We start from the raw sequence: 55837 nt of genomic DNA on the forward strand, positions 1-55837 counted from the left end.
GGTTCCACGAGATCGTCCAGGTGTACGGGACGACGCTGAAGGCCGTCATCCAGGAGGAGTTCGGCGACGGTGTGATGAGCTCGACCGACTTCCGCATCGACGTCCAGCGGATCGCCGACCCCGACGGAGACCGCGTCCGCGTCACCCTCGACGGAAGGTTCGAGCCCTTCCGCAAGTGGTGAACGCGCTCAGGAGCGGGTGAGATGCCTGCGCGGGCCGAAGGCGGCGGGCCGGGTCAGGGCCGCCCGGTAGCGCTGCACGATGATCTCGGCGACCTCCGGGGCCGCGCCCAGCACTGGGGAAACCGCGGTGGCGCCCGCCTCCTCGGCCGCCGTGCGGACCTTGTCGGCGAAGTAGCCGGGCGCGAGGAAGTAGGAGGCGACGGCGACGCGCGGGGCGCCGGCCTCGTAAAGCGCGCCGATCGCGTCCGAAGGGGTCGGCGTCGTGGCCGAGGCGTACGCGGGCCGCACGTCGTACCAGCCGCGCCGCCGCCATTGCGCCGCCATCGAGGCGATCACCGCGTTGGCCGACGGGTCGGACGAGCCCGCCGCGACCAGCACCACGGCGGTGTCGGGCGAAGGCGTGACGCCCACTTCGGCCAGCCGCCGCTCCAGCGCCCCGAACATCAGCGGATGCGGGCCCAGCGTCCCGGTGACGCGCACCGAGAGTCGCCGGTTGCGCTCGCGCGCCGTCTCCAGGACGCCCGGAATGTCGATCTTGCTGTGATAGGCCTCGGTGAGCAGCAGCGGCAGCACCACAGCCGAGTGCACGCCTTCCAGCACGTGCACCGGCGACGGCGGAGCGTGGTCCAGGTAGGACGCCCGGACGTTCACGCCGTGCGCCCGCACGAGGTCGAGGAGGGACTCCACGGTCGCGGTCGCCCGCGGGTCACGCGACCCGTGCGCGACCGCGACCAGGGGAGGCCTTACAGATGAATGCCGCATTCGACCTTGCCCAGCCCCGCCCAGCGGCCGCTGCGCGGATCGTCGCCCGGCTCGACCCGCGACGTGCAGGGCTCGCAGCCGATCGAGGGGTAGCCGTCGTAGTGCAGCGGGTTCACGAGGATCCCGTTGTCGGCGATGTAGTTGTCGACCTCGTCCTCGGTCCAGTTGAGGATCGGGTTGACCTTGACCATCTGCCGCCGCCGGTCCCACTCGACGACCTTCATGTCCTTGCGTGAACGGGTCTCGTCCCTGCGCACCCCGGTGAACCACGCCATGTAGCCCTCCAGCGCGCGACCGAGCGGCTCGACCTTGCGCAGGTGGCAGCACAGGTCCGGGTTGCGCCCGTACAGGCGCGGCCCGAGGTCCCTGTCCTGCTCCTCGACGGTCCGCGACGACGTCACGTTGATGACGTTCACCGGGTAGACCGCCTCGACGGCGTCGCGGGTGCCGATCGTCTCCACGAAGTGGTAGCCGGTGTCGACGAACAGCACGTCCACGCCCGGGCGGACCTTGGAGACGAGGTGGATGAGGGCCGCGTCCGACATCGACGACGTCAGGCAGATCCGGTCGCCGAACGTCGCCGACGCCCACTGGACGATCTCCAGCGCGGAGGCGTCGGCGAGCGCGGCGGCGGCCGAGTCGACGATGTCCTCCAACGAGAGCGAAGGGCGCAGGTCTGCCTTCGCCGGGTCCAAGACCGTCACTGGGGGGCTCCAATCCCGAGGAAGCTCAATCGGAACTTGCGGGCACAGGCCCGGCAGTGCCAGGTCCCGTCCCCCTCGTAGGGAACTAGGTCTTCGTCACCGCAGTACGGGCAGTAGAACGGGGCCGCTCGCTCGCTCATTCCCGCCTACTGGAGGTCTGCGTCGTCGGCGCGCTGCACCCACTGGGCGAAGCTCTCGCCCTCGGTGCGCTGGCCGTCGTAGTTGCGCACGACCCGCTCGACGTAGTCGGTGAGCCCGGCGGAGGTGGTCTTCAGGCCGCGCACCTTCTTGCCGAAGGTGGTGCCCAGCTGGCCGCCGAGGTGGATCTGGAAGCCCTCGACCTGGTTGCCGTCCTCGTCCAGGACCAGCTGGCCCTTGAGGCCGATGTCGGCGACCTGGATGCGGGCGCAGGCGTTCGGGCAGCCGTTGACGTTGATCGTGAGCGGCTGGTCGAAGTCCGGAAGGCGCTTCTCCAGCTCGTCCATGAGGTCCATGGCGCGCTGCTTGGTCTCGACGATGGCGAGCTTGCAGTACTCGATACCGGTGCAGGCCATGGTCTGGCGGCGGAACACCGACGGGCGGACCCGCAGGTCGTTGGCCTCCAACTCGGCGGCCAGCGCCTCGGTCTTCTCCTCGACGATGTCCAGGATGACCATCTTCTGCTCGGCGGTGGTCCGGACGCGGTCCGAGCCGTACTTCTCGGCGAGGTCGGCGATCAGGTGCAGCTTGTCGCCGTTGACGCGGCCGACGCGCGGCGTGAAGCCCACGTAGAAGTTGCCGTCGTTCTGGCGGCGGATGCCCACGTGGTCGCGCTGCGGCTTGGGCGCGGCGGGCGCGGGGCCGTCGGGCAGCGCGTAGCCGAGGTACTCGTCCTGCAGGACCTGGCGGAACTTCTCCGGCCCCCAGTCGCTCATCAGGAACTTGATCCGGGCGCGGTGGCGCAGGCGGCGGTAGCCGTAGTCGCGGAAGACCGAGATGACGCCCTTCCACACCTCGTGCACGCGCTCGGGCGAGACGAAGACGCCGAGGCGCTTGGCGAACATCGGGTTGGTGGACAGGCCGCCGCCGACGTGCAGGTCGTAGCCGGTCTCGCCGGCCTCGTTGACGACGCCCACGAACGCGATGTCGTTGATCTCGTGCACGGTGCAGTGCGAGGAGCAGCCCGAGATCGCCGACTTGAACTTGCGGGGCAGGTTCGAGAACTCCTTGGAGCCCAGGTAGCGGCTCGTGACGTCGTCGATCTGCGGCTGGCCGTCGATGATCTCGTCCTCGGCGATGCCGGCGAGCGGGCAGCCGATGATGACGCGGGGCGAGTCGCCGCAGGCCGTCATCGTGGACAGGCCGACGGAGTGCAGCTTCTCCCAGATCGCCGGGACGTCCTCGATGGCGATCCAGTGGTACTGGATGTTCTGCCGGTCGGTGATGTCGGCGGTGCCGCGGGCGTAGTCGTTGGAGATGTCGGCGAGGACCCTGAGCTGGGCGACGCTGAGCTGGCCTCCGTCGATGCGGACCCGCATCATGAAGTACTTGTCGTCGAGCTCCTCTTCCTCGAGGAGGCCCGTCTTTCCGCCGTCGATCCCCGGCTTGCGCTGGGTGTAGAGGCCGTACCACCGGAAGCGGCCGCGCAGGTCGGCCGGGTCGATCGAGTCGAAGCCGCGCTTGGAGTAGATGTCGATGATCCGACTGCCCACGTTCAGCGGGTCGTCGTTCTTCTTGCTCTCTTCGTTCTTGTTCAGCGGCTCACGGTATCCGAGGGCCCACTGGCCCTCACCACGCTTACGGGGTGGCACGGCGCGCGTCTCCCAGAGGTCGTTTTCAATGATGCGGAGGGGAACGCATGGCAGCCGGGCGCGCTCGAGCTCGAGCATGAAGAAGGTACGCCGGAAAGCCACGGTCCCGGAAAGATACGTCGGGGCGTGGTCTGGGCGTTACCGACAGATGGCGCTGCGGACCCGGAGGAAGTCCACGTGCCGGCGTGTCACCAGCAACGGGTCGATGGCAGCAGTCATGCCTTGACTCTGACACGCGGTAGTGGGCGTTGTCCAGCCGCGTCCGGCATGTGGACATGCGGTAATGATCATCTTCAACCCTGCCTCACCCAGTTCAGGGACGTCTCGGACGCGCCTTCGCGGGCGCGGTCGGACTCGGGCGGCGGCTGGTGCTGGCAGTCGCACCAGGTGCCGCCGGGGCAATCCTCATGGTGACGGTTGCGGCACTGAGCGCAGATCATGCTCCAGTGTCACCTATCGTGACGAGTGTCCGATACCACTGCGGTGTGGCGGAGGTCATAGGTCAACATCCCGTCGAACCCGCGGCACGATCCATCGAGTTAGGGCGAGAGCGAATGATCCGGGTACGCGACCCCCTACGGTGTTGTCCGTGACGTCAGCCGTCCCGCGGGTCGTGGAGTCCCCCGCGTCCCCGCCCGCCCGCCGCGTGAGCGCGGTGCTGCGCGTCCTGTGGATGCTGGTGCGGGGCACCTCCGTCACCGCGTTCAACTACCGCATCACGGGGCTCGCCGCCGAGGCCGCCTTCTGGGCGCTGCTCTCGCTGCCGCCCTTGGTGCTCGGCCTCATCTCCAGCGTGGGCCATCTGCGCGGGCTGCTGGGCCCTGAGACGGTCGGGGAGATCAGCGGCTGGATCATCGAGAGGTCCCGGGCGTTCCTCACCGAACCCGCGGTGGACAGCGTGGTCGAGCCCCTCGTCGACGACGTCGTGCGCGGGGAGAAGATCGCGATCATCTCGGTCGGCTTCCTCACCTGCCTGTGGGCGGGCTCGCGCGCGATGAGCGTCTACGTCGACACGATCACGATCACCTACGGGCTCGACGGCGTCCGCGGCGTCGTGCGCACCAGGCTCCAGGCCTTCCTGCTCTACATCGTCGGGCTGTTCGTGGCGGTGCTGGTGATCCCGTTCATGATCCTCGGCCCGGCGCTGGTGCGGAGCACGATCCCGGCCTCCTCACGGCTGCTCTCGTTGCTTTACTGGCCTTTCACCGTCGTCCTATTGATCCTTTTTCTCGCGTTGCTGTACCACCTGAGCGTCCCGGTGCGCACGGCCTGGTGGCGCGAGATGCCGGGGGCCGTGGTGGCCATGGTCTTCTGGGTCGGCGGCAGCGTCCTTTTGCGGATCTACCTTTCCGGGACGGTCAGCGGGGTGTCCGTGAGCGCGTCCCTGACGGCCCCGATCGCCTTCATGGCCTGGCTGTACGTCACGGCGTTCGCGGTCCTGGTGGGGGCGTGCCTGAACGCCGAGGTGGACAAGCTGTGGCCCAGCGTCAGCACGTCAAGAGCACGCGCCGCGGCATTGGTAAAGAATTCGGGCTCCATTCACTAATTCCGGCAAAGTTCGCTTAACCTTGCGTTTTATGACGGCCCTTACCTTTGCTGCCCCGACCGGCGAAGCCCGTATCCGCACGGTCACGGGCCCCGCACAGCTCTCCGCCCTGACCGGACGCGTCCTCTCCCGCGAGCACCTGCGCGTGGACCTGCGCTGGCCGGTGCGCGCGGCGTCCGACCCGCACCGCTGGCTCGACGAGGAGCTGCACGTCGCCGCCGAGCTGACCGCGCTGCGCAAGGAGCACGACCTGGGCCTGATCGTCTCGCTCACCTGCCTCGGCATGGGCCGCGACGCCTCCGCGCTGGCCCGGATCTCGGCCGGCAGCCGGGTCGCGGTCGTCGCGTCCACGGGCTACTTCGCCGACCCGTTCCACCCCGTCGCCATGGCCGGCATGGACCACGAGCAGGTCGCCGAGCGGCTGATCGCCGAGATCGGGTTCGGCATGGACGGCACCAGCGTCCTGCCGGGCGTCATCGGCGAGGTGGGCGTGTGGGGCGAGGTGCCGACCCCCGGTGAGGACAAGGCCCTGCGCGGAGCCGCCCTCGCCGCCCAGGAGACCTCCCTTCCCGTCGCCACCTACGGACGGCCCGGACTCGCCCAGCTGGAGACGCTCATGGACATGGGCGTGGCGCCGGAGCGGATCGCGATCGGCCAGCAGGCCGTGCCCGGCGAGCCGGACGGCGGCGCGGACCCCGCGGTGCACCGCAAGATCGCCGAACTGGGCGCCTACGTCTCCTTCGGCGACCTCGCCCACTCCGGCACGGCCTCCCTGAAGTTCGTCCTGGAGCTGATCGAGGCAGGTCACGCCGACCGCATCATGCTCGGCTCGGGCGTCACCCGGCAGAGCCACATCGCGCACTACGGCGGTCCCGGCTTCGGCGCGGTCCTCACCGAGTTCGTCCCGGCGCTGCGCGCGTGCGGCGTGGACGACGCGACGCTCGACCTGCTCACCCGCGAGAACACCCTGCGCTGGCTCTCCTCGCGCCTGTGACGACCGGGTGACGCCGCGGACAGGATGTCCCTCCGAATCCCGCGGATATGTCGCCCGGATGTGAGCGCCGCCACGAGACGCTTAACGCAAAAGGCCCTCCATTGGAGGGCCTTTTCGCATTTCCTGAGTCCCGTGTCACAGATCGTTGTGCGCGGAACAAGAGTTCGTCGTGACGTGTCGGAGCGGCCGGGCGGAATGCCCCGCGCGCTTCGTTATCGACCGCGGAAACGCAAACGGCCTCGCGATAGCGAGGCCGGAGGCGTTCGTGTGTGCCGGGGTAGGGCAGCCGGTGTTCGGCTACGCGGCGTTGGCGCGGCGCATGCGGCGGCGACGCTCGGAAGCGCGCTCGTCCTCGTTCAGTCCGCCCCACGTGCCGTACTTCTCCGGACGGGAGACGGCGTAGTCCAGACACTCCGAGCGGACGGGGCAGCCCATGCAGACCTGCTTCGCCTTGCGCTCTCGGATCTCCCGCTCGGGCTGACGCTCGCCGTCGGGGCCGAAGAAGAGCACAAGGTCTTCCCCCCGGCACGCGGCGGCGTCCTGCCAGCCCCAGCTGGGACGGGGGAGGTTAGCCTGCCGACGTACCTGAGCCATGAAACACCCACCTCAGTTGATTTCTGAGCAAATAAGGACATAGACGTTGCCGACGCTTGGTAGCGTCAGAATTTTCAACGTCCGGAGTTGCCGCTGTGTTCCCTATGATGGGTGAGCCCGCGGCGCAGCGTCCCCAAGAACTGGGGCCTCGCAGAGATTACACGAGGGCCGCCTCGCTGTGAAGGGCCAGGTCCCTCATTTGGTATGTCTGAGGCGTCTCATCGCACTCATGACCGCAGCCGCCAGGGCTGCCCACCAGTTCAACCGTGCCGGACCACACGTTTCCGGCGGCTGTGACCCTCGTCATATAGGGGCCGGTACCGGTGACGGATATTACCCTGACTTGGTCCAGACCGAGCAATCCGGTGTGCGCGCGCACGAAGTGCTCCGCCGCCTGGGCGGGCTCGGGGATGCCGGCCCTGCCGCGCAGCCTGTCCAGCACGACCTCGCCGCGCAGGTAGGCGTCCACGGCCTCGCGCGCGGTGCCGCCGTCCAACGAGCCGTAGTAGAGGCCGTGCGGAAGGCACACAAGGTTGGCCGCGTACTTGTCGCCGCCGACGTGGCTCGTCTCCCACACCAGATCGCCGTATCCGGCCGCGAGCGCGCGCGCCAGGGGCGCGCCCGTGCGGGCGCAGCAGGCGTTGCGCTTGGCGTGCGTGCACACCAGCAGCAGCGGTTCCAGGGAGGGCTCGCCGAACCCGGGACGGCGGCCGAGCGCCACCGCGGCGAGATCCAGCCCGTCCAGCTCGGCGAGATCGCTGACCACGCGGGTCTCCAGCCACGGGTCCTCGCCGGACCAGGCGACATAGACGCGCAGGGGAGGGGTCGGAGAGCGGCGGCCGGTGCGCCGGATGAGCTGCGGGCGCACGCCGTGCGCGATCGCCCGGTCGATCACCGGGAGGCCCAGCTCCTCGATCTTGCGCGGCCAGGCCCCGGAGTGCTCGATGAGCAGCCACGAGTTGGCCTTCGTCGTCGCGCTCGCCAGGCAAGGGGTCTGCCCCAGATGACCTCCTGGGCAGTGCTCACATGAGACCGAGCGTGACAAAGGAAAGACCTCCCCCGAACAATAAGTTAGGACACCCTAACCTAACTTGTCCTTCCCCTGCCACCCCCGGTGACACACCTCCGGCGCCCGGGAGTTTCGCTCAGAAATAAGCGCCGGCCAGCGGGAGCGCCCTGGCGCGATCGGCATCGGACAGCCCCAGCCTGGTCCTGCGGTCCACCAGGTCCGACGGGTCCAGCGCGCCCTCGTGGCGGACGCCCCACGCCCACTCGATCTTCAGGTGGGGACGGCCGGTGACGATCGGCTCCAGCAGGGACGGGTCCTCGGCGGCCAGCTCCGCCATCGCCGCCGCCTCCGCGCCGTACCGGCGCAGGAGGCGTGACGGCGCCTTGATCCTGGCGATCTCGCCGAGAGGGGCGGCGCCCACGAGGGGGAGCGAGGCGGTCCGCGAAGGGGTCGAGGTGAGGCCGAGCGCGTCCACGGCGTCCTCTGCCATCCGGCGGTAGGTCGTCAGCTTGCCTCCGACGACCGTCACGACGCCGTCGGGGGACTTCAGCACGGCGTGCCTCCGGGAGATGTCGGCCGTCGTGCCCCCCTTGTCCTCCATCTGGAGGAGCGGCCTGAGTCCCGCGAAGGCGCCGAGGACGTCGGCGCGGCGCACCGGGACGTCCAGGACGGTGCCGAGAAGGTCGAGGAGGAAGCCGATGTCGGACTCGGGGGCCTGCGGGACGTCGGGGATCTCGTCGGCGGGCTCGTCGGTGAGGCCCACGTAGACGCGGCCGTCGTCCTGCGGGAGGACCAGGGCGAACCGGTTCAGGGTGCCCGGGATCGGGAGGTGCAGGCCCGTCCGCATCCCGCCGAAGAGTGTCCCGTCCAGGACGAGGTGGGTGCCGCGCGACGGGCGCAGTGTGACGCCGGGCACGAGGGCGCCCGCCCAGACGCCCGCCGCGTTCACCACCCGGCGGGCGCGCAGGTCGTGCTCGGCGCCGGTCAGCTCGTCCCGGACGCGGACGCCGTCGCCCGTCACCTCGAGCGCGCGGCAGCGGGTGATCACGCGCGCGCCCTCGCCGGCGGCCGTGCGGGCGATCGCGGTGACGAGCCTGGCGTCGTCGTGGAGCTGCCCGTCCCACGACAGGAGGCCGCCGCGCAGTCCGGCGGCCCGCAGTACCGGCGCGGCCCGCAGCGTCCCGGCGGGCGACAGCCGCGAAGGCCCGGGCAGCACGCCCCGCGGCGTTCCCGCGCTCGCGCGCAGCAGGTCGCCGGCGCGCAGGCCGACCGAGGTCAGCAGTTCGCTCCGGCGCGCCACGAGCGGGGTCAGCGGCAGCACGAACGGCATCCGGCGGGTCAGGTGCGGGGCCGTGCGGGTCATCAGGATCCCGCGCTCGACCGCGCTCTCGCGGGCCACGTCGACCTGCCCGGACGCGAGGTAGCGCAGACCGCCGTGGACGAGCTTGGAGCTCCACCGGGACGTGCCGAAGGCGAGGTCGTGGGCGTCGATCGCGGTGACCCTGAGGCCGCGCGCGGCGGCGTCCAGGGCGACGCCCGCCCCGGTGACGCCGAGGCCGATCACCAGGACGTCGGCGATCTCGTCGGAGGCGGCGGCGAGATCGCGCGCGCGCTGTGCGGCGTTGAGGGAAGTGCTCATGGGGTCCTCGCTCAAGGTCGGGGCGTCGGCACGCGGTCGAGGACGACGGCGCGGGCAGCGGTCCATGCGGCGGCTCCCGATCTTCGGGGTGCCTGAGTGCGTTCGGGAACGACGGCGCGGGCGGCGTCGTGGTCCATGGGGCGGCTTTCGATCGTCAGGGAGCCAGGGTGCGGTCGAGGATGGTGCGGAGTTCGGTGTCGAAGGAGGCGGGGGCCAGTTCGCCCTCGCCGGCCATCGTTCGGAGGGACAGGGCGAAGCCCTGGACGACCAGGAGGAGCGCGCGCGCTTGGAGGGGCGTGGAGCCGGGGCGTATGGAGCCGTCCGCATGGCCGTGTTCGAGCGCGTCCTCTATGAGGGTGAGGAACGCCTCCTGGCTGGCGCCCGTACGGGTGAGCAGGTACGGCAGGAGCATCTCGGGGTCCACCTCGACGATCTTGCGCAGCAGCGGATGCGCCCTGAAGGCGACGGTGCCGCGCACGAGCGTCTCCACCAGACGGCTCCGGGCGTCCCCGGACGCGTCGGCCTCGACCACCGAGGCGGCCAGGGTCAGCCACTCGCGCGTCATGAGGTCGCCGACGATCGTCGACACGTCGGGCCAGCGGCGGTAGAGCGTCATCCGGGAGACGCCCGCGCGCCGCGCGATGTCGGTGAGCGTGGTGCGGCGGACGCCCACGGCCAGCACGCAGTCCCGCGCGGCGTCGAGCACCGCGTCGTTCGTGGGCGTGCGCTCCGAGGTGTTGTGACGAACTGACGTCATATGTCACAGTGAACCACACCCGGCGGTCCCAGCGAACGAGGAGCGAGCATGTCCGAAACCGAGATCTCCTGGTCGGGGTGGGGCGACCCCGCGAAGGCCGCGCCGCTCCCGGAGAAGATCACGACCCTCCTGCGCGACCTCCTCGGCGTCAAGCCGCGCGAGACCCCTCCGGTGGGGCTCGCGGACCTCGCGCCCCGCCCGCCGCGGCTGACCGAGGCCGCGCTCCAGGCGCTCGCCGAGGTGGCGGAGGTGCGGACCGACGCGGAGAGCAGGGTCCGGCACACCCGCGGCAAGTCCACCCCCGACCTCCTTGCGATCCGGCGCGGCGATGTCTCCGACGCGCCCGACGCGGTGGTGCTCCCGGAAGGCCACGACGCGGTGCTGCGGGTGCTGGAGCTGGCCGCCGAGCACAGGTTCGCGGTCGTCCCCTTCGGCGGTGGAACGTCGGTCGTGGGCGGGCTCGCCCCCGATGACAGCGGTTTCGCCGGGTTCGTCGCCCTCGACCTGCGACGGCTCGACCGACTCGTCGCCGTCGACCCCGTCAGCCGGACCGCGACCCTGGAGCCCGGCCTGCGCGGCCCGCGGGTCGAGGAACTGCTCGCCGAGCACGGCTTCACCCTGGGGCACTTCCCTCAGTCCTTCGAGTGGGCGAGCGTAGGCGGGTTCGCCGCCGCGCGCTCCAGTGGCCAGTCCTCCGCCGGATACGGGCGGTTCGACGAGAACGTCGTCGCGCTGACCGTCGCCACCCCCACCGGGACGTTCACGCTGGGCCGGGCGCAGAAGTCGGCGGCCGGGCCCGACCTGCGCCAGCTCATCCTCGGCTCGGAAGGGGCCTTCGGCGTGATCACCTCGGTCACCGTCCGGGTCAGGCCCGTCCCCGAGGCCAGGGCCTACGAGGGGTGGCGGTTCCCCGACTTCGCCACCGGATCGGCGGCGCTGCGCCGGATCATCCAGGACGGGCCCGTCCCCACCGTGCTGCGCCTGTCGGACGAGACCGAGACGCTGGTGAACCTCGCCCAGTCCGGAGCCATCGGGGAGGACGGCGGCGCAGGGTGCCTCGCCATCGTCGGCTTCGAGGGCGAGCCGCGCGACGTCGCCGCAAGGCGGACCCGCGTCAGGGAGATCCTGGCCGATTCCGGAGGCGCCGACCTCGGCGAGGGGCCGGGCGACGGCTGGGCGCACGGCAGGTTCGCCGCCCCCTACCTGCGCGATGCGCTCCTGGACGTCGGCGCGTTCGTCGAGACCCTGGAGACCACGACGTTCTGGGCGAACATCCCGGGGCTCTACCAGGCGGTCCTGGGGGCATTGCCGGGCCATCTCGTCATGTGCCACATTTCACACGTGTATCCCTCGGCAGCCTCGCTGTACTTCACGATCGTGACCCCCGACATCGACTGGGACACCGCCAAGCCCGCCGTCAACGCGGCGATCCTGGCGGCCGGCGGCTCGATCAGCCACCACCACGGAGTCGGCCGGGACCACCGCGCCGCCTACGCCGAGGAGATCGGCCCGCTCGGCGTCGAGATCCTCCGTGCGGTCAAGGCGCGGATCGACCCGGCCGGGGTGCTCAACCCCGGCGTGCTGGTCCCGTGAGGTCGTTCACCGCCGTCGTGAACCCGACGGCCGGAGGCGGCTCGTCGGCCCAGGCGCTGTTCGCCCTCGCCCGCCTCCTGCGCGACGCGGGGGCCTCCCTCCACGTCGACTACAGCCGCGACCTCAGGCACGCCGCGGAAATCGCGAGGGAGGCCGCCGCCCGGGGCGACGCGGTGCTCGGCGTCGGCGGCGACGGCATAGCCGGGACGGTGGGCGGAGCCCTCGTGGGCACCGGGGCGGAGTACGCCATCGTCCCGGCCGGGCGAGGCAACGACTTCGCTCGCCAGCTCGGCCTTCCGAAGGAGCCTTCGGCGCTTGCCGAACTTCTGCTCCACGGCGAGGCCAAGCCGACCGATGCCATCGAGGCCGGGGGAGAGGCCGCCCTGGGGAGCGTCTACGCGGGCGTCGACGCCCTGGCGAACGCCCACGCCAACAGGACCTGGCTGAAGGGCAAGGCCTCCTACACGTGGGGCGCGGTCCGGGCCTTCGCCTCCTGGAAGCCCGTCACCTACACGGTGACGCTGGACGGAGAGCGGCTGGAGCGCCCTGCCTACACGGTGGTGGCCGCCAACTCCGGCTACTACGGCTACGGCCGGAAGATCGCCCCTTCGGCCTCGGTCGACGACGGTCTCCTCGACGTCGTCATCATCAGGCACGCCTCCCGGCGGCTCTTCCTCACCGTCATGCAGGAGCTGGAGTCGGGGGAGCACGTCAGGCGGCCGGAGGTGGAGACGCTCCGCTGCGCCGAGATCCACATCGCGTCCTCCCGTCCGCTGCCCTATGGCTGCGACGGGGAACTGCCGGGCTGGCTGCCCGTCACCGTCCGGGTGCTTCCGTCGGCGCTCAATATCATTCGCCCATAATTCCGATTTGTCCCACATGGTGGGATGATGTGACCGCGCCGGGGATCTCGGTCTTCCCGGCCGGTCCCCAGCTCCAGACGGTGGTCGGCGCGATGCCGTCTCGGCTGGTGAGACGCGGACGCGGCACTCCACCCGCTGTCCGCTGTGACGCGAAACACGTTTGTTCCTTGAAGTTTGTACGATCCGGGCTCCGGCCGATCCATCAGCCAAGAGGAGCGGATCTCTTGACCGATACGCACGACACGGCGTCACAGCCGCCGACGGAGCCGGCGGCCAAGCCCGCAGGCACCGTGGAGATCCCCGTCTTCCCCAAGCGCCCCGCGCGCACGGTCGACCTCAGCAAGGCCGCGCCCCTTGGTTGGTGGCCCGCCATCGTCATCGCGCTCGTCGCCTTCATCGACCGGATCGAGATCAACCTGATCTCGGGGGCGCTCCCGGCGATCCAGGACCACTTCGGCTTCAGCGACACCGTGGGCGGCGCGATCCCGACCGCGGCCAGCATCGCCGCCGCGGTGCTCCTGCTCCCGGCCGGCCGGCTCGCCGACCGCGCGCCCCGGGTCGCCACCATCGCCATCGTGGTGCTGGTCTGGTCGATCTGCTCGGTCCTCAGCGGCCTGGCCACGACCTTCGTGCTGTTCTTCGCGGTCCGCGTCCTGCTCGGCGCGGCAGGGCAGCTCTACAGCCCGCCCGCCTCCAGCCTCCTCGCCGACTACTACCCGGCCCGCAGTCGCGGGAAGGCCTACGGCTTCGAGCGCGCGGGCTACTACATGGGCCTGCCCACCGGCGTCATCCTCGGCGGCGCCGTCGCCGAGGCGCTCGACTGGCGCGCGGTGTTCTTCGTCGCGGCGGTCCCCGGACTGCTGGTCGCCCTGCTGGTCCTGACGGTGAAGGAGCCGATCCGAGGGCTCGGCGACACCTTCGACAGGCTGCGCGCCTCCGACGGCCCCGCCGAAACCGCCCCGGGCGAGGCGCACACCGAGGCGCACATCCCCGGGAACGCGGGCGTGGCCTCCCTCTTCGCGGAGGCGTTCGACCTGCTCAAGGTGCGCACCCTGAAGGGCATCATCATCGGCCAGGCGCTGCTCTCGCTCGCCGTGGCGGGGCTGTTCTACTGGCTCCCCACCTTCCTGGAGCGCACCGAGGACCTCGACTACGACGCGGCGTCCGGCATGGCGGGCGGCGTAGGCGGCACCGGCATCGTCGTCGGCATCCTCATCGGCAGCCGGATGGGCGACCGCCACCACGGCCTCCGCCCCGGCTGGCGCGTCAGGGTCGCCACAGGGTTCCTGTTCGTCGGCGCAGTCGCCCTCACCGGCGCGGTGCTCGTGCCCGGCCTCCCGGTGCGCATCACGCTCATCGCGGTCGCCTGCGCGGGCTTCGCCGCCGCGATCCCGAACCTCACCGCCGCGTCCGCCGACGTCGTCCCCGGCGCCCGGCGCGGCATGGGCTTCGCCCTCCTGACGTTCCTGGTGACCCTGGGAGGCGCCCTCGGCCCCCTCCTCATCGGCTTCGCCTCCGACCTGATCGCCGAGACGTCCTACTCCGGCGAGCCCCTGGCCCTGGCCATGCTCGTCCTCGTCCCCGCGATGTTCGCCGCCGTCGGCGCCCTCCTGTGGATCCGCAACACCTTCGAATCCGACGCGGCCCGGGCGGCGGCCCCCACGTCCTGACGCGCATGTTCTGACGAGACCGGGGAGGGCCCGCGGGCCCTCCCCGGTCTCAGGGTTCATCTCCCTCGCGTGAGGGAGGTGGCGCCGGATGGACGGGGGTTAGGGTCGAAGTATGCGAACGCTGCTGAACATCATCTGGCTCGTCCTGTGTGGGTTCTGGATGGCGCTCGGCTACTTCGTGGCCGGCCTCATCTGCTTCATCCTGATCATCACGATCCCCTTCGGGATCGCCTCCTGGCGCATCGCGCTCTTCGCCCTCTGGCCCTTCGGAAAGAAGATCACCCAGAAGCCGTCGGCCGGTGTCGGATCCGCCGTCGGAAACGTCATCTGGATCATCGTGGCCGGCATCTGGCTGGCCATCGGCCACCTCACCACAGGCATAGCCCTCTGCATCACGATCATCGGCATCCCTCTGGGCATCGCCAACTTCAAGCTCATCCCCGTCTCCCTCACCCCGCTGGGCCGCGAAATCGTCTCCAGCGACGACCCACGAGGCCCAGGCCAGGGCTTCTGACGAAGCGCTGACCCGTGAATCCGCGGCGAAAGATCACTCCGGGCTCTTGATCCAGAGCGGTGCGGCGTGGTCGCCTTGAAGGGTGACCTCCCCCCGCAGTTCACAGCACACCTCCCAGTGGGGATGTGCGGAGCCTGGTGTCTACCCCGATCTCGGGCCGAGGGCCGCGCTGTCCTGGATGCGGCCGTCGGTGCTGTGGCGCTCGCGCAACGACGTGATCGCCAAGTGGTTCGGCGATCCCGTGGACGAGGTGCGGCGGCGCTGGGTCCAGGTGCCCGACGAGACGCCCATGCGCACCGAAGGGGAGGAGTTCTCCTTTCTCGTGCTGGGCGATCCCGGGGAGGGGGACTCCTCGCAGTACGCGGTCATCCCGGGCATGCTCAAGGTCGGGCAGGGGACGGACTTCGCGGTGCTGGCGAGCGACGTCAACTACCCGGTCGGGTCGGTCAACGACTACGCGCAGGTGTTCTTCAAGCCCTACCAGGCCTACCCGGCGCCGATCTACGCGGTGCCGGGCAACCACGACTGGTACGACGGCCTCGAGGGGTTCATGCGCGTCTTCTGCGACCGCCTGGGCGACGGCGCGCCCGGCGAGTCATGGCGCCCGAAGTGGGGTCGGCTCGCGCGGCGGCTGTGGCGCAGGCCCGAGCCGACCGACGAGGAGGCGTTCGCCGCGGCCCGCGCGCTGCGCGCCCAGCCGTCCCAGCAGGCCAAGCAGCCCGGCCCCTACTGGTACGTCGACAGCCCGCGCCTGCGCGTCATCGGCCTCGACACCGGCATCGGCGGCGGCATCGACCGCGACCAGGGCGCGTGGCTGCGCCGGATCTCGGCCGACCCCAGACCGAAGGTGCTCATCACCGGCAAGCCCATCTACCGCAACAACGACTACCGCCCGTGCCCGATCGAGGGCGGCGGCACCGTCGACGAGATCGTCAGGTCCACCGGGTACGTCGCGGTGATCGGCGGCGACATCCACAACTACCAGCACTATCCGGTGGACGTCGCGGGCCGCCGGATCGACTACCTCGTCGCGGGTGGCTCCGGCGCCTACATGCACGCGACCCACACCATCCCGAAGGTCGAGGTGGGCAACGGCGGCGACGCGCCCGTCACCGAGGACGACTTCGCCTGCTACCCGCTGCGCGGAGACTCCCTGGTCTTCTACAGCCGCCTGTACGGCCGCCGCCTGCGCCGGCTCGGCCTGCGCCGGTTCTTCGAGATCGACTACCCCGAGGCCGCCGCGGCGGTCTCCCGCAGGCTGGACATCCCCCCGACCCGCCCCGAGGCGCAGGGGGTCGTCCCCGGGCTGCGCGCCCGGATGATCGCCTCCCTGCTGGCCGTCCCCGACGGCCGCAAGCGCCGGCCGTGGCTGCGGCTGCCGGTGAACAAGATCTACCACCGGATCTTCTCCGAGGCCTCCGACACCGACATCGCCCCCTTCTTCAAGAGCTTCCTGCGCCTTGACGTCACCCGCGCCGAACTCCGCATCCGCGTGTTCGCGGCCACCGGCTGCCGCGCCCAGGAACTGAATCCGCCCCTGGAACACGAGCTGCGTATTCCCCTCGCCTGACGTGTCGGTCATCACCGCTTCCTACGGTCGCGTAGGGCAATGTGCATGCTGCACACTTCACGGGTGAGTGGTGTGGTGAAGAAGGAAATTCGCTCTTTCGTCGCCCTCGGTGACAGCTTCACCGAAGGACTGAACGACCCCTACCGGCCCGACGAGTTCCGCGGCTGGGCCGACAGGCTCGCCGAGCACCTCGACGCCGCCCGGCCCGGCCTGCTGTACGCCAACCTCGCGGTGCGGGGCAAGCTGCTGCGGCAGATCGCCGAGGACCAGGTGCCGCGGGCAGTGGCGATGAAGGCGGACCTGTACACGATCTCCGCGGGCGGCAACGACATGATCCGCCCCGGCGCCGATCCCGACGAGATGGCCGTCGTCTACCGCGACGCGCTCGCCGCGCTGCGCTCGACGGGCGCGGAGGTCGTGGTGTTCACGGGGTTCGACCCGAAGTTCCGGGGCCTCAACGGTAGGGCGAGCGACGGCCGGTTCCGCGGCAAGGTCGCGACGTACAACCTGCACATCCGGTCGATCGCCGACCGGCTCGGCCTGACCGTCGTCGACCTGTGGTCGATGCCGGTGCTCAACGCCGACCCCGCCTGGCACGAGGACCGGCTGCACCTCACCCCCGAGGGGCACAGCAGGCTGGCCATGGCCGTGGCCGAGAGGCTCGGCGTCCCCGTCGAGGGCGACTGGCGCGCCCCCTGGCCGCAGTCCCCCGCCAAGACCTGGCAGGAGGCCCGCCGCGAGGACGCCCACTGGGCCCGCACCTACTTCGGCCCCTGGGTCCAGCGCCGCCTGAAGGGCGTCTCCTCCGGAGACGGCCGCGCCGCCAAGCGCCCCGAACTGAAGCCCCTCTGAGCGGCCCTGGCGAGCGCGGAGCCCCACCGGGGCCCCGTGCTCGGGCCGTCTCTCATCCCGCGCTCGCGCCGACACGGACGGGCCTTTCTCATCTCCGGACTACGGGACTGAGGTGGTCTCGGCCGTGAGGAGGTGGACTGCGGTCTCGGCGGCGGCGAGGTCCTGGGGGCCGATGCCGATCAGCTTGGCGACGGTGATCGCTTCGGGGGACGTGCGGCCGGGGAGGCGGCCGGCGAGGACCTCGCCCAGCTCTCCCGTGACGCGCTCCGGGGTGATCGAGCCTTCGGCGAGGGCGGCGGCCACGTCGCCGTAGCGGAGGTTCAGGTCGCGGCTGTCGACGAAGACCCGGTCGGCGCGGCTGAGGACCGCCCCGTCGAATTCCCGCTTGATGTCGTCGTCGGCGCCGATGGCGGTGACGTGCTGCCCGGGGCGCAGCCAGTCGCCGCGCAGGACGGGCGCGGACCCTGCCGTGGCGGTGACGATCACGTCGGCGTCGCGCACGGCGGCCCGCGCGTCGGAGACCGCCTCGATCCGCACGTCCGGAAGGTCCGCGCGGAGCTGTCCGACGAGGCGGGCCGCGCCCTCCGGGGTGCGTCCCCAGACCGTCACGTGCTCGATGTCGCGCACCAGCGTGAGCGCGGCGGTCTGCAGCCGCGCCTGCCGCCCGGTGCCCAGCACCGTCGCGCGGGCGGAGTCCGGGCGGGAGAGGGCCCGCGCGGCGACCGCGCCCGCCGCCGCGGTCCTGAGGTCCGACAGGTGGTGCTCGTCCTCAAGGACCGCGGCGACCGCGCCCGTCCGGGCGTCGAGGAGCGCGACGAAGCCGCCGCCCTCGGGCAGGCCGAGCTCCCGGTTGCCGGGGAACCAGGTCGCCACCTTCACCACGAAGTGCCCGTTCCCGGGCAGGTGGGCGGCCTTGATGTGGGCGTCCCCGCCGCGCTCCAGGGGCAGCACCGAGATCGGCGCCCGGGCCCCCTCGGTGGTGCTGAAGGCGGCGAACGCCTCGGCGACGGGCTCCAGGAGGTCCGCGAGGCGGACGGCCGCGCGGATCTCCGGCGCCGAGTAGAAGGGCGGGCCCGCCATCAGGACTCCTCGACGGGAAGGGCGTCGAGGACGCCGCGCGCGGTCATCGCGACGGCTCCGGAGACGCGGATGTTGACGAGGTCGGCGGAGTCGCCCTGCGGGAGGACGCCGATCCGGCTGGGCCGCCCCGTGAAGCGGCCCTGGCTGAGCACGAACTCCTCGCCGGCGGGCACGAGCCCGTGCCGGGCGGCATAGGCGCCGACGCATCCTGCGGCGCTCCCGGTCGCGACGTCCTCCATGATGCCGTCGTTGTTCCAGTGCCTGCCCTCCATGGCGTCGACGTCGAGCAGGTAGGCGAACTGCGCCCCGTGGCGGCCGACGAGCCGGGCGAAGTCCGGGTGCGTGATCCGCGCCTCGGCCAGGTGCCCCCGCATCGGCACGACGAGGTACCGCAGGCCGGTCGAGACGACCTGCAGGGGGAGGTCGGCCAGGGCGTCGGCAGGCAGGGAGAGGGCTTCGGCGATTTCGCTCCGGCCGTCCGCGGGGACCGTGCCCAGGTACTCGGGCCTGCCCTGGTCGAGCGCGGCTTGGTACCTGGCGCCGTCGGGGCGGGTGGTGACCGTGACGGTCTTGCGGGCGAGGCGGAAGCGCCATTCGCGCGGCCCGGCGCCGCCCGCGCGCTCGTGCAGGACGGCGGCGGCGCCGAGGATCGGGTGGCCGGCGAAGTCGAGTTCCTCGATCAGGTCGAACACCTGGGCCGTGACGGTCCCCGGTTCGTCGGCGGGCCGCAGGAAGATCGTCTCGAAGTGGCGCAGTTCCTGGGCGACGGCGAGCATCTGGCCGGTCGTCATGGCCGGGGCGTCGGGGATGACGGCGAGGCTGTTTCCGGTGAAGGGAGCGGACGCGAACACGTCGACGTGCCGGTAGGACAGGGACATTCGGTCTTCCTAGGGCTGAGCTGGTGTTTTCCCCGAGAGTAGTCAGGCGGTGCCGGTGGTGTATGGGCCAATCACGGTAAATTGGACTACATGGCGGATGTGCGTGAGGTGTCCGCGCCGGAACTGGCGCGCCTGCTGGGCCCGTGGCGGGAAGGCGGAGGCGGCGTGGCCGGGCGGCTCGTCGACGCCGTCGACAGGGCGCTGCGCGACGGGCGGCTCGCCCTGGGCGTGCGGCTGCCCGCCGAACGGCAGCTCGCCCAGCAGGTGGGCATCGCCCGCGGCACCGTCGCGGCGGCCTACCGGGCGCTGCGCGCCGCCGGGCTGATCACCACGCGGACGGGCTCGGGCAGCGTCACCTCGCTCCCGCCCGGCCTCAGGGAGGGCCTCGCACCGTGGCCCGCGGGCCTCGCCCTCACCGGCGGCAGGGAGGCGGCCCTCGACCTGACGGCCGCCGTGCCCGCGGCGCCGTTCGACGTGTTGCACAGGGCGGTGCTGGCGGCGGCGGACGGCCTGCCCTCGGCGCTCGCCCACGACGGCCCGAGCCCGCGCCTGCGCGCCGCGGTCGCCGCCGCCTACACCGCGCAGGGCCTGCCCACCCGGGAGGGCCACATCCTGCTGACCGGAGGCGCGGACGCGGCACTGGCGTTGCTCACGGCGGCGTTCGTCCGGCGCGGCGCCCGAGTCGTCACCGACTCGCCCACCTATCAGGGGGCGCTCGCGCTGTTCCGCGCCGCGGGGGCCCGGCTCGTCGCCCAGCCCCTCACCGGCGACGGCTGGGACGTCGCCGCGCTGGACCGCACCGTCGCGGCGGCCGCCCCGGCCCTCGTCTTCCTCGTCCCGGACTTCCACAACCCGACGGGCCTGCTCATGCCGGACGGCCAGCGCCGCGCCCTGCGCCGCCTGATGTCCGCCCACGACACGCTTCTCGTCATCGACGAGACCCTCCGCGACCTGGACCTGCGCCCCGACGCCCGGCCTCCCGCCCGGGTCGCCGCGGCGGGCGACCGCCGCACGGCGACGGTCGGCTCCCTCAGCAAGTCGGTGTGGCCGGGCCTGCGCGTCGGCTGGATCCGGGCCCATCCCGCGGTCATCGCGCGGCTCTCCGCGCTCCCCGTCGCCCACTCTCTCGCCCCGTCCCCGCTGGACCAGCTCGTGGCCCTCGATCTCCTGGACGCCCGCGGGGCGGTCCTGGCCGAGCGCACCAGGCGTCTGAGGATCCAGCGCGACCACTTGGCGGCCCGCCTCCGCGACCTCCCCTGGTGCCGCTTCCGCGTCCCCGACGGAGGACTGTCCCTCTGGCTGGAGCTCCTGGACACCGACGCCGACCACCTGACCGCGCATGCCGCCGCCGCGGGCCTCGCCCTCACCCCCGGCCACCGCTTCTCCCCGGAGGGCGCCCACCACCGCTACCTGCGCCTGCCCTTCACCCTCCCGCCCGACCTCCTCGACGACGCCGTGACCCGCCTCACCACCGCCCACGCCACCGCCCACCCCGCCCCGTAGCGGGCCCGGCCTCCAGCGACCCACGGCGCGGCGACGCCGCGGTCCCGCACGCGGATCGCCGCGCCTGAGGCGGTCGCTTCACTGCGCGAAGGCGTGTCGTCTCCAGGCGGGTGCCCTTCGGCGACCGGACTGCGCGGCGGGTGCGTCGGCCACGACGCGGCGAGGGGGCGGGTCGGGAGGTCGGGGGGATCGGGTGGCGGGACCGCTGGGCAGCGGTCCCGCCTGGGGGTGGGAGAGGCCCGGTCAGGGGCGGTTGTGGCCGCGCATCTCCTTGTGGACGGCCTTCCAGCGGTTCTCCCGCTCGGCGCGCAGGCGCGCGTCGGTGCGGGAGGCCGCCCATTCGGCCTCGCGCTGGAGCTTGCGCCACGACGCGAGGCGGCGCTCCGGCAGGATGCCGTCGGCCACGGCCCGGGCGACGGCGCAGCCGGGCTCGCCGGCGTGCGCGCAGTCGGTGAACCGGCACTCGGCGGCCAGGTCCTCGAGGTCGGAGAACGTGCGGGACACGCCCTCGCCGTCGGACTGGAGGCCGATCGAGCGCAGGCCCGGGGTGTCGATGATCATGCCGCCGCCGGGCAGCGCCAGCAGCTCCCGGTGGACCGTGGTGTGCCTGCCCCGGCCGTCGGCCTCGCGGACCTCACCGGTGGCCATCGCCTCGCGCCCGGCGAGCGCGTTGACGAGGGTCGACTTGCCCGCGCCGGAGCGGCCGAGCACGACCGCCGTCTCCCCGGGGGAGAGGGCGAGGCCCTCCAGCCCGGTGCGGGCCACCGAGGAGACCGCGACGACCTCGGCGCCGGGCGCGGCCCGGACGACCTTGGCGAACTCGTCCTCGGGCAGCACGGTGCCCGCGAGGTCGGCCTTGGTGATCAGCACGACCGGACGGGCGCCGCTCTCCCAGACGAGGGCGAGCAGCCGCTCGATCCGGCCGAGGTCGATCTCGGGCACGGCGGGCTCGGCGATGAACACGACGTCGACGTTGGCCGCCAGCACCTGGCCCGCGGAGACGCCCGGGGCCGCGGCGGCCCGGACGATCGCGGTGCGGCGCGGCAGGAGCTGCCGGACCGCGCGCTCCCGGCCGGACGTGACGCCCGCCCAGTCGCCGACGCAGGGGCGGGCCCCTTCGGCGAGTCGGGTGACGGCCTGGCGGACGCCTTCGGCGGTGGCGACGACGCACGCGCCGCGGTCGACGCGGACGACCCGGCCAGGGACGAGTCCGAATTCCAGGTGCGCGGCGTACGAGGCGTCGTAGCCGAGCGCCTCAAGGGACTGATGGGACGGAAGTGACGGAAGGAACGGAAATCCCGATGCCACGAGGTGGCGCCTTTCTCGAATCCGGCGCCGGCCTGCGCAGAGGTCAGGCGGGCGCCGCGTTGGACGGGGACGATGAGATGCCGCGCACAATGACCGTCTTCACGGGCTTCCTTCCGGATCGAGGGCGCGCTGACCTGGCCGGCACGCCGATTCCGTCACCTTAGGACGGCGGGCGCCCCGAACGCCAGCGATTAAATTCCTGTGGATCTTGTAGCGAAAAGGCGTGATTTGTCGCATAGTCGTCCGATGCGAAAACTGGTCTCGGTTTCTCCGGAGCCGTACACGCTCCGCCGCCGCACGGGTGAGCTCGCCGACGGCGCCGCCCGGCTCGCCGAAGACCTCGCGGCGGTCCCCGTCGCGAAGGTCCTCGCCGGGGCCAACCGGTCCGCCGTGCGCAGGGGCGCGACCACCGCCTTCAACGGCATGCGGCCCGGACCCGCCGACTGGTTCACCTTCGAGGACCGCGACGACGACAGCCGCGACTGGTACCCGCAGGGCCTCACCAGCGCCTCCGACGCGGGAAGGGACGAGCCCGCCTTCATCGCCTCCTGGTACTGGAAGCCCGAGGTACAAGCAGACGAGCGCGGCGTGCGCCTCACCTTCCTCGACCCGCGGACGGCCAAGTACCGGCACGTCCTGTGCGTCATCGCCAAGACCGACGGCTCGTACGCGCCCGTGGACATCCACGCGGGCGGCATCGCCTGGTACGGCGACCTCCTCTACATCGCCGACACCACCCGCGGCCTGCGCGTGTTCGACCTGCGCGGCATCCTCGACATCCGCTCCGCGCAGGACGACGTCGGCGACCACACCGAGTTCGGCCGCAAGGGAGGCAAGTACCACGCCTACGGGTACCGCTATCTGCTCCCGCAGACCGACTGCTGGAAGCTGACCGCGACCGGCCCCCGGTTCTCCTTCGCCTCGGTGGACCGCTCCGCCGCCCCCGACCGCCTCATCTCCGGCGAGTACACCGACATCGAAGGCAGCGTCGGAAGGCTGGCCGCCTGGAGCCTGGAGAAGGACGGCTCCCTCACGGACGACGGGGGCCTCGCCGTACCCGTCGAGGCGTTCAAGGCGCCCGACTTCAAGATCCAGGGCGCGGTGTCCCACGAGGGCCGGTGGTACCTCAGCCAGGCGGGCACCGGGGCCGTCCGCGGCAGGCTGATCGAGGCCGAGCCGGGCGACGCCCCCGAGGTGCGCGACTACGCCTTCGGACCCGAGGACCTGACGGTCTGGCGGGACAAGAGGCAGCTCTGGAGCATCACCGAGTTCCCCCGGCGGCGGGCCCTCTACGGCGTCCCTCTCTGACCGGACCGCCTGACCCGATCGCCAGGCCGGACCACCCGGCCGGACCACCGACCGGGGATGTCGGACCGGGTGGGCACAATGGCCGGATGCGGATAGCGATGGCCTGGGGGGAGGACGGGGAGGGCGAATTCCAGGTCCTCGAAGCCGCCGAGCCCGTCGGCCCGCCCGTCGCCGTCCCGGATCTGGCCGCGGAGGTGGCTCGTCTGGAGCGCGCGGAAGGCCCCCGCTGGGTCTGGGAGTCTTCCGCGCGGGATTACGCCCGCCTGCTCTCCTCCGGCGTGCGCGTCGCCCGGTGCCACGACCTGGAACTGGTCGAAGGCCTCCTGCTGGCTCGGGAGGGAGCCTTCGGCGAGCCGCGCTCGGCCGCCGCCGCGCTGGCCCGACGCAGGGGTCTCCCCGCGCCCGCCGAGCACCGTCCGGAGGTACAGCCTTCCCTCTTCGGCGCCGCGCCCCCCACCCCGCTGGCCGACGTCGTGGCCGTCCACCGCGCCCAGGAGGCCGAACTCGGCCCGTTGCGGCTGCTGGCCGCCGCCGAGTCCGCGGGCGGTCTCGCCGCCGCCGAGATGACCCGCGAGGGCGTCCCATGGCGCATCGACGTGCACGACGCGTTGCTCACCGGCCTCCTCGGACCGCGCCCCGCCCCCGGGATGCGGCCCAGGATGCTCCAGGACCTCGCCGACGCGATCACCGAGGCGTTCGGCGCGCACCTCAACCCCGACTCGCCCAAGCAGCTCCTGAAGGCCTTCGCCGCGGCAGGCCACCCCGTCACCTCCACCCGGGCGTGGGAGCTGCGCGGCGTCGACCACCCGGCCGTGCCCGCGGTGCTGGAGTACAAGGAGTTGGCCCGCCTCTACACCGCGCACGGCTGGTCCTGGATGGACGCCTGGGCGCGCGGCGGAAGGTTCCGGCCCGAGTACGTCGTCGGAGGAGTGGTGTCCGGCCGGTGGGCGAGCCGGGGCGGCGGCGCCCTCCAGATCCCCAAGGTGCTGCGCCGGGCGGTCGTCGCCGACCCGGGCCACGTCCTGGTCGTCGCCGACGCCGCCCAGCTCGAACCCCGTGTGCTCGCCGCGCTCGCGGGCGACGCGGCCTTCGCCGAGGCCGCCGCGCAGGGAGACCTGTACGCGGCCCTCGCCGACGCCTTCCCCGAGACGCCGGAGGGCCCTTCGCCGCGCGACAAGGCCAAGATCGCGATGCTGTCGGCGATGTACGGCGGCGGCACGGGCGAGGCCGTCGCGCTGCTCGCGGTGCTGCGCGGCCGCTTCCCTGCCGCGTTCGGCTACGTGGAGGCCGCGGCCCGGGCGGGCGAGCGCGGGCAGGCCGTCACCTCGCTGCTCGGCCGGGCGAGCCCGGCGGGGGACGCCGCCTACCGGGAGCTGATCACCACCTCGGCGGGCCGGTCGGCGGCGCTGTCGCGCGGGCGCTTCACCCGCAACTTCGTCGTGCAGGCGACCGCCGCGGAGTGGGCACTGGCGTTCCTCGCGTTCCTGCGCGCACGGCTCCTCGGCCGCCCCGCCGAGATCGTCTTCTTCCAGCACGACGAAGTGATCGTGCACACGCCCGAGGAGGACGCCGAGGCCGTCACCGCCGACGTCGCGGACGCCGCGGCGCAGGCCAGCGCGCTTCTCTTCGGAGACACCCCGGTCGTCTTCCCTCTGCACACGTCCGTCGTCGCCTGCTATGCCGACGCGAAGTAGCGGATGTCCCCGGCACGCACGGGGTAAAGGAGACGCATGGAGCAGAACCTCGACGACCTCACCTCCCCCGAACTGCACGACAGGGCCGTCAAGCTGGCCAAGGAACGCCACGACGTCGGCTTCCTCTGGGAGCTGCTGCGCGCGATCCCCGCGGCCGAGGCGGCCTCCGGCGAGCTGGAGCGCAGCGAGACCGACATCATGCGGGTCTTCGGCCTGGTCACCGACCTCATCGGCTCAGGAGAGGAGCCTCTGGCCGATGCCTTGCGCCCGCTGTACCTGGACTACCTGAAGTCCCACTCTTAGCGCCGGGGCAGCGCGTCAGTCACGCCGGGCGGATCGCGGTGGTGATCCGCACCGCCGTGCGCAGCGTGATCCCGCCGTGGGGGCCCACGGCGGGCTCCATCACGTCGTGGGCGGTCTTCCTCGCCTCGTCGAGCCGGTCCTGGGGGATCTTCTCCAGGATCGCGCGCATGCCGTGCGACCAGAACCAGTCCCACAGCTCGTCCTTGCCGGTGAACTGGGTCTCGATCGTCTCGACCGCGAAGGCGACGGAGTCCCAGCCGTCGAGCAGCGCGGCGATCGGGGCGGCGCTGGCGAACCTGTCGACCGGACGTGCGCCGTCCCCGCCCGGCACCAGCGGGGCGAGCGCCTTCACGACGGCGACGTGCAGCGGGTCCTGGGCGGCGAACGTGCTGAACGCCAGGCGGCCGCCGGGCCGCAGCAGGCGCCGGTAGGCCGCCACCGCCTCCTCGGGCGAAGGCAGGAAGAAGATGACGAGCCCGGCGAGCAGCGCGTCGAAGGAGCCCTCGGGGAAGTCCGGGTCGGCGGCGTCGCCGAGCGCGACGGTCACCCACGGCAGGTCCGCGACGGCGGCGGCGGTGCGCTCGACCATGCCGGGAGCGAGGTCGATGCCCACGACGGACCCTTCCGGGCCGGTGGCCTGCGCGGCGGGGACGAGCACCGCGCCGCGTCCGCACCCGACGTCCAGGACCCGGGACCCGGCGGCGATTCCCGCCCGTGCGACCAGGGCGCGGCCGATCGGAGGGAAGTACCCGCCCTCCGGGCCTTCGTAGGTGGCGGAGGCCCGGTCGAACATGCCCGCGACGGTGGCCTTGGCTTCCGCATCAGATCCAGTCATAGGCGGATCTTTGCATCTTGAGGAGGAAAAGCGGAGGGATATCCGGCGGGCAGCGGGGGCGGGGGAGCGGGGGTACGCGCCGGAAGGGTCAGGGACAGGTGACGCGGGCGGTCACGTGGGCCGTGCCGGGGGCGCCGTCGGTGCGCCGGAAATCGGCGTCCACCGACGCGGCTCCGGCCACCGGGTCGAGGGTGATGCCGGCGACCGCCACGTAGGACAGTCCGGTGCGGTGGTCTTCGAGCAGGGCGCCCCGGGTGCCGTCCCGGTCGGCGACGGTCAGGGTGAGCGCCTTGGTACCGCCGGCGTAGAGGGTCGCGAAGAACGCGGCGCCGCCTTGCGACGGTGGAGGGCAGTCCTGCTCCATGTCGGCCGCCCACGCCTCGACCGCCCCGGAGGCGACGAACACCGCGTCCTCGGGGATCCGCGCGTCGGACGCGCCGCGGTCCCCGCCTCCCGGCGGGCGTGCCTCGACGGGCGCCGGGGCGTCCGCCGTCCGCACGTCCGCGCAGCCGGACGCGGCGAGGAGCAGCCCGGCCGCCGCGATCGCGTGCGGCCGTCTCCTGTGTCTGATCATGTCTGTGAGACTCCTGTGACGGCCCCGGGGTTGACCCGGCCGCCCGGAAGCACGCCCGGAATCCTGCTCGTCCTCGGCGGCCTGTGCGCGCTGTTCGTGATGCTCATCGGCGTCGGCAGCGGGCCCATCACCCCGCTCGGCTTCGCCGCTCTCGCCGCCGCCGGTGCGCGCTCTGCGGCCGGGCCCGAAGGCCGACGGCCAAGGCACGGTCAAGAAAAGGTCCGGTCTCCTCCATGCGTGCTGCGGTCGGCGGGCGGGTCCGGCGATCCTTTCGGGTGTCGAAGGGATGCGCGATGAAGACTGCCCGGACGGCCGCCGCGGCCGTGCTCCTCGCCCTGCTCGCCGGTACCGGCCCGGCCCACGCCGCCGCCGGCCCGCCCAAGGGCGCGTCCGACGGCCTGGTGGCCCAGCTCACGGAGGTGGTGGAGTCCTTCTTCTGCACCATCTTCGACAACTGCCCGAAGCCCAAGCCCGCCAAGAAGGGCGCGCACGCCCCCTACAAGCCCGGCGAGCACTACGGCACCACCACGGGCAAGCCCTACAAGCCGAAGAAGCGCGACGCCTCCGAACTCCCCGGCTACGGCCCCTCGCCCATCGACTGGCCCTACGGCCCACCCATCGTCGGCTAGCCACCGCAACGCCCGGGCCCCGACGCCCCCGCGCGCCCGGCGCTCACGGCAACGTCAGACGGAGCCGGAGGGCCCGGCGGGTCCGAGTGCGGCAGGGCAGTCCCCGGGAGGCGAGGTCGGCGCCGCCCCGCCGGGCACGGCGACGGCGCAACGGTGTTCAGGACGCGCTCGACATCGTCGGGTGCCCTCGCCGGTGTCGGGGCGGCCTACGTCGTGGGCGAGGTCCTCGATGAGGTCTTCGACGGTGACGCGGGCGAGTCCGGAGGGCGGGATCGCGGCTGGTCTCGTAGGGCGGCTAGTTCGGCGCGGAGCGCGCGTAGTTCCTCCAGGACGAGGGTGTCGGAGGCCTGCTCGCGCTGTTCCAGGTGTTCGAGTTCGGTCTGCAGGTCGCCCAGGACCTCGGGTTCCATGGCGCTGACGGTGATGGCGATGAAAAGATTCAGGACCACGAAGGTCGAGAGCAGGATGTAGACGAAGAAGAAGATCCAGGCGTACGGCTGGATCGGCATGATGGCGCGGGCGATGTCGGACCAGCCCTCGCCGGTCATGATCTGGAGCAGCGTGAAGGCCGACTTGCTGAGGCTGCCGAAGTGCTCGGGGTCGACGGTGGCGAAGAGCTTCGTGGCCATGACGGCCGAGACGTAGAGGATCAGCGACAGCAGGCCGGTGATGGAGACGATGCCGGGGATCGCGGTCAGCAGGGCGGACACGACGCGGCGCATGCTCGGCACGACCGAGATGAGGCGCAGGGCCCGCAGGATGCGCAGCGCCCGCAGCACCGACAGCCCGCCGGAGGTCGGCAGCACGGCGATCGCGACGATGAAGGCGTCGAAGCAGCTCCAGCGGTCCTTGAAGAACGCGAGCCGGTGGGCGTACAGGCGCAGCGCGAGTTCGGCGCAGAAGACGCCGAGGGCGGTGTGGTCGAGCGCGTGCAGGAGCGTGCCGTAGCGGGCCAGGAGGTAGGGCGAGGTCTCGCAGCCCAGGGTCGCGGCGTTGAGCAGGATGACGGCGGTGATGAACCGCTGGGCGGCGCGGGAGTCGACGGCGGCGCCCACGCGGGCGCGGGCCGAGGCGGGGTGCGGTGCGGCCCCGATCACCGGGCGCGGGCATCGGGGACGAGCTGACGCGGCACGGACGTATCCCTTTCACGGATGCGGCGGACGAGTCGGAACGGCGATGGACGGCGCGGGGCGGGGCTCTGCGGAACGGGCCGCGGCACGGCGGGAAGGCCGTTGGGGAAGGGCGCGGGAATTCCGGGCGGCGGGGAAGGATCGCGGAGAAGGGCTGGGCGGAGTGGGAAAGCGGTACGCAGGGGACGTTAATTCGTGTCCCGAAGGCTGTCAACCATTTATGTCCTGACATGTCGCACAGGTAGCAGATGAATAGCCGACGCCCATTAGTATGAGTGGGAATTAGTGCGAAGAATGTCTTTTATGGCATTTGTCGACTCGGGCGGTCCGAGGCGATTCACTCCTCCAGGACGGGCATCTCCAAGGCGTCGTCCTTCCCCAGCAGCACCGCCCGGCTCAGCGCCGTTCGCCCGAAGCGGGCGCGCACCGCGTCCAGCGCGGGGTCCAGCGCGCCGGGGGGAACCGCTCCTTCGAGTGGCAGCGCGAGCTGCACCGCCGCGTCGGCGTGCAGCCCGCCGAGCGCCACCCCCAGCAGAGTGATCCCGCGCTCGCCGATCAGCGGCAGCGCCTCGCCGACCAGCCGCCGCACGGCGCGCAGGATCGCGTCGGTCTCGGCGGTCGCCTGCGGCAGGGAACGGCTGCGGGTGGCGCGCGTGTAGTCGCCGAAGCGCAGCCGCAGGGTGACGGTCCGGCAGACCCGGCGGGCCTTGCGCAGCCGCCCGGTGAGCCTGTCGACGAGGCCGAGCGCGATCACGTCGAGTTCCTCGGGCGTGCGCGGGCGGCGGCCCAGCGCGCGCTGGGCGCCCATCGAGCGCCGCCGCACCCCTGGCGTCACCGGGCGTGGGTCGCGGCCCTGGGCGAGGGCGTGCAGATGCCTCCCGGACGAGCCTCCGAGCACCGACACCAGCACGGATTCTGGCAGGGCGGCCACGTCCCCGACCGTTCGCACGCCCATCCCGCCGAGCCTGGCCGCGGTGATCGGCCCGACGCCCCACAGCCGCGCGACCGGCAGCGGGTGCAGGAACTCGCGCTCGCGATCGGGCCGGACCACGAGCAGGCCGTCCGGTTTGCCGACCCCGCTCGCGACCTTCGCCAGGAACTTCGTGCGCGCCACTCCCACGGTGATCGGCAGCCCGGCCTCCGTCCGGACGCGCCGACGCAGCCCCACCGCGATCTCCTCCGGCGTTCCGGCGATCTCGCGGAGGCCGCCGACGTCGAGGAACGCCTCGTCGATCGACAATCCCTCCACCAGCGGCGTCGTGTCCCGGAACAGCGCGAAGACGGCGCGGCTCACCTCGGTGTAGGCGGCCATCCGCGGTGGCACCACCACGGCCTGCGGGCACAGCCGCCGCGCCTGCCCGCCGCCCATCGCGGTGCGCACCCCGAAGGCGCGCGCCTCGTAGCTCGCGGCGAGCACCACCCCGCCGCCGACGATCACCGGCCGCCCGCGCAGCCGCGGATCGTCGCGCTGCTCCACCGAGGCGTAGAACGCGTCGAGATCGGCGTGCAGGATCGTCGCCCGCGCCGCCGTCCCGGCCGGATCATCCGTCCCGGCCGGGTCATTCGTTTCGAACACATCATCGGACACGAACACATGTTCGCATAAGATCGCCCCGGCCGGAAACCGGCCGGGGCGGGGAACGCGCAGGTCAGAGGTACTGGCCCATGGGGATGTCCGCCTGCTTGGCCGGGTTGTCCGGAAGGTCCTCCAGGAGCAGGCGCCGGACGTCCGAGGGCGTCTCCTCGGCGGTGATGCGCCGCGCCTGGAGCGAGCGGGCCCGGTCCAGGAGGTTGCGCATCAGGCGGGCGTTGCCGAAGGACGTGCCGCGCGGGGTGAGCCGGAGGATCTCCGCGAGGCGTGCCGGGATCGCCTCGTCGAGGGTCAGCCCGGCCTGCTCGGCCATGAACGCGAAGATCGCGATGAGGTCCTCGTCGGAGTAGTCCGGGAACGTGACGACCGTGGGGAAACGCGAGGCGAGGCCCGGGTTGAAGTCCAGGAACCGCAGCATCTCGCCCTCGTAGCCGGCGACGATCACCACGAGGTCCGACCTGTGCTCCTCCATGAGCTTGAGCAGCTCCGCGACGGCCTCGTGCCCGTAGTCCTGGTAGGAGTCCCCGGGGGTGAGCGAGTAGGCCTCGTCGATGAACAGGACCCCGCCGAGCGCCCGCTCGACCGCCGCGCGCACCCGCGGCGCGGTCTGCCCGATGTACTCGCCGACGAGGTCGGCCCGCGACACCTCCACGAGGTGCCCCGAAGAAAGCAGCCCCAGCTTGGCGTAGACGGCCGCGATGAGCCGCGCGATCGTGGTCTTGGCGGTGCCGGGGTTGCCGGTGAAGACCATGTGCCGGGTCGGCGAGGTGATCGGGATGCCCGCCTCACGGCGCAGCTTCTCGGCCTTGGCCTCGGCGACCAGGAGGTGCACCTCCTGCTTGACGGCGTCCAGGCCGATCAGCCCGTCGATGTCGGCGAGCGGGTCGCCCGGGAGGTCGATCCTGCCCATGGCGGCGAGGGTGCCGGGCAGGTCCTCCGGCAGGATCTCGTCGAGCGACTCGGTGTCGTCGACGACCCCGTCCTCCAGGACGCGTCGCGACTGGAGCGCGATGGCCCGGTCGAGCAGGCTCGTCATCAGGCGCGCGTTCGTAAGGCGCGGACCCGCCTTGACCAGCGAGCGGACCCGGTCCAGGACGCCGTCGGCGAGCGCGAACCCGCTCTCGGCGGCCTTGACCCGGAAGACCTCGACGAGTTCCTCCTCGCTGAGGTCCGGGAAGCGGACGATCTTGGTGAAGGAGCGCGAGAGGTCGGCGTCGCCCTTGAGCAGGCCGTTGATCGCCCCGTCCGGGCCGGACAGCACGACCACCAGCTCGTCGCCGTGCGCCTGGATCGAGGCGAGCAGGACGTCGAGCGCCTCGCGGTCGCGCGGGGACTCCGAGGAGCCGAGGGTGTGCGCGTCGGCGACCAGCAGCACGCCGCCGAGCGCCCGCTCGACCGCGCGGCGGACCTTCGGCCCGCTCTCGCTGGTGTACTCGCCCACGAGGTCGGCCCGGTCCACCTCGACGAGGTGGCCCGTCGGCAGGACGCCCAGCTCGGCGTAGATCCGGCCGAGGATCCGGGCGACGCGGCTCTTGCCCGTCCCGTGGTTGCCGGTGAAGACCAGGTGCCGGGGCCGCGCGGGCACGGCCATCCCGGCCTCGCGGCGCATCTTGGCGGCCTTGGCCTCGGCGACCAGCGCGGCGATCTCCCGCTTGACGGGCTCGATGCCGACGCAGGCGGCGAGTTCGGCCAGCGGGTCGACGGCCGAGGCGTCGCCGGGCACGAGGCGCTGCGGCAGGTCCTTGGCGGTGACCCGGCCGGCCCGGCGCGCCGCGGCGGCGGCCACGGCCTGGTCGGCGAGGAAGTCGACGAGGCGGGCGTTGCGGAGGTTCAGCATCGGCGGGGTGCGAGACAGCAGCACGCCCGCGGTGGCCGCGACGGTGCGGGCCACGTTCATCTCGCGGGCGCGCACGGCCCGCACGAACAGCTCGGCGTACTCGGCCTCGCCGAAGTCCCGCGTACGGGCCGCCTTCAGCGCCCTGGTCAGCCCGGGGTTGGCGGCGAACAGCCGCTCGTCGCCGCCCGGCCGGGCGAACGCCAGCACGTGCAGGTCCTTGTTGCGGGCCATGAGCCGGCGCAGCTCCTCCAGGACGGCGGGCCCGCACCGCTCATAGGACAGCAGCTTGTCCAGGTTCTCGATGACGAGGAGCTGGCGGCCGTCCAGGCACTCCTTGACGCGCGCCTGAAGCCACAGGACGCCGTCGGAGAGGGTGAGGGAGGGGAAGACCTGGTCGGACACCCACAGGGCCTCACGGATGCGTCCGGACTCGGCGAGGGCCTTCTCCAGCACTTCGGCGCCGGTGCCCTTGCCGGTGGCCTCGGGGCCGGCGACGAGGATCCGGACCGGTCCCTCGCCGTCCAGGGCCGCGCCGATCGCCTTGACGAGTTCGGGCTGGCCGACGAGGGCCTTGGCCGGGACGTCGTAGGGCTCGGGGAGGTCTTCCTCGGCGCCGGTGATGACGGGGACGTCGCGGCGGAGCCTGTCGGTGAGCGCGTTCGGCACCACGGTCCGGCGGCCGAACAGGCGCCGGAGGTCGGCCTGGAACCAGCGGACCGGCGTGTGCATCGCGGGGTGCGCGGCGGCCTCGGGCAGGCCCTGGGCGCAGCCGGTGACCCGGACGGCCATGTCCAGCCAGGCCCGGCAGGCGTCGGCCTCGCCGGCCACCAGCAGCCGCGACAGCCAGGAGCGCAGCCCCTGCTGCCAGGGCTCCACCGCCCATTCGGGCTGGAGCGCGGCCATCCGCTCGGTGACGTTCTCGTACCTGGCGGTGCCGAGCGCGATCGCGAGGTCGGCGGGCGGGACGCTCTGCCCGGCCTGGAGCAGCAGGCGGGCGAGGGCGGTCTCGACGGGGTCGGCGGCGATCGTGCCCGTCAGCCGCTCGTGGGCGGCGACGAACCCTTCGGCCGACCACTGGAGGTACCCGACGGTCCCGGCGAGCTCCGGCAGCAGCCCCAGCTCCTCGGGGGTCGCCCGGGCGGCCCAGATCCCGGCGAGCTCCCCGACGGGAACCTCCGCGTCCTGGGCGATCTGCGCGGGGTCGCGGCGGTCGTGCAGGGAGATGAGGGCACGGCGGCGGGCGTCCAGCGGCTCCAGGCCCTCGAAGACGTCGAGGGCCTCGCGGGCGAGGGTGAACATCAGCTCGCGCTTGGCGGGGTCGTTCGCCGCGGGGTCGGCGAGCCAGAGCGACGGGGGCCGCCACCGGCCCGACTGGCTGAACCAGGCGACGGAGTCGCGCACGGCGGGCTCGGGGTTGGCCAGGAACGACAGCAGCAGCTCGTAGTCCATGTCGCCGCGGATGCCCGCGCGGACCGCCGAGGCCCCCATCAGGAAGGTGATCAGGGAGAACAGCTCCGCGCCGAGGACGGAGGTGTCCTCGGCGTAGAAGCTGGTCAGCGACTGGGCGAGCTCCTTGCCCCGCTCGTCGGCCGCGAACGCCTTCGCCCGTGCGGTCAGTTCCTCGATGAGCCCGTCCGGCACGCGCCAAGGACCGTGCGCGTATACGTCGAAGACGGGCTCATCGGTGACCAGCAGTTCTAGGTGTTCAGGCAACCGGGGGATTGTCACCCTGCCAACCCTACGCCCGGTTCAGGGAGGTGTGGACGCGTGATAAGCGCTCGCCTGAAGCGTATAGAGATCGGCATAAAGTCCGCCATCGGACATAAGGCTGAGATGGTCCCCATGTTCTACGATTTCTCCCTTTTCTAGGACGTACACCCGGTCGGCCATCCGGACGCTGGCGAGCCGGTGCGTGATGAGAAGCACGGTCCGGCCCCGGGCATGGGAGCGGATCCGCTCGAAGAGGGCGTGCTCGGCCCGGGCGTCCAACGCGGCCGAAGGCTCGTCGCAGATGAGCAGGGGCTCGTCGCGGTAGAAGCCTCGCGCGGCCGCGAGCCGCTGCCACTGCCCGCCCGACAGCTCCGCGCCCCCGTCGAACCTTCGGTCCAGGAGGGTGTCGTAGCCGTGCGCGAGCTCCGCGATCACTTCGTCCGCTCCGGAGGCCGCGACGGCGGCGTCCACCGCGTCCGCCACGTCCGGGCGGCCCATGATCACGTTCTGCCGGGCGGTCATGGGCCAGTGGGTGTGGTCCTGCGCCACGACCGCGATGCGCTCGCGCAGCTCCTCCGGATCGACCTGGGACAGCGGCACCTCGTCCCACAGGACCCGCCCGGACTGGGGGAAGTAGAGCCCGGCGAGGATCTTGGCGAGCGTGGTCTTGCCCGAGCCGTTCTCCCCGACCAGGGCGACGATCTCGCCTTGCCGCAGCTCGACCGTCACCCCGCGCAGGGACGGGGCGTCGGCGCCCGGATAGGTGAAGGTCACGTCCTCGGCCTTGATCACCCCGAACCTGGCGGGCGGGGGGACGGGGTCGTCCTCCAGCACCGGCAGGCGCGTCTCGGCGATCGCGCAGAACCTGAGGTAGTCCGCGAAGTACAGGCCCTCCTCGTAGCACCGGTTGACGGCGTAGACGAGGTTGGCCAGGGACGTCCGGCCCGTCCTGATCGCCAGGACGGCGGCTCCGGCGACGGCCAGGGGCACCGCGCCCCGCCACAGCAGGAGGCCGAGGGCCACGTACACCAGGGCTCCGGCGAGCCCTTGGAGGGCGTCGCCGAGGACCCGGGTGACGGTCTGCCTCCGGGTGAGGTCGAGTTCGACGTCCCTTTCGTGGGTGGCCAGGTCGTGGTACTGGCGCAGCAGGAGGTCGCGGACGGTGAAGGAGCGGACCTCGGCGGCCTGCACCCGGTTGGTCATGAGATCCGACAGGATGCCCCTGCGCCTGCGGCTCGCGACCAGGGTCAGGATGGTGATGTAGCGCATCCGGGCCGTCCGGACCGAGGCCCAGGCCAGCGGCACCGCGGTGAGCAGCAGCAGCGGCAGGAGCAGCGGGTGCAGCACGCCCAGGGCGCCCGCCGCGGCGATGACGCCGACGAGCCCGGTGATCAGGTCGATGGTGTGCCGGACCATGGTCGGCGCGGCCATCATCCCGCGCAGTTCGGCCCGCTTCATGTCGTCCAGGAAGTCCGGGTCGTCGAGGGCGGCGAGGTCGATCCCGGTGCTCAGCCGGTACAGCCGCATCTCGACGATCCGCTCGATCTGCGGCTCCAGCCGGGCCTGCGCCCAGCCCGCGCCAGCCTGGAGCGCCCCCTGGAGGGCGAAGGCGGCCGCCACGAGCAGCAGCGAGGGCAGCGCGTCGCGGACCCTGTCGGGGGTCGGCCCGGCGGAGAACAGGGCGGTGAGGACGCCCGTGGTGGCCAGCAGGCCGAAGGCGGTGAACAGGCCCGCGACGATGTTCAGCCCTACGGCGACGGCAGTGTCGCGCCGGTTGGCGCGCCAGGCCAGGGCCATCGCCTGGCCGATCAGGGCGGGTAGTCTTCGGGCGACCTGGCGCACCCCGGTCTGGGCGAGTTCGGCGGTGTGCGCGGTCCAGCGGTGCTCGGAGAGTTTGGGCTGAGCAGGGAGCTTGGGCTGAGCAGGGGACTCCGGCTGCGCGTCGGGCTCGGGCGGGCCGGCCGGGGAGGCGGGGGTTTCGGGTTTCGGCTGCTCGGGAGATCGCGGTCGGATCCGCATCGTCCTCCTGACTTCCGGTGCGTGTCCTCAGAGTGTCACCCGCCGGAGTGACGCCGATCGTGTCGCGTCGTACGGAAGAGGGTCATGTAACCGATCCGCCAGGTCGATGCGCGGAGTTCGCCCGCTCTCATACCTTTGGACCAGCACAGACCACCGGAGGAGACCGCAGATGGTGTACGCGCCCCCGTCAACGGCCGAAGAGCCGCAGCCCCCGCGCCGCCGCCGCGGCCGCAAGCGCCGGATCGGAGTCGCCGTCCTGGTCGTGCTCGCCGTCCTGCTGGGGGTCGGATACGTCTCCCTGGACGGCCGCCTCCAGAAGGAGGAGGCCCTCCCGGACTACGCGGGCAGGATCGAGGACACTCCCGGGACGAACTGGCTCATCGTCGGCTCCGACAGCCGTGAGGGCCTGACCGCGGAGGACCGCAAGAAGTTCAAGACGGGCAAGGCCGAAGGCAAGCGCACCGACTCGATCATGCTGCTGCACTACGGCGACGGCGGCACGACGCTCATGAGCATCCCGCGCGACTCCTACGTGGAGATCCCCGGCAAGGGCATGAACAAGATCAACGCCGCCTACGCCTTCGGCGGCGCCGCGCTGCTCGCCCAGACCGTCGAGAAGGCGACCGGCATCTACATCGACCACTTCGCGGAGATCGGCTTCGGCGGGTTCGTCGGGGTCGTGGACGCGGTCGGCGGCGTGGACATCTGCGTGAAGAAGCGGCTGAAGGACGTCAAGGCGGGCCTGAACCTCAAGAAGGGCTGCCAGACGCTCGACGGAGGCCAGGCGCTCGGCTACGTGCGGACCCGGCAGTATGCCAACGGCGACCTGGAGCGGATCAAGAACCAGCGGGAGTTCTTCTCGGCCCTGATCGAGAAGGCCACCTCGCCGGGCACCCTCCTCAACCCGTTCCGGAGCATCCCGCTCGCCTGGAACTCCACGGGCAACTTCACGGTGGACGAGGACGACTCCCTGCTGAACCTCGGCCGGATGATGTGGGCCATGCGGGGGCTCACGGGCGGTGACGGCCAGACGCTCAGTGTGCCGTTCGGCAGGTTCGGATCAGGCGCGGTGGGAAGCTACGTCGTATGGGACGAGGCCAAGTCCAACGCCCTCTTCGACGCTCTTCGTAAGGATTCGCCTGTTCCGGACGGCCTCAAGTGATTTTTTAACATTGCGGGTGGGGTAACCGGCTACGCACGGGGCATCACTCCGGGTGACCGTGTGTGGACCGAAGGTGTGGTTAGTCATGATCAAGAAGTATCTGAAGTGGGGCAGTATCGCGTTCCTCGTCTGGTACGTCGTCAATCGACCGGACGGTGCCGCCGGTGTCGTCCAGGGGACGCTCAACGGACTCGGTGGCGCAGCGGACTCGCTCTCGACGTTCATGACGAGCGCCATCCCCTAGCGCGACGTATTCGACAGGGCCCCGGGATCTTCGGATCCCGGGGCCCCCAACATGCGTTCTACGTCTTACGATGGGCCCGGAAACGGGTGGCGAAGTAGCCACACGAAAGTCTCTTTGCGGACATCCATCGGTGGGCACAACTGAATCGGGTCAGTCGTGTCACAGCGTACTTAGGGACGGCACGCATGTTGAACAATAGGAACGTCCGACTGTTGGCGATCGCCTTCGTGGCGTTCTACTTGCTGAGCCAGCCCGCGGCCGCGGCCGAGGTGGTGAACAACGCGTTCTCGGCGGTCGGGGACGCCGGCACCCAGCTCGCCACGTTCGTCAACAGGCTGGGCACCTGACACCCCCTACCCCCGACACCTCGCCATCCGGGTGGGGATCCGTAAGATCGCCGCATGAGTGCTCTCGATGTGGAGATCGGATCCCTCCAGGATGGACCGGCCGATCTGGCCCGGTACAAGGGCAAGGCCGTGCTCGTGGTCAACGTCGCCTCCAAGTGCGGTCTCACCCCTCAGTACACGGGGCTGGAGGAGCTCCAGAAGAAGTACGCCGAGCGCGGCTTCACCGTCCTCGGCGTGCCCTGCAACCAGTTCCTCGGGCAGGAGCCGGGCAGCGCCGAGGAGATCGCCTCGTTCTGCTCGACGACCTATGGCGTCACCTTCCCGCTCACCGAGAAGGTCGAGGTGAACGGCCCGGGCCGTCACCCGCTGTACGCCGCCCTCGTCGACACCCCCGACGCCACCGGCCACACCGGCGACATCCGCTGGAACTTCGAGAAGTTCCTCATCGCCCCGGACGGCTCCGTCACCCGCTTCTCGCCGCAGACCGAACCCGACGACGACGCCCTGGTCGCCGCCGTCGAGAACGCCCTGCCCGCCTGATCGTTTCCCGCGCCCCGCAAACCCTTGCCGTCTTTGGACGCGCGGTCTAGGTTCGCGTCTCAGGAGTGATCGAGCGCTTGGTCGGTCGCTCCTGAGGCGAAGGAGCGGCGGAACATGGGCTGGACGGCGGCGGACATCCCCGACCTCGGGGGCAGGCGGGCGATCGTCACCGGGGCGAACAGCGGGATCGGACTGAAGACCGCGCTGGAACTCGCGCGCCACGGCGCGTACACGGTGCTGGCCTGCCGGAGCAAGGAGCGCGGCGAGGCCGCCGTCGCCGCGATCGGCGCGGCCGTGCCCGGAGCCCGGGTCTCGTTGGCGATCGTCGACCTCGCGGACCTCTCGTCCGTGCGGACGTTCGCCGGGGAGCAGGCCAGGGAGCCGCTGGACCTCCTCGTCAACAACGGCGGGGTCATGGCGATCCCGCGCGCGCTCACCGTCGACGGCTTCGAGCGGCAGTTCGGCACCAACCACCTCGGCCACTTCGCGCTGACCGGCCTGCTGCTGCCCGCGCTGCTGCGGCGCGAAGGCGCCCGGGTCGTCACGGTGACGAGCCTTATGGCGAACGCGGCGCGCGGCCTCGACTTCACCGACCTCCAGGGCGAGCGCAGGTACTCCAAATGGCTCGCCTACGGCCGCGCCAAGCTCGCCAACCTCGTGTTCGCCAAGGAACTCGACCGAAGGGTCCCCGGCGTCGCGAGCCTCGCGGCGCATCCCGGCTACGCCGACACCGAGCTCACCGCGAACTCCGCCAAGTCCAGCGGCAGCCGGGCCGAGGCCGTGACGTACACCCTCGGCAGGATCCTCGCGCAGTCCGGCGCGGCGGGCGCGCTGCCGACGCTGCGCGCGGCCACCGATCCCGCGGCGCGCGGCGGCGAGTGCTACGGGCCCCGGCTGATGGCGCGCGGCGCCCCCGTCCGCACCGCGCTGCACCCGCGCGGCGACGACACCGAGTACGGCCGCCGGCTGTGGGAGGTGTCCGAGGATCTGACGGGGGTGCGCTATCCCTGAATGATTCGTCGTCAATGGCGCAGATCACGCAATGATCTGTGGGTGGAACGCAGCATCGGCGCATTGGTTCGCGACCGCGGTGCTTTCTACAGTTGCGTCATGACTGATTACCTCATGTGTCGACCCACCCATTTCGACGTCACCTACACCATCAATCCCTGGATGGATCCCGCGCGCGGAGCCGACCCCGCCAGGGCCGTCGCGCAGTGGGAGGCGCTGCGCGAGGTCTATCTCGGGCTGGGCCATACCGTGCGGCTCATCGAGCCCGAACCCGGCCTTCCCGACATGGTGTTCGCCGCGAACGGCGCGACGGTCGTCGACGGCCGCGTGTACGGCGCGCGTTTCGCCCACCCCCAGCGCGCGGCGGAGGGCCCGGCTTACGAGGCCTGGTTCCGGGCGAACGGCTACGCCGAGGTGCTGAGCGCCCGCGAGGTCAACGAGGGCGAAGGCGACCTGCTCACCCTCGACGAGGTGATCCTCGCCGGAACGGGCTTCCGCACGACCGTCGCGGCGCACCGCGAGGCCGAGGCGTTCCTTGGTCGCCCCGTCTTGACGCTGCGCCTTGTCGACCCGCGCTTCTACCACCTGGACACCGCCCTGTTCACGCTCGGCGGCGACAACGTCTGCTACTACCCGGGAGCCTTCGCCCCCGAAAGCCTCGACCTGCTGCGCGAGCGCTTCCCCAAGGCCGTCGAGGCGTCCGAGGCCGACGCCGTCGAGTTCGGCCTCAACGCGGTCTGCGACGGCGTCCACGTCATCCTCACGGCCGCCGCGGCGGGCCTGGCGCGCACCCTCGAATCACACGGCTACCGCCCGATCCCCGTCGACCTGACCGAGCTCCACAAGGCCGGCGGCGGCCCCAAGTGCTGCACCCTGGAACTACGCCCCTGACACACACCTGGGACCGCCCAGGCAGCCGCTCCTTGGGAGCCGTGTTCCCGTTGCCGCTCCTTGGGCGGGCGGGGTCAGCGGGGGTAGGTGCCGCGCGAGGTGGGCCAGGCGGGCGGCGGCGTGCCGGGCGCGGGGGCGGGTACCGGCCTGGGGACCGGCGGGATGGGCCGGGCGGCTGCGGGAGAGGCGGCGGGGGAGGCGATGCGGTGGGCCAGGAGAAGGGCGGTCGCCATGGGGAGGGCGAGGAGGAGGACGCCGCCGGGCACGGCCGCATACGCGCCTGAGGAGACGAGGACCGCGGCGAGGAACACGCCCACGGCGGCTCCGGCGCACATGAGGAGGTCCGCGAGCCCCTGGACGGACGGGCGCAGGTCGACCGGCACGGACTCGGTGAGCAGCGCCGACCCGGCGACGAGCGCGCAGCAGCAGCCGACGCCGAGCAGCACCAGCGCCACCCCGGACTGCACGACCGCTTCGGACCCGGCCAGCCCGGCGGTGAGCGCGGCGAGCACCAGCAGGACCTGCCCGCCCAGCAGCACCGGCACGTGCCCGAACTGGTCCGCGCACCACCCGATGAGCGGCGACAGCGCGTACAGGCCCGCCAGGTGCAGGCAGAGGACGATCCCGAGGTCCACCGCGTCGGCGCCGCCCAGGTCGAGGTGCAGGGACGTCGCCGTGAGCAGGGCGAGGCCCGCGGTCTGGCCGACCGTGAGGGCCGCGACGGACACCCGCGCGCTGGGGGAGCGGCCGAGGACGCCGAGCGCCGTGCGCAGCGACCGTTCGGGCGCGATCGCGCCGCGCGCGCTGCCCTCGTGCGCGACCTGCAGCGGGTCGGGGCGCAGCCCGGCGAACACGCCGAAGGCGGCCATCACGAAGACGACGGCGGCGAGCGCGTAGACGCCGAGGTCGCTTCCGCCGTCGCCCGCCTGCCCGGCTATGAGCGGCCCGGCGACCGACCCCCCGGTGGCGGCCCAGACGACGATGCTGAGGTCGCGTGCGGAGTGTCCCGGACGGGAGAGGTCGGTCGCGGCGAAGCGGGCGGCAAGACCCGCGGTGCTCGCGCCGCCGAGCAGCACGAGCCCGCCGAGCAGGAGCCGCCAGGACCCGGCGGAGGCGGCGGCCGCGGCGACGAGCGCGCCGAGCGCACCGCAGGCGTACCCGAAGGCCAAGGCGGGGCGGCGACCCCGGCTCGCGGCGAGCCGGGCGACGGGCACCGCCACCAGCGCCGCGCCGAGGAGCACGCCCGCCTGGGCCAGGCCTGCCGAGACCCCGCCGCCGGACAGGTCCCGGACGGCGAGCGCGCCGGCGGAGGTCCCGGCGGCGACGCCGATGCCCGCGACGACCTGGACCAGAGTGAGCGTGAGGAGCACCCGGCGCTGGACGGCGGCGCGGTAGGCGGCGAGCTGGGACGTCCATGCCCTGCCGGAACGTGTGGTCATCGGCGCACACCTTGGTGTCGAAGATCAAGTGTCGGGGATATGGTGATCAAGAATGTGGAATTATCCAGAAAAAAGATGATCTGCCCAGCGAGTGCGCGTCAGCATAGTGACGAAGGGTCACGACGCGCGAGTGTTCGTCTGCTGTTTTCTCCTCCGGTTCCCGCCTGCGGCCTATCGGTCGTCCCGGTTCGTCACCCTCACGACCGTGAAGGTGGCAATCGTGGCGGAATCATTCCTGCCGAGGGTGAACGGTGTGACCAATTCGGTCTGCCGAGTCCTCGAACACCTCGAAGCGCGCGGGCACGAGGCGCTCCTCATCGCCCCGGCCCCCGGCCCGGACTCGTACGCCGGAACCCCGGTGGAACTGGTGCCGGGACTCTCCCTGCCCGTCTACAAATCGTTCGTCCTCGGGATCCCCGGCCGGCGCGTCGAGCACGCCCTGCGCACGTTCCAGCCGGACGTCGTGCACCTGGCCTCCCCGGTCGTCCTGGGCGCGGCGGGCGCGACCGCCGCGAAGCGGCTGGGCATCCCGTCCGTCGCGGTCTTCCAGACCGACGTCGCCGGGTTCTTCCGCGGCTACGGCTTCCGCGGCACCGACGCGGTGCTCTGGTCGTGGCTGCGGCGCGTCCACGCCAAGGCCGACCGGACCCTGGCCCCCTCCAAGCCGACCCTTCAGGACCTCACAGAGCGCGGCTTCCCCCGGCTCGCCCTGTGGGGCAGGGGAGTGGACCAGGACGGCTTCCACCCCGACCACCGCCGCGCCGAGACCCGCGCGGAACTCGCCCCGAACGGCGAGGTCCTCGTCGGGTACATGGGCCGCCTCGCCCCGGAGAAGCAGGTGGAGCTGCTCACCTCGCTCGACGGGCTGCGCGGGGTCCGCGTCGTCGTCATCGGGGACGGGCCGGCCGAGGAGAGCCTGCGCAGGCTCCTCCCGGACGCGGTCTTCACCGGATTCCAGAGCGGCCCCGACCTCGCCCGGCTGCTCGCCAGCCTCGACATCTTCGTGCACACCGGGGCGAACGAGACCTTCTGCCAGGCGCTCCAGGAGGCCCTCGCGTCCGGGCTCCCCGCCGTAGCGCCCGCCGCCGGAGGCCCCCTCGACCTGATCCGGCCCGGAGTCGACGGGCTGCTCTTCAAGCCCTCCGACGGCGCGGCCCTGCGCGCCGCCGTCGCCTCCCTGGCCGCCGACGCGCCGACCCGGGAACGGATGGGCCGCGCGGCCCGGCAGTCGGTCCGCGCCAACACCTGGGAAGCCGTCTGCGACAGGCTCCTCGGCCACTACACCGAGGTCATCTACGGCACGGGGGCCGACCGTGCCGTCGCGTGAGGCCCGGATCGTCGTCTCCGTGCACGACGTGGCGCCCGCGACCGCGGACGCCACCGAGACCTGGCTCACCGACCTCGAAGCGCTCGGCGTCCCCGCGAGCCTCCTGGTCGTCCCCGGGCCGTTCGCCGGAGGCCCCGGGCTCGCCGACGCCCCCGCCCTCGTCCGCCGCCTGCGCGCGCTCGACGGCCCGCATGAGATCTCCCTGCACGGCCTCACCCACGCTCGGGTACCGGGCGGCGCGCCTTGGCGGCAGTGGGCCAACAGCGTGCTCGCGCGGGGCGCGGGCGAGTTCTGCGCGCTCGACGCGGGAGAGGCCAGGCAGCGCCTCACCTCGGGCCTGGCGATCATGGAGGAGGCGGGCCTGCGCGTCGAAGGGTTCACCCCGCCGGGATGGCTAGCCTCACCCGGCACCCGCGACGCGCTCGCAAGGCTCGGTTTCGGTTACTGGACCAGCCAGACCGGGGTCCACGACCTGCACCGCCGCCGCGTCCTGCGGATCCCCGCCCTCTCCCACCGGCCCGGCGGAACGGGCGAGCGGACCGGCGCGGCCCTCATGGTCCGCGCGGCGCGCGCCCTCGCTACCTCCGGGCGGTCGCTGCGCATCGCCCTGCACCCCGCCGACCTCGGCCGACCTGGCCTGCGGGAGGCGGCGCTGACCGCCATAGACGGCGCATTGCGGGCCGGAGCGCGGCCCGTCACCTACCGCGCGCTCATCGCATGAGAATCGTCCAGCTCGCCAACCTCTACAGCCCGGTGTCCGGAGGACTCCGCACCGCCGTCGACGAACTCGGCAGGGGCTACGCCAAGGCCGGGCACGAAAGGTTCCTGGTGCTGCCCGGCCCCGGAAGGAGCCGCCGGGAGACCGAGGCCGGCACCGTGATCACCGTGCCCGGACCGTCCGTGGCGCCCGGCTACCGGCTCGTCCTGGACCCGCGCCCTGTGCTGCGCGCCCTGGACGAGATCGGGCCCGACTCCGTCGAGGTCTCCGACAAGGCGACCCTCACCGTCGCGGCCCGCTGGGCCCGGCGGCGCGGAGTCCGCTCGGTGCTGTTCTCCCACGAGCGGCTCGACGCGATCCTCGCCCCGCGCGTCCCATCCTGGGTGGCGCTCGACAGGGGAGCCGACCTGTGGAACCGAAGGCTCGCCGGAGCCTTCGACACCGTGGTGGCCACCTCCGCGTTCTCCGCCGCCGAGTTCCGCCGGATCGGCGCGCCGTCCGTCGCGCTGGTCCCGCTCGGCGTGGACCTGGACACCTTCCGGCCTCGGCCTGCGCCCCCGCATAAAGGGGTCCGCCTCGTGCTGCTGGGGCGGCTCTCCAAGGAGAAGCACCCAGGGCTCGCGCTGGCGACCCTGCGGGAACTGCTCGCCCTGGGCCATGACGCACGGCTCGACGTGATCGGCGACGGCTCCCTCGGCCCCGCCATGCGCCGCGCCTCCGCCGGGCTGCCTGTGGAGTTCCACGGGCACCTGGGGGTGCGCTCGGAGGTGGCCCGGCTGCTCTCCACCGCCGATGTGGCGCTCGCCACCTGCCCCGTCGAGTCCTTCGGCCTCGCCGTGCTGGAAGCGCTCGCCTGCGGCACACCCGTCGTGTGCGCCGACGCGGGCGCGGCCCCCGAGCTGATCGCCCCCGGCGCCGGCGAGGCGGCGGCCCCGGACGGCGCGGCCTTCGCCGCCGCCGTCGAGCGGCTGCTCGCCGTCCCCATGGCGCAGAGGCGGGCCGCCGCCCGCGCGCGAGCCGAGCGCTACCCCTGGACGACGGCCGTGCGCGGCCTCCTTGACGTCCACGGCGGGGGCGGGGACTGATCGCGCGGGGACGGCGGTAGTGTCAGGGACGTGAAACGGTTCTTCACACCCGGCTGGCTGGGCATCCACCTCATCGCGATCGTGCTGTTCGTCGCGTTCCTCGCGTTCGGCTGGTGGCAGTTCGAGCGGGCGCAGGCGGGCAACGCGCGAAGCTGGGGCTACACCTTCGAGTGGCCCCTGTTCGCGGGCTTCGTCATCGTCATGTGGGTCAAGATGATCCGCGACGAGCTCAAGGCCGCCACGCAGCCCCCGGCAGACCCCGACGCCCCGGTCGTGCCCGTCCGCGTCCTCACCGAAGCCCAACTGATCAAGGAAGCCGAAGCGGAGAACCCCGAGCTGGCGGCCTACAACCGCCGTCTGGCCCGGCTCGCCGCGCAGAATCGGCGCTAGAAGGGAAACCCTGTGGAAGCGGCCATCACCCGGTACCGCGTGCTCGCGACCGTCGTCGGCATCATGCTGCTCCTGCTGTGCTTCGTGGCCGTTCCGCTGCGCTACTTCTGGGACATTCCCGAAGCGTCCGGGATCATCTCCCCGATCCACGGCTTCCTGTACATGGTCTACCTGGTCGCCTCCTTCGACCTCTACAGCAAGGCAGGCTGGCCCCTCAAGAAGATGGCCCTCATGGTCTCCGCCGGCCTCATCCCCTTCCTCGCCTTCTACATCGAGCGCAAGATCGTCTCCGACGCCCGAGAGACCCTCTCCACCCAGGCCGTCGCCAAAGCCTGACGCCTCCGCCGCACCCCCTCTCCCCGCCCCCCTCGTCGAGGAGAGGGACCGCGCGCATCCTCAGCTCTCTTCCAGTTCTGTGAAGGCCACGTCGATCTGCATGTTCCCGGGAAGCGCTGCGGACAGCGCCTCCCTGTGCACCATGGCCAGCTGGTAGTTGCGCTGGGACCGGTCGAGGCGGTACTCCTCCACCGAGTTGATGCGGCCTTCGGCCATGACGAGATGCAAGGATCCTTCGGCCGGGCCGCTCGGCGACTCGCAGAAGATCACCATTCCGTTGACGACTTCGATGCTCCGGGCGACCTCCTCTGGCAGGCGCTCGTACTGCTCCTCGGTGATCTGGAGGCTGGCTGGGTCCGTGGCCATACGGGTAGACACACCGGCCTCTTCCTCGTCCGGACTCGGTGACGCCAGCCTAACGCCCAGTGGTCAGTGTGAGGCGCGCTCAACGGAAGGCGTGGGCGGTGGTCCAGATTTGGGTGCGGCCGGTTTCGGCGGGGGCTGCGGGGGTGGTGGGGCGGGTTTCGGTGCGGCGGTAGCCGATCTCGATGGCGCCGGGGCCGACCCTGCGGTGCATCCCGAATCCACCGAGGGCGGTGCCGTCGGGGGCGTAGGCGCCGTAGAGGTAGGCGTCGCCGTTGCGCCAGTCGTCATGGGCGGCCGCGAGCATCTCGATCTCGTCGTCCAGGGTGAGCGGGCGGGCCGCCCACGGCATCCACGGGTAGAGCTCGGCGAACGAGGCGTTCGTGGCCCCCAGCAGCACCTGGGCATCCCTTTCGCGGCTCCTGCGCAGTACTGCGTCGCCGAGATCCAGTGACTCCGGCGGTTGCGCCGCCCCCGGCGGCACGGCGGTTCCGTCTCTGACGTGCATGGCACCCCCTCTCGTCCGAAGATGTTCCCCTTCGTGCTCCTTGTGCCCTCGGGGTCGTGCTGTCAGGCATGGCACCCATCACCCGCGTCAACAAACCTGCGGATCGATACACCTAGCGGCTCCTTTCGCACCTGCGCAGCCCCTCTTCCTCGCGCTCCTCGTCGAGGAAGAGGGGCTGTGTGCGTTGCTCCGGATTCGTCATTCGTCCTGATCGGGGGCCCGCCCGCGCCGCCGGGCGGGCCCCACGCGGTCGACGGGGCGGCACGAGCGGGTGTATCGTTATTACGTAATCGCGAAATCACGTCAAGGGGTGAACTTTGGAGCAGGGGGAGGAGCGGGCCGGGGAGTCCGACGAGGCGGGGCGCGCGGTGGAGGAGCGTTCGGTCGAGGAGCGGCTGAGCGCGGTCGAGGAGGCGCTCGCGGGGCTGCTGAGCGGCGCCCGGTCGCCTACCGGTCCGCCCGTGGACGAGGCCGGCCCGACATCGGATGTCTTCTGGGCGCTGGAGGGCCTGCGTGCACGCGCGCCCGCGCCGGGCGCGGTGATGATCGTCGGAGACGTCGGGCTGCCCGACGGGCGGGGCGCGGCCTGGCAGGTCGGCGCGGGCACCGCGGATCTGCTGGACGACGAGTGGGCTCCGCTGGCCGACGCGTTCGCGGCGCTCGGCCATCCCGTCCGGCTCCGGCTGGTGCGCGAGGTGCTGCGCGGCCGCGGCACCGCCCGCGAGCTCGCCGAACTCGACGGGATGGGCACGACCGGCCAGGTGTACCACCACCTGCGCCAGCTCGTCGCGGCCGGCTGGCTGCGCGGAGGCGAAGGCGGCCGCCACGAGGTGCCGGCCGAGCGGGTGGTGCCGCTGCTCACCACGATCCTCGGGGGGCGGCGATGAACGATCGTCTCAGACGCGCGATCGCCCGCCTGGGCGACGTCTGGATCAAGGTCTTCTTCGTCGGGGTGCTGGCGCTGGTGCTGTCGGACATCCCCGGCCTGACCTACTTCGCCTTCCTCGGCGTGCTGGGCCTGGCCTTCGTGCGCCCGCGCTGGGACCGGAGCCTGGAGCCCATCCCGGTCGCGGCCCCGGTGGCCGGGCGGTGGCTCGCGCTCAACAGTCCGGGCACGCGCGTTCCCGCGCACGGCACCCGCGGGTACGCGCAGACCTATGCGATCGATGTCCTCGTGCCGGCGGCGGTCACCGGAGCAGAGGGGGAGCACCCGCGGCCGCGCGCCGGCTGGGGCCGCCTCCGTTCGGCCGCCGCGTACCCGTCCTTCGGCCGGCCCGTCCTCGCGGTGGCCGACGGCGTCGTGGTGAAGGCGGGCGGAGCCCAACGCGACCACCGCGCCCGCGACACCGTGCCCGGCCTGGCCTACCTGGCGGTCGAGGGCTTCTTCCGCCAGGTGGGCGGCTGGCGCTTCGTCTTCGGCAACCACGTGATCGTCGACCACGGCGGCGGCGTCCACTCGGCCTACGCGCACCTGCGGCGCGGCTCGGTGAAGGTCCGCGCGGGCGACCGGGTCCGCACCGGCCAGCCCCTCGGCGAGGTGGGCAACAGTGGCAACACCACCGAGCCGCACCTGCACTTCCAGCTCATGGACCGCCCCAGCCCGCTGAGCGCCGCCGGCCTGCCCTTCCGCTGGCCCGCCATCACCCCCGCCGACGGCCTCGTCGCCCCCGCCTACGGCCTGCCGGACCCCGAGATCCCCACCATCCCGGGCCTCCCCACCGACTCCAGCATCTTCGAGGCCCCACCACCCCCGCTGCCCACGTCTTGTGGCGTGCGCGGCGAAGGGGGTCGGTGACGGTCCGGCTCTGGTTCGCCCGAATCCGTAGAGGGTTTCCCGGAGAGGTGGGGGCGGTGCGGGGCGGGACGGGCCGCGGCCGGGAGCGCAGGGGAATGCGGGGCGGGGTGTGGAGGTTTCAAGGCAATCCTCGCTCCTTTGGGGGTTCGTCGGGTTGATCGCTGTCGGCGAACAAGGGTGGGGAATGAACCAAGGCTCTGGTTTCTTGAGTGTGAGTGACTCAAGAACCATGACTGGGGAGTGAAATGAGCGAGAGACTGACGGTGCCCGTGCTGCCGCTCGACGACACGGTCGTGCTGCCCGGCATGGTCGTGCCGCTGGAGCTGAACGACCGCGAGGTGCGGGCCGCGATAGAGGCGGCGCGGGCCGTGGCGGCCGGCAAGCCGCGCGTCCTGCTGGTGCCGCGCGTCGAGGGCAGGTACGCGGACGTCGGCGTGCTCGGCGTCGTCGAGCGCGAGGGAAGGCTGCCGGGCGGGGAGCCCGGGGCCGTCGTCCGGGCCGTGAGCCGGGTCCGCATCGGCACCGGCACGACCGGGCCCGGCGCGGCGCTGTGGGTCGAGGGCGACACCGTCGACATCCCGGCCGCGGGGCCCGAGGCCGCCAAGCTGGCCAAGGAGTACAAGGGCCTGCTCCAGGCGATCCTCCAGCACCGGGGGGCCTGGCAGCTCACCGACATCGTGCAGCAGATCGACGACCCGTCGATCCTCGCCGACCAGGCGGGCTACGCGCCCTACCTGAGCGTCGAGCAGAAGATCACCCTGCTGGAGACCGCCGACGTGGTCGAGCGGCTCGACCTGGTGACGGGCTGGGCCCGCGACCAGCTCGCCGAACTCGACGTCGCCGAGACGATCCGCAAGGACGTCCAGGACGGCATCGACAAGCAGCAGCGCGAGTTCCTGCTGAAGCAGCAGCTGCAGGCCGTCCGCAAGGAGCTGGCCGAGCTGAACGGCGATGCCGAGGAGGGCGAGGAGGAGGACTACCGCGCCCGCATCGAGGCCGCGAACCTGCCGGAGAAGGTGGAACGCGCCGCGCTGAAGGAGGTCGACAAGCTGGAGAGGTCCAGCGACGCCTCCCCCGAAGGCTCCTGGATCCGCACCTGGCTGGACACCGTCCTGGAGATCCCGTGGAACACGCGTTCCGAGGACTCCTACGACATCGAGGCGGCCCGCGCCGTCCTGGACGCCGACCACGCCGGCCTGGCCGACGTGAAGGAGCGGATCATCGAGTACCTGGCCGTCCGCAAGCGGCGGGCCGACCGGGGCCTCGGGGTCGTCGGCGGACGCAGGTCCGGCGCGGTGCTCGCGCTCGCGGGTCCTCCCGGAGTCGGCAAGACCAGCCTGGGCGAGTCGGTCGCGCGGGCGATGGGCCGCGAGTTCGTCCGGGTCGCGCTCGGCGGTGTCCGGGACGAGGCGGAGATCCGCGGCCACCGGCGCACCTACGTGGGCGCGCTGCCGGGCCGGATCGTCCGGGCGATCAAGGAGGCCGGTTCGATGAACCCGGTCGTCCTGCTCGACGAGATCGACAAGGTCGGCTCGGACTACCGGGGCGACCCGACGGCGGCCCTGCTGGAGGTCCTCGACCCGGCGCAGAACCACACGTTCCGCGACCACTACCTGGAGGTGGAGCTGGACCTGTCGGACGTGCTGTTCCTGGCCACCGCGAACTCCCTGGAGACGATCCCCGGCCCCCTGCTCGACCGCATGGAGCTGGTGACGCTCGACGGCTACACCGAGGACGAGAAGGTCACGATCGCGCGCGACCACCTGCTGCCCCGCCAGCTCGACAAGGCGGGCCTGGAGTCCGGCGACGTCGTCTTCCCCGACGAGGCGCTGCGGCTGATCGCGGGCGAGTACACCCGTGAGGCGGGCGTCCGCTCCTTGGAGCGGTCGATCGCGCGGGTGCTGCGCAAGGTCACCGCGAAGGCCGCGCTGAACCAGGTGGAGCTGCCGGTCGTGATCAACGACCTGACCGACTACCTGGGCCGGCCCCGGTTCACCCCGGAGGTCTCGCTCAAGGAGTCCGAGCGGCGCACGGCGGTCCCTGGCGTGTCCACGGGCCTGGCCGTGACGGGCGCGGGCGGCGACGTCCTGTACGTCGAGGCGTCTTTGGCGGACGCCGAGACGGGCGACACCGGCGTGACCCTGACGGGCCAGCTCGGCGACGTCATGAAGGAGTCGGCGAGGATCGCCCTGTCGTACCTGCGCTCGCGCGGCGCGGAGCTGGAGCTGCCCGTCGGGGATCTGAAGGACAGGGGCGTGCACATCCACGTGCCGGCCGGAGCGGTCCCGAAGGACGGCCCGTCGGCGGGCGTGACGATGACGACGGCGCTCGCCTCGCTCCTGTCGGGCCGCCCGGTCCGGCCGGACGTGGCGATGACCGGTGAGGTCTCCCTCACCGGCCGGGTCCTGCCGATCGGCGGGGTGAAGCAGAAGCTGCTGGCCGCGCACCGGGCGGGGATCACCACGGTCCTGATCCCGAAGCGCAACGAGCCCGATCTGGACGACGTCCCGGCCGAGGTCCTCGGTCAGCTCACCGTCCACGCGGTCGCCGACGTCCGCGAGGTCCTGGCGATCGCGCTGGAGCCCGCGACGGCAGGCACCGTCGCCGCCTAGGCGGTGACGGGCGGGGGCCGGTCCCTACGGGGGCCGGCCCCTTCGCCATGTCCGCGGGCGACGGATATGAACGATCTTCAGATTCCGGGTCCCGGGTGTTCACCTTCGATTCCCTGCCGTGTGACGCGCCGCGCGGAGACTTCGGCGGGGCCGCCGAGGTGCGGCGGCCGGAAAGAAGACCATGAACACCCTGCCGATGAATCGCCGCGCCCTGTTCAAGCGGACCGCCGCCGTCGCCGCGGGCGTCGCCGCGGTCCACGCGGTGCCCGCGTGGGCGCTCCCGGCCTCCGCCGCCGCGGCCCTGCCCTTCGTGGACGACTACCGGTCCAACGTCGCGGCGAACCTGACCGCGCAGACCAACGCCGCGGTCCGGATCCTGTCCGGCATGCAGGCGCTGTGGCGGACCGGCACGGCCTGGAACACCGGCACGGTGCTCGCCCGCCGCGTCCTGCGCGACAACATGCGCTACAGCGCGGCGGTCACCCGCCACCGCACGAGCGCGCAGGCGAAGGAGGCGTTCGTCCTCGACCGGCAGCACCAGAGTTACTCGGCCATCGCGGGGCTCGGCCCGCTCGCCGCCGCCTACAAGGCAGGAGCCCTGGCCGTCACCGGGATCACCGATGCCCCCGAGGGCACCCCGGCGACGTCGATCAGCGAGACGCTCCCCGCGGGCGCGCCCGCCGGATCCGCGCTCGGCGCGGGCTCCACCTCCTCGGCCCTCGGCAAGGTCGTCGAACTCGTCAACACGGTCCGCGGCTCCTACTCCTCGGGCAACCCCTCGAAGGCCGCCTACCAGTACCCGCGCCCGTGGCGCACGAACGAGGACAGCGAGGTCGTCGACACCGGCGCGCTCGACGCGTTCGGCTACCCGGTCTACGCCTCGGACGTCGTCGTCGCGCCCCAGCTGCTGCGCCAGCGCAACACCAACCCCGCCGACGACGGCGGCTTCGTGAGCGGTCACACCAACGCCGCCTACCTCGCCTCGCTGGCGCTGGCCTACGCGGTCCCCGAGCGGTTCCAGGAGCTGTTCGCGCGGGCCGCCGAGGTCGGGCACAGCCGCATCACCGCGGGCATGCACTCGCCGGTGGACGTGGTCGGCGGCCGGATCCTGGCGACGGCGCTGGCCGCCGCGATCCTCGGCGACCCGGCGAACGCGGCGCTCAAGGCCGCCGCCCGCGCGCAGGCCGCGTCCTACCTCCAGGCCGCGACGGGCACCGACGCGAACACCCTCTTCGCCTACGCGCACTCCGCGGGCCGCGACACCGACCCGTTCGCCGACCGCGAGGCCAACCGCCGGGCCCTCGCCCCCCGCCTCACCTACATCCTGCCCAAGACGGGGCGGCGCACCGACGTCGTCGTGCCCAAGGGCGCCGAGGCGCTGCTGGAGACCCGCCTGCCCTACCTGGACGCGGCGCAGATCCGCGAGGTCCTGCGCACGACGGCCCTGCGCGACGAGTACGCGCTGATCGACGGCCCCGAGGAGTGGGGCCGCCTCGACCTGTTCGCCGCTGCCGACGGCTACGGCGCGTTCGACCGCGACGTCACCGTCACCCTCGACGCGGCGGCCGGAGGGTTCCACGCCGCCGACGCCTGGCGCAACGACATCGACGGCCGCGGCGGCCTCACCAAGGCCGGGACGGGCTCGCTCACCCTCTCCGGCGACAACTCCTACCGGGGCGGCACGACCGTCAAGGCGGGCGTCCTGGTGGCGGCTTCGCGCGACGCGCTCGGCCGCGGCGACGTCAGGGTCGACGGCGGCGCGCTGCGCGTCACCGCGTCCGGCGCGCGGGTGCGCGGCGACCTCGCCGTGCGCGGCGCACTGGAGCTGACGGCAGGGAAGGGCCACGACGCCCTCGACGTGTCCGGCACGGTCGCTCCCGCCGCAGGGTCGGTGCTGCGCGTCTCCCTCGACGGGGTCAAGGGCGGCTCCGTCCAGGTCATCGAGGGCCGGATCAAGGGCCGTTTCGCGGCGGTCGAGGCCGACGGCCGCCGCGTCACCCCGGTCTACTCCTCGCGCGGTCTCTCGCTGCGACTTTCCTGAGGTCTCCCCGGCGCTCTCGCGCACCGAACGTCCGGTCGGCACCGTGCCGACCGGACGTTCGCGCTTTCGCCCCGGCAAGGTGAGACATGAGTCGGGTCTGCCGTCGAGACGGGTGACTAGACTCACGTCTCATTCCTCTTGAGGGGGCCCCGCCGCGGGGCTGTACTGGCCTTGCGGCGAGAGCCGACGACACCCCACGAGGAGGCCGCCCATGGAGCAAGTCGCCGTGCCCGAAGGGTTCGACTTCACCGACCCGGCACTGATCGAGCAGCGCATCCCGGCCCCGGAGTTCGCCGCGCTGCGCAGGTCCGGCGGGCTGCGCTGGAACCCGCAGCCGCGCGGGGCCTCCGGCTTCGACGACGACGGATGCTGGATCGTCAGCCGGCACGCCGACGTGATGGAGGCCTCCCGCGACCACGCGGTGTACTCCACCCACGCCGACACCGCCCTCATCCGCTACAACGAGCAGATCGGCCACGCCGAGATCGACATGCTCAAGAGCACCCTGCTCATCAACCTCGACCCGCCCGAGCACTCCCGGCTGCGCACGATCGTCTCGCGCGGCTTCACCCCGCGCGTCATCGAGCGGCTGCGCGACACGCTGCGCGAGCGGGCCGAGCGGATCGTCGCGCGCGCCCTGCGCGAGGGCACCGGCGACTTCGTCACCGACGTCGCCGTCGAACTGCCGCTCCAGGCGATCGCCGAACTGCTCGGCGTGCCGCAGGCCGACCGCGGGAAGCTGTTCACCTGGTCCAACCAGATGCTCGGCTACGACGACCCCGAACTGAACGCCGACATGACCGGCGCCGCCGCGGGCATCCTGGAGTACTCGATGGGCCTCGCCGAGGCCCGCCGCGCCGCGCCCGAGAACGACATCGTCACCAGGCTCGTCCAGGCAGGGGACAGCGGCGGCCTCACCGACGACGAGTTCGGCTTCTTCTTCATCGTGCTCGCCGTCGCCGGGAACGAGACGACGCGCAACGCCATCACGCACGGCATGATGGCGTTCCTCGACGACCCCGAGCAGTGGGCGCACTACAAGGCCGAGCGGCCCGGGACCGCCGCCGACGAGATCGTCCGGTTCGCGACGCCCGTCATCGCCTTCCAGCGCACCGCGCTGTCCGACACGGTGCTCGGAGGCACCGAGGTCAAGGCAGGCCAGCGGCTCGCCCTGTACTACTCCTCGGCGAACTACGACGAGACGGTCTTCACCGACCCGTTCCGCTTCGACATCACCCGCTCGCCCAACCCGCACCTGGGCTTCGGCGGGACCGGCCCGCACTACTGCATCGGCGCCAACCTCGCCCGGCTGGAGATCGACATCATGTTCCAGGCGATCGCCGACGCGATGCCCCGCATCCGGCGGACGGGCGAGGCACGCCGCCTGCGCTCGTCCTGGATCCACGGCATCAAGGAACTCCCCGTCTCCTACGCCTGACCCGTGTGCTCCGCGAGGCGGACGACCGGCCCCGTCCGCCTCGCGGCCCTCTAGACGTCCAGACGGTCGAGGTAAGCGCGCGCGAGGGTGCCCGAAGCCTCGCGGATCTCCTTGACGGGCCTGCCTCCGACGCCGACCTTGACGACGACGTCGTCGACGATGATGACGAGCTGGCCCATGCCCGTCCGCAGCTCGGGATCCGGGCCGGGGGAGGAGGGAAGGCGGAAGACCTGGAGGTAGGCCTCCCTGCCGAGCCCCGGATAAGGCTTCCCGTGCCGTTTGAGCGCGTTGCGCCGGGCACGTTCCGCCCCGCTCTCCCGCTTGGTCTCCTTGAACCGCTGCACCTTCAGGTTCACCGAACCGCCCGCCGGCGTGCTCATGTACTGGCACTGCGTGGAGCGCCCGGTCATGGCGTCGTTGCTCAGCACCGACGGGCCGAGCACATGCGCCGCGAAGTCCCCGGTCAGCACCTCGCAGGCGCGCACCAGAGGCACCCCCTCGAACCAGTGCGCCCCCACCCCCGCCGCGACCACCGCGGCCAGCCCGATCCCCGTCACCATCAGCCCCCGTCTCATGGCTCCATTCAGCCAGAAAGGCGGGTCCGGCGAAAGTCTGCCGATGCCGCGGCGGCGGTGGCCTCTCCCGGTGCTCGGCGCAGAAGGTTCCCCTTGCGCTGAACGATTCGTGGTATGACGAATGAGCCGATCTGAGAATTCCCCGGAAGGGTGCCGCCGCATCATCCCCGTCTTCCCCGCAGCGCGCCGTTCCGTCCCTTTCCCCGGCCTTTCGGCGACGGTCCCGAGGTGTCCCCCCACGCGATCGGAGACGCGCGATGAGCGATCCAGAACCCCCCTCGACCGACCCGGGAGGCGACTTCCGTCGCAGGCGTTACGCCGGTGCGATCATCGCCCTGTCCGCCGTCGTCATCGGCCTGTGCACCGTCGCCGGCGAGTCCCTGATCCCGCGGACGCTGCCGCCACAGGACGCCCGAGGCTGGCTCTCGTTCCTCGCCGCGGTGGTCCTGTTCACCGCGGTCTTCGCGGCCACCGCCGTCATCACGGGCTTCCTCGACTCGATCACCCGGATCCTCGCGCGGCGGTCGCTGCGCGAGCGGCTCGCGGCGCTCCGGCTGGCGCGCGTCGGCGGCGCCGCGGTCTTCATCGCGGTGGTCGCCGCGGTGATGTGGCAGCTCGTCGATCCCGCGAAACTCGTCAAGGACACCGAGATCGGCGGCCTGGACATCTCGGAATACTGCGGTTCGTACGGCTACTCCTCGAACGACGACCGATTCTGCTCGTTCGACATTCCGCTGGCCAAGGTCTGCGACTGGCAATACGGGTCGGAAGGGCACACCTTCGTCATGGAATCCGGTCCCTACAGCGGACGGTGCCTGAACGCGAAGAAGAAGCAGGTCGGTGGAATCAAGGACATGGCGGGCTACTGCCGGGACCACTTCAAGCCGAGCAGCCAGGTCGAGACCACGATCGTCGGCGGGACCTGGGTGTGCCGGACCGCCATCGACATGGACCTCGCCTGCTCCTGGCAGTACCAGGAGCGCGACGTCGAGGCACGGCACGAGGGCGTCACCTGGCTCTGCTACCGCTGAGCGGCCTGCCGCGCGGACGGCCTGCCGCCGGGTGCGCGGAGCGGCAAAGGCAGGACGTAGAGGTGGTAGGACGGCTGGGGATCGTCCGGGCCGCCCGGGACCTTGCCCGCGAGCCGCCAGCCCCAGCGCTGGTACATCCGCTGGAGGTCGGGCCTGTCGGGCGCGGTGGCGAGGGTCGCGCGCTCCTCGCCGCGGAGGCCGAGCAGCCCGTCCATGAGGCGGTGCCCGGTCCCGGCGCCCCGGTGCGTCGGCAGGACCCCGAGATCGAGGACGGCGAACGTCCGCGCGCCGGTCTCGGCGGTCCAGGAGGGCGGACGGGCCGGGCGGAGCCCCGCCCACCACGTCGTCGGGGCCTGGAGCGGCAGCCCGCACACGAAGCCGACGAGGCGGCCCCGCTCCCTGGCCGTCATGCTCTCGAAGCCCGGCGACACCGCGGCCTCCGCGGCGCGCCGCGCGTGCTCGGCGAGGGGATGCCCGGGAAACGCGGCGGCATAGACCCGCTGGATCTCCCCCAGCACGGCCAGGGTCGCCGACCCGTCGAGACGC

53 protein-coding genes (2 of these 53 running past the window's edge) are annotated in these 55837 nt (G+C 72.2%); 31 read left to right on the forward strand and 22 right to left on the reverse strand.

All coding sequences use genetic code 11. The features are described from left to right. Positions 1 to 182, forward strand: the final stretch of a protein-coding gene (gene cynS, locus ACYVOM_RS38905) for a cyanase (protein ID WP_460308634.1). 262 nt of this gene lie to the left of the window's left edge; the window shows 182 of its 444 coding nt (coding positions 263–444); the start codon falls outside the window, past its left edge; the stop codon is at positions 180 to 182. A gap of 6 nt (positions 183 to 188) precedes the next feature. On the opposite strand, the gene ACYVOM_RS38910 is transcribed toward cynS, so the two are convergent. The 4 genes from ACYVOM_RS38910 to ACYVOM_RS38925 are packed head-to-tail and all read right to left on the reverse strand — an operon-like array spanning position 189 to position 3438. Then, positions 189 to 944 (reverse strand): sirohydrochlorin chelatase, encoded by a 756-nt coding sequence (locus ACYVOM_RS38910; protein ID WP_460308635.1) that lies wholly within the window; start codon positions 942 to 944, stop codon positions 189 to 191. Further along, positions 926 to 1639 carry a phosphoadenylyl-sulfate reductase gene (locus ACYVOM_RS38915; protein WP_460308908.1) on the reverse strand — a complete coding sequence of 238 codons (714 nt, stop codon included), beginning with the start codon at positions 1637 to 1639 and terminating at the stop codon, positions 926 to 928. The genes ACYVOM_RS38910 and ACYVOM_RS38915 overlap by 19 nt, the downstream gene beginning before the upstream one ends. A 5-nt stretch (positions 1640 to 1644) precedes the next feature. Beyond that, the gene (locus ACYVOM_RS38920; protein WP_460308636.1) at positions 1645 to 1788 is read right to left on the reverse strand and encodes an Insertion element protein; all 144 of its coding nucleotides are present in this window, start codon (positions 1786 to 1788) and stop codon (positions 1645 to 1647) included. 6 nt (positions 1789 to 1794) lie between these two features. Then, on the reverse strand, positions 1795 to 3438 hold the full coding sequence (locus ACYVOM_RS38925) for a nitrite/sulfite reductase (protein WP_460308637.1): 1644 nt from the start codon (positions 3436 to 3438) through the stop codon (positions 1795 to 1797). A gap of 589 nt (positions 3439 to 4027) precedes the next feature. Between ACYVOM_RS38925 and ACYVOM_RS38930 the strand changes: the two genes are divergently transcribed. Both ACYVOM_RS38930 and ACYVOM_RS38935 read left to right on the forward strand, forming a co-directional pair. Continuing rightward, positions 4028 to 4984: a YihY/virulence factor BrkB family protein gene (locus tag ACYVOM_RS38930; RefSeq protein WP_460308638.1), complete on the forward strand. Its 957-nt coding sequence runs from the start codon at positions 4028 to 4030 to the stop codon at positions 4982 to 4984. 31 nt (positions 4985 to 5015) lie between these two features. After that, positions 5016 to 5978 carry a phosphotriesterase family protein gene (locus ACYVOM_RS38935; RefSeq protein WP_460308639.1) on the forward strand — a complete coding sequence of 321 codons (963 nt, stop codon included), beginning with the start codon at positions 5016 to 5018 and terminating at the stop codon, positions 5976 to 5978. A 297-nt stretch (positions 5979 to 6275) separates the two neighbouring features. Here the strand turns inward: ACYVOM_RS38935 and ACYVOM_RS38940 are convergent, their stop codons facing one another. The 4 genes from ACYVOM_RS38940 to ACYVOM_RS38955 all read right to left on the reverse strand — a co-directional run bounded on the left by ACYVOM_RS38940 (position 6276) and on the right by ACYVOM_RS38955 (position 9977). After that, complete coding sequence (locus tag ACYVOM_RS38940; protein ID WP_123668210.1) at positions 6276 to 6572, reverse strand: WhiB family transcriptional regulator; 297 nt, start codon at positions 6570 to 6572, stop codon at positions 6276 to 6278. Positions 6573 to 6729: 157 nt separating this feature from the next. Then, positions 6730 to 7617: a sucrase ferredoxin gene (locus ACYVOM_RS38945; RefSeq protein WP_460308640.1), complete on the reverse strand. Its 888-nt coding sequence runs from the start codon at positions 7615 to 7617 to the stop codon at positions 6730 to 6732. Between the two features lie 100 nt (positions 7618 to 7717). Beyond that, the gene (locus ACYVOM_RS38950; RefSeq protein WP_460308641.1) at positions 7718 to 9220 is read right to left on the reverse strand and encodes a glycerol-3-phosphate dehydrogenase/oxidase; all 1503 of its coding nucleotides are present in this window, start codon (positions 9218 to 9220) and stop codon (positions 7718 to 7720) included. A 154-nt stretch (positions 9221 to 9374) separates the two neighbouring features. After that, positions 9375 to 9977, reverse strand: a complete 603-nt coding sequence (locus ACYVOM_RS38955) for a TetR/AcrR family transcriptional regulator (protein ID WP_460308642.1) — start codon at positions 9975 to 9977, stop codon at positions 9375 to 9377. 48 nt (positions 9978 to 10025) lie between these two features. Here ACYVOM_RS38955 and ACYVOM_RS38960 point away from each other — a divergent pair, with 48 nt between their 5' ends. From ACYVOM_RS38960 to ACYVOM_RS38985, 6 genes are all read left to right on the forward strand, one after another. Further along, complete coding sequence (locus ACYVOM_RS38960) at positions 10026 to 11570, forward strand: FAD-binding oxidoreductase (protein WP_460308643.1); 1545 nt, start codon at positions 10026 to 10028, stop codon at positions 11568 to 11570. After that, on the forward strand, positions 11567 to 12433 hold the full coding sequence (locus ACYVOM_RS38965) for a diacylglycerol/lipid kinase family protein (protein ID WP_460308644.1): 867 nt from the start codon (positions 11567 to 11569) through the stop codon (positions 12431 to 12433). Before ACYVOM_RS38960 ends, ACYVOM_RS38965 begins: the two co-directional genes overlap by 4 nt. A 224-nt stretch (positions 12434 to 12657) precedes the next feature. Continuing rightward, a complete protein-coding gene (locus ACYVOM_RS38970) occupies positions 12658 to 14103 on the forward strand; it encodes an MFS transporter (protein WP_460308645.1) in 1446 nt (481 codons plus the stop codon). A 112-nt stretch (positions 14104 to 14215) separates the two neighbouring features. Then, positions 14216 to 14617, forward strand: a complete 402-nt coding sequence (locus ACYVOM_RS38975; RefSeq protein ID WP_460308646.1) for a YccF domain-containing protein — start codon at positions 14216 to 14218, stop codon at positions 14615 to 14617. A gap of 82 nt (positions 14618 to 14699) precedes the next feature. Continuing rightward, the gene (locus tag ACYVOM_RS38980; RefSeq protein ID WP_460308647.1) at positions 14700 to 16187 is read left to right on the forward strand and encodes a metallophosphoesterase family protein; all 1488 of its coding nucleotides are present in this window, start codon (positions 14700 to 14702) and stop codon (positions 16185 to 16187) included. A gap of 39 nt (positions 16188 to 16226) precedes the next feature. After that, entirely contained in the window at positions 16227 to 17039 is an 813-nt protein-coding gene (locus tag ACYVOM_RS38985) for an SGNH/GDSL hydrolase family protein (RefSeq protein WP_460308648.1), read from the forward strand. A gap of 99 nt (positions 17040 to 17138) precedes the next feature. Here the strand turns inward: ACYVOM_RS38985 and ACYVOM_RS38990 are convergent, their stop codons facing one another. Together ACYVOM_RS38990 and ACYVOM_RS38995 are read right to left on the reverse strand one after the other, a co-directional pair. Continuing rightward, a complete protein-coding gene (locus ACYVOM_RS38990) occupies positions 17139 to 18119 on the reverse strand; it encodes an ornithine cyclodeaminase family protein (protein ID WP_460308649.1) in 981 nt (326 codons plus the stop codon). Further along, complete coding sequence (locus ACYVOM_RS38995) at positions 18119 to 18997, reverse strand: PhzF family phenazine biosynthesis protein (RefSeq protein ID WP_460308650.1); 879 nt, start codon at positions 18995 to 18997, stop codon at positions 18119 to 18121. Before ACYVOM_RS38995 ends, ACYVOM_RS38990 begins: the two co-directional genes overlap by 1 nt. Positions 18998 to 19087: 90 nt before the next feature. Here ACYVOM_RS38995 and ACYVOM_RS39000 point away from each other — a divergent pair, with 90 nt between their 5' ends. Beyond that, a complete protein-coding gene (locus tag ACYVOM_RS39000; RefSeq protein WP_460308651.1) occupies positions 19088 to 20500 on the forward strand; it encodes an aminotransferase-like domain-containing protein in 1413 nt (470 codons plus the stop codon). A 243-nt stretch (positions 20501 to 20743) separates the two neighbouring features. Here ACYVOM_RS39000 and rsgA read toward each other — a convergent pair whose 3' ends face one another. Further along, positions 20744 to 21808, reverse strand: coding sequence for a ribosome small subunit-dependent GTPase A (rsgA, locus tag ACYVOM_RS39005; protein ID WP_460308652.1), 1065 nt, complete (start codon positions 21806 to 21808; stop codon positions 20744 to 20746). 246 nt (positions 21809 to 22054) lie between these two features. Between rsgA and ACYVOM_RS39010 the strand changes: the two genes are divergently transcribed. The 3 genes from ACYVOM_RS39010 to ACYVOM_RS39020 all read left to right on the forward strand — a co-directional run bounded on the left by ACYVOM_RS39010 (position 22055) and on the right by ACYVOM_RS39020 (position 25113). Then, positions 22055 to 23116: a hypothetical protein gene (locus ACYVOM_RS39010; protein ID WP_460308653.1), complete on the forward strand. Its 1062-nt coding sequence runs from the start codon at positions 22055 to 22057 to the stop codon at positions 23114 to 23116. Positions 23117 to 23202: 86 nt separating this feature from the next. After that, complete coding sequence (locus ACYVOM_RS39015; RefSeq protein WP_460308654.1) at positions 23203 to 24810, forward strand: bifunctional 3'-5' exonuclease/DNA polymerase; 1608 nt, start codon at positions 23203 to 23205, stop codon at positions 24808 to 24810. Between the two features lie 36 nt (positions 24811 to 24846). Beyond that, entirely contained in the window at positions 24847 to 25113 is a 267-nt protein-coding gene (locus ACYVOM_RS39020; protein WP_460308655.1) for a hypothetical protein, read from the forward strand. 19 nt (positions 25114 to 25132) lie between these two features. On the opposite strand, the gene ACYVOM_RS39025 is transcribed toward ACYVOM_RS39020, so the two are convergent. Next, complete coding sequence (locus ACYVOM_RS39025) at positions 25133 to 25948, reverse strand: class I SAM-dependent methyltransferase (protein WP_460308656.1); 816 nt, start codon at positions 25946 to 25948, stop codon at positions 25133 to 25135. A gap of 88 nt (positions 25949 to 26036) precedes the next feature. Continuing rightward, complete coding sequence (locus ACYVOM_RS39030) at positions 26037 to 26522, reverse strand: hypothetical protein (RefSeq protein WP_460308657.1); 486 nt, start codon at positions 26520 to 26522, stop codon at positions 26037 to 26039. Positions 26523 to 26815: 293 nt separating this feature from the next. Here ACYVOM_RS39030 and ACYVOM_RS39035 point away from each other — a divergent pair, with 293 nt between their 5' ends. Beyond that, a complete protein-coding gene (locus tag ACYVOM_RS39035; RefSeq protein WP_460308658.1) occupies positions 26816 to 27151 on the forward strand; it encodes a hypothetical protein in 336 nt (111 codons plus the stop codon). A gap of 206 nt (positions 27152 to 27357) precedes the next feature. Here the strand turns inward: ACYVOM_RS39035 and ACYVOM_RS39040 are convergent, their stop codons facing one another. The 4 genes from ACYVOM_RS39040 to ACYVOM_RS39055 all read right to left on the reverse strand — a co-directional run bounded on the left by ACYVOM_RS39040 (position 27358) and on the right by ACYVOM_RS39055 (position 35438). Then, the gene (locus tag ACYVOM_RS39040; RefSeq protein WP_460308659.1) at positions 27358 to 28248 is read right to left on the reverse strand and encodes an ion transporter; all 891 of its coding nucleotides are present in this window, start codon (positions 28246 to 28248) and stop codon (positions 27358 to 27360) included. Between the two features lie 370 nt (positions 28249 to 28618). Beyond that, complete coding sequence (gene dinB / locus ACYVOM_RS39045) at positions 28619 to 29869, reverse strand: DNA polymerase IV (RefSeq protein ID WP_460308660.1); 1251 nt, start codon at positions 29867 to 29869, stop codon at positions 28619 to 28621. Positions 29870 to 29930: 61 nt separating this feature from the next. Then, positions 29931 to 33422, reverse strand: coding sequence for an AAA family ATPase (locus ACYVOM_RS39050; protein ID WP_460308661.1), 3492 nt, complete (start codon positions 33420 to 33422; stop codon positions 29931 to 29933). 36 nt (positions 33423 to 33458) lie between these two features. Further along, positions 33459 to 35438, reverse strand: coding sequence for an ABC transporter ATP-binding protein (locus ACYVOM_RS39055; RefSeq protein ID WP_460308662.1), 1980 nt, complete (start codon positions 35436 to 35438; stop codon positions 33459 to 33461). 169 nt (positions 35439 to 35607) lie between these two features. Between ACYVOM_RS39055 and ACYVOM_RS39060 the strand changes: the two genes are divergently transcribed. The 6 genes from ACYVOM_RS39060 to ddaH all read left to right on the forward strand — a co-directional run bounded on the left by ACYVOM_RS39060 (position 35608) and on the right by ddaH (position 39633). Continuing rightward, a complete protein-coding gene (locus tag ACYVOM_RS39060) occupies positions 35608 to 36600 on the forward strand; it encodes an LCP family protein (protein ID WP_460308663.1) in 993 nt (330 codons plus the stop codon). A gap of 85 nt (positions 36601 to 36685) precedes the next feature. After that, positions 36686 to 36844, forward strand: coding sequence for a hypothetical protein (locus tag ACYVOM_RS39065; RefSeq protein ID WP_170201682.1), 159 nt, complete (start codon positions 36686 to 36688; stop codon positions 36842 to 36844). 212 nt (positions 36845 to 37056) lie between these two features. Then, entirely contained in the window at positions 37057 to 37191 is a 135-nt protein-coding gene (locus ACYVOM_RS39070) for a hypothetical protein (protein ID WP_460308664.1), read from the forward strand. A gap of 54 nt (positions 37192 to 37245) precedes the next feature. Beyond that, the gene (locus tag ACYVOM_RS39075; RefSeq protein ID WP_460308665.1) at positions 37246 to 37731 is read left to right on the forward strand and encodes a glutathione peroxidase; all 486 of its coding nucleotides are present in this window, start codon (positions 37246 to 37248) and stop codon (positions 37729 to 37731) included. Positions 37732 to 37845: 114 nt separating this feature from the next. Beyond that, positions 37846 to 38742: an oxidoreductase gene (locus ACYVOM_RS39080; protein WP_460308666.1), complete on the forward strand. Its 897-nt coding sequence runs from the start codon at positions 37846 to 37848 to the stop codon at positions 38740 to 38742. A 99-nt stretch (positions 38743 to 38841) separates the two neighbouring features. After that, positions 38842 to 39633, forward strand: a complete 792-nt coding sequence (gene ddaH, locus ACYVOM_RS39085) for a dimethylargininase (protein ID WP_460308667.1) — start codon at positions 38842 to 38844, stop codon at positions 39631 to 39633. 74 nt (positions 39634 to 39707) lie between these two features. Here the strand turns inward: ddaH and ACYVOM_RS39090 are convergent, their stop codons facing one another. Continuing rightward, positions 39708 to 41072, reverse strand: a complete 1365-nt coding sequence (locus ACYVOM_RS39090) for an MFS transporter (protein WP_460308668.1) — start codon at positions 41070 to 41072, stop codon at positions 39708 to 39710. Between the two features lie 253 nt (positions 41073 to 41325). Here ACYVOM_RS39090 and ACYVOM_RS39095 point away from each other — a divergent pair, with 253 nt between their 5' ends. From ACYVOM_RS39095 to ACYVOM_RS39115, 5 genes are read left to right on the forward strand one after another with little or no spacing between them, the layout of a single operon-like run. Continuing rightward, complete coding sequence (locus ACYVOM_RS39095) at positions 41326 to 42399, forward strand: glycosyltransferase family 4 protein (RefSeq protein ID WP_460308669.1); 1074 nt, start codon at positions 41326 to 41328, stop codon at positions 42397 to 42399. Beyond that, complete coding sequence (locus tag ACYVOM_RS39100) at positions 42386 to 43120, forward strand: DUF2334 domain-containing protein (RefSeq protein WP_460308670.1); 735 nt, start codon at positions 42386 to 42388, stop codon at positions 43118 to 43120. The genes ACYVOM_RS39095 and ACYVOM_RS39100 overlap by 14 nt, the downstream gene beginning before the upstream one ends. Beyond that, positions 43117 to 44202: a glycosyltransferase gene (locus ACYVOM_RS39105; protein WP_460308671.1), complete on the forward strand. Its 1086-nt coding sequence runs from the start codon at positions 43117 to 43119 to the stop codon at positions 44200 to 44202. Before ACYVOM_RS39100 ends, ACYVOM_RS39105 begins: the two co-directional genes overlap by 4 nt. Before the next feature lie 30 nt (positions 44203 to 44232). Further along, on the forward strand, positions 44233 to 44592 hold the full coding sequence (locus ACYVOM_RS39110) for a hypothetical protein (RefSeq protein WP_460308672.1): 360 nt from the start codon (positions 44233 to 44235) through the stop codon (positions 44590 to 44592). A gap of 12 nt (positions 44593 to 44604) precedes the next feature. Continuing rightward, positions 44605 to 44928: a DUF3817 domain-containing protein gene (locus ACYVOM_RS39115; RefSeq protein ID WP_460308673.1), complete on the forward strand. Its 324-nt coding sequence runs from the start codon at positions 44605 to 44607 to the stop codon at positions 44926 to 44928. A 60-nt stretch (positions 44929 to 44988) separates the two neighbouring features. Here ACYVOM_RS39115 and ACYVOM_RS39120 read toward each other — a convergent pair whose 3' ends face one another. Further along, positions 44989 to 45306 carry a hypothetical protein gene (locus ACYVOM_RS39120; protein ID WP_460308674.1) on the reverse strand — a complete coding sequence of 106 codons (318 nt, stop codon included), beginning with the start codon at positions 45304 to 45306 and terminating at the stop codon, positions 44989 to 44991. Between the two features lie 67 nt (positions 45307 to 45373). Continuing rightward, complete coding sequence (locus ACYVOM_RS39125; RefSeq protein ID WP_460308675.1) at positions 45374 to 45799, reverse strand: hypothetical protein; 426 nt, start codon at positions 45797 to 45799, stop codon at positions 45374 to 45376. 317 nt (positions 45800 to 46116) lie between these two features. On the opposite strand from ACYVOM_RS39125, the gene ACYVOM_RS39130 reads away from it, so the two are divergent. The 5 genes from ACYVOM_RS39130 (at position 46117) to ACYVOM_RS39150 (ending at position 53685) form a co-directional block, all read left to right on the forward strand. After that, positions 46117 to 46686 (forward strand): ArsR/SmtB family transcription factor, encoded by a 570-nt coding sequence (locus tag ACYVOM_RS39130; protein WP_460308676.1) that lies wholly within the window; start codon positions 46117 to 46119, stop codon positions 46684 to 46686. Beyond that, on the forward strand, positions 46683 to 47594 hold the full coding sequence (locus tag ACYVOM_RS39135; protein ID WP_460308677.1) for a M23 family metallopeptidase: 912 nt from the start codon (positions 46683 to 46685) through the stop codon (positions 47592 to 47594). The genes ACYVOM_RS39130 and ACYVOM_RS39135 overlap by 4 nt, the downstream gene beginning before the upstream one ends. Before the next feature lie 245 nt (positions 47595 to 47839). Further along, positions 47840 to 50206 (forward strand): endopeptidase La, encoded by a 2367-nt coding sequence (gene lon / locus ACYVOM_RS39140; RefSeq protein ID WP_460308678.1) that lies wholly within the window; start codon positions 47840 to 47842, stop codon positions 50204 to 50206. 181 nt (positions 50207 to 50387) lie between these two features. Continuing rightward, positions 50388 to 52247 (forward strand): phosphatase PAP2 family protein, encoded by a 1860-nt coding sequence (locus ACYVOM_RS39145; RefSeq protein WP_460308679.1) that lies wholly within the window; start codon positions 50388 to 50390, stop codon positions 52245 to 52247. Between the two features lie 211 nt (positions 52248 to 52458). Then, positions 52459 to 53685 (forward strand): cytochrome P450, encoded by a 1227-nt coding sequence (locus ACYVOM_RS39150; RefSeq protein ID WP_460308680.1) that lies wholly within the window; start codon positions 52459 to 52461, stop codon positions 53683 to 53685. A 50-nt stretch (positions 53686 to 53735) separates the two neighbouring features. Here the strand turns inward: ACYVOM_RS39150 and ACYVOM_RS39155 are convergent, their stop codons facing one another. After that, a complete protein-coding gene (locus ACYVOM_RS39155; RefSeq protein ID WP_460308681.1) occupies positions 53736 to 54260 on the reverse strand; it encodes a hypothetical protein in 525 nt (174 codons plus the stop codon). Between the two features lie 257 nt (positions 54261 to 54517). Here ACYVOM_RS39155 and ACYVOM_RS39160 point away from each other — a divergent pair, with 257 nt between their 5' ends. Beyond that, positions 54518 to 55291 carry a hypothetical protein gene (locus ACYVOM_RS39160; protein WP_460308682.1) on the forward strand — a complete coding sequence of 258 codons (774 nt, stop codon included), beginning with the start codon at positions 54518 to 54520 and terminating at the stop codon, positions 55289 to 55291. On the opposite strand, the gene ACYVOM_RS39165 is transcribed toward ACYVOM_RS39160, so the two are convergent. Continuing rightward, positions 55282 to 55837, reverse strand: partial view of a GNAT family N-acetyltransferase gene (locus tag ACYVOM_RS39165; protein WP_460308683.1) — the 3' portion only. 14 nt of this gene lie beyond the right edge of the window; 556 of the gene's 570 nt are visible here — the last part of the coding sequence; its start codon lies off the right edge, out of view; the stop codon is at positions 55282 to 55284. The genes ACYVOM_RS39160 and ACYVOM_RS39165 overlap by 10 nt on opposite strands.

The organism is Actinocorallia aurea, from assembly GCF_054783995.1.

Bases quoted from the DNA above. Each gene is read 5' to 3' on its own strand.
- lon (WP_460308678.1), top strand. From the start codon at position 47,840: ATGAGCGAGAGACTGACGGTGCCCGTGCTGCCGCTCGACGACACGGTC.
- ACYVOM_RS39090 (WP_460308668.1), bottom strand. From the start codon at position 41,072: ATGACCACACGTTCCGGCAGGGCATGGACGTCCCAGCTCGCCGCCTAC.
- ACYVOM_RS39010 (WP_460308653.1), top strand. From the start codon at position 22,055: ATGCGAAAACTGGTCTCGGTTTCTCCGGAGCCGTACACGCTCCGCCGC.
- ACYVOM_RS39060 (WP_460308663.1), top strand. From the start codon at position 35,608: ATGGTGTACGCGCCCCCGTCAACGGCCGAAGAGCCGCAGCCCCCGCGC.
- ACYVOM_RS39035 (WP_460308658.1), top strand. From the start codon at position 26,816: ATGAAGACTGCCCGGACGGCCGCCGCGGCCGTGCTCCTCGCCCTGCTC.
- ACYVOM_RS39105 (WP_460308671.1), top strand. From the start codon at position 43,117: ATGAGAATCGTCCAGCTCGCCAACCTCTACAGCCCGGTGTCCGGAGGA.
- ACYVOM_RS38950 (WP_460308641.1), bottom strand. From the start codon at position 9,220: ATGAGCACTTCCCTCAACGCCGCACAGCGCGCGCGCGATCTCGCCGCC.
- ACYVOM_RS39150 (WP_460308680.1), top strand. From the start codon at position 52,459: ATGGAGCAAGTCGCCGTGCCCGAAGGGTTCGACTTCACCGACCCGGCA.
- ACYVOM_RS39055 (WP_460308662.1), bottom strand. From the start codon at position 35,438: ATGCGGATCCGACCGCGATCTCCCGAGCAGCCGAAACCCGAAACCCCC.
- ACYVOM_RS39125 (WP_460308675.1), bottom strand. From the start codon at position 45,799: ATGCACGTCAGAGACGGAACCGCCGTGCCGCCGGGGGCGGCGCAACCG.
- ACYVOM_RS38985 (WP_460308648.1), top strand. From the start codon at position 16,227: ATGTGCATGCTGCACACTTCACGGGTGAGTGGTGTGGTGAAGAAGGAA.
- ACYVOM_RS38935 (WP_460308639.1), top strand. From the start codon at position 5,016: ATGACGGCCCTTACCTTTGCTGCCCCGACCGGCGAAGCCCGTATCCGC.
- ACYVOM_RS39025 (WP_460308656.1), bottom strand. From the start codon at position 25,948: ATGACTGGATCTGATGCGGAAGCCAAGGCCACCGTCGCGGGCATGTTC.
- ACYVOM_RS39020 (WP_460308655.1), top strand. From the start codon at position 24,847: ATGGAGCAGAACCTCGACGACCTCACCTCCCCCGAACTGCACGACAGG.
- ACYVOM_RS38910 (WP_460308635.1), bottom strand. From the start codon at position 944: ATGCGGCATTCATCTGTAAGGCCTCCCCTGGTCGCGGTCGCGCACGGG.
- ACYVOM_RS39075 (WP_460308665.1), top strand. From the start codon at position 37,246: ATGAGTGCTCTCGATGTGGAGATCGGATCCCTCCAGGATGGACCGGCC.
- ACYVOM_RS39030 (WP_460308657.1), bottom strand. From the start codon at position 26,522: ATGATCAGACACAGGAGACGGCCGCACGCGATCGCGGCGGCCGGGCTG.
- ddaH (WP_460308667.1), top strand. From the start codon at position 38,842: ATGACTGATTACCTCATGTGTCGACCCACCCATTTCGACGTCACCTAC.
- ACYVOM_RS39080 (WP_460308666.1), top strand. From the start codon at position 37,846: ATGGGCTGGACGGCGGCGGACATCCCCGACCTCGGGGGCAGGCGGGCG.
- ACYVOM_RS38990 (WP_460308649.1), bottom strand. From the start codon at position 18,119: ATGGCGGGCCCGCCCTTCTACTCGGCGCCGGAGATCCGCGCGGCCGTC.
- ACYVOM_RS38940 (WP_123668210.1), bottom strand. From the start codon at position 6,572: ATGGCTCAGGTACGTCGGCAGGCTAACCTCCCCCGTCCCAGCTGGGGC.
- ACYVOM_RS39155 (WP_460308681.1), bottom strand. From the start codon at position 54,260: ATGAGACGGGGGCTGATGGTGACGGGGATCGGGCTGGCCGCGGTGGTC.
- ACYVOM_RS38955 (WP_460308642.1), bottom strand. From the start codon at position 9,977: ATGACGTCAGTTCGTCACAACACCTCGGAGCGCACGCCCACGAACGAC.
- ACYVOM_RS38975 (WP_460308646.1), top strand. From the start codon at position 14,216: ATGCGAACGCTGCTGAACATCATCTGGCTCGTCCTGTGTGGGTTCTGG.
- ACYVOM_RS38960 (WP_460308643.1), top strand. From the start codon at position 10,026: ATGTCCGAAACCGAGATCTCCTGGTCGGGGTGGGGCGACCCCGCGAAG.
- ACYVOM_RS38920 (WP_460308636.1), bottom strand. From the start codon at position 1,788: ATGAGCGAGCGAGCGGCCCCGTTCTACTGCCCGTACTGCGGTGACGAA.
- ACYVOM_RS39065 (WP_170201682.1), top strand. From the start codon at position 36,686: ATGATCAAGAAGTATCTGAAGTGGGGCAGTATCGCGTTCCTCGTCTGG.
- ACYVOM_RS39000 (WP_460308651.1), top strand. From the start codon at position 19,088: ATGGCGGATGTGCGTGAGGTGTCCGCGCCGGAACTGGCGCGCCTGCTG.
- ACYVOM_RS39145 (WP_460308679.1), top strand. From the start codon at position 50,388: ATGAACACCCTGCCGATGAATCGCCGCGCCCTGTTCAAGCGGACCGCC.
- ACYVOM_RS39015 (WP_460308654.1), top strand. From the start codon at position 23,203: ATGCGGATAGCGATGGCCTGGGGGGAGGACGGGGAGGGCGAATTCCAG.
- ACYVOM_RS39135 (WP_460308677.1), top strand. From the start codon at position 46,683: ATGAACGATCGTCTCAGACGCGCGATCGCCCGCCTGGGCGACGTCTGG.
- ACYVOM_RS38995 (WP_460308650.1), bottom strand. From the start codon at position 18,997: ATGTCCCTGTCCTACCGGCACGTCGACGTGTTCGCGTCCGCTCCCTTC.
- ACYVOM_RS39160 (WP_460308682.1), top strand. From the start codon at position 54,518: ATGAGCGATCCAGAACCCCCCTCGACCGACCCGGGAGGCGACTTCCGT.